The 55,509-nt window shown below is 72.1% G+C and carries 54 protein-coding genes (2 of these 54 running past the window's edge); 20 read left to right on the top strand and 34 right to left on the bottom strand.

The window, feature by feature from the left end; genetic code table 11:
- The 4 genes from glcE to EDD54_RS17115 form a co-directional block, all read left to right on the top strand.
- On the top strand, window positions 1–608 hold the 3' portion of the coding sequence (gene glcE, locus EDD54_RS17130) for a glycolate oxidase subunit GlcE (protein ID WP_126538467.1). 577 nt of this gene lie to the left of the window's left edge; only the last 608 of its 1,185 coding nucleotides appear in the window; the start codon falls outside the window, past its left edge; it ends in the stop codon at window positions 606–608.
- A 39-nt stretch (window positions 609–647) separates the two neighbouring features.
- Window positions 648–1,373, top strand: a complete 726-nt coding sequence (locus tag EDD54_RS17125; protein ID WP_126538465.1) for a response regulator — start codon at window positions 648–650, stop codon at window positions 1,371–1,373.
- An 11-nt stretch (window positions 1,374–1,384) separates the two neighbouring features.
- Complete coding sequence (gene glcF / locus EDD54_RS17120; RefSeq protein WP_126538463.1) at window positions 1,385–2,698, top strand: glycolate oxidase subunit GlcF; 1,314 nt, start codon at window positions 1,385–1,387, stop codon at window positions 2,696–2,698.
- A 118-nt stretch (window positions 2,699–2,816) separates the two neighbouring features.
- Window positions 2,817–3,161 (top strand): lysozyme inhibitor LprI family protein, encoded by a 345-nt coding sequence (locus EDD54_RS17115; protein ID WP_126538461.1) that lies wholly within the window; start codon window positions 2,817–2,819, stop codon window positions 3,159–3,161.
- Window positions 3,162–3,247: 86 nt separating this feature from the next.
- On the opposite strand, the gene EDD54_RS17110 is transcribed toward EDD54_RS17115, so the two are convergent.
- Both EDD54_RS17110 and EDD54_RS17105 read right to left on the bottom strand, forming a co-directional pair.
- On the bottom strand, window positions 3,248–3,940 hold the full coding sequence (locus EDD54_RS17110; protein WP_126538459.1) for a L,D-transpeptidase: 693 nt from the start codon (window positions 3,938–3,940) through the stop codon (window positions 3,248–3,250).
- 83 nt (window positions 3,941–4,023) lie between these two features.
- Complete coding sequence (locus EDD54_RS17105) at window positions 4,024–4,770, bottom strand: L,D-transpeptidase (RefSeq protein WP_126538457.1); 747 nt, start codon at window positions 4,768–4,770, stop codon at window positions 4,024–4,026.
- Between the two features lie 311 nt (window positions 4,771–5,081).
- Here EDD54_RS17105 and EDD54_RS17100 point away from each other — a divergent pair, with 311 nt between their 5' ends.
- Window positions 5,082–5,798: a protein phosphatase CheZ gene (locus EDD54_RS17100; RefSeq protein WP_126538454.1), complete on the top strand. Its 717-nt coding sequence runs from the start codon at window positions 5,082–5,084 to the stop codon at window positions 5,796–5,798.
- Window positions 5,799–5,915: 117 nt separating this feature from the next.
- Window positions 5,916–6,545: a DNA-3-methyladenine glycosylase I gene (locus tag EDD54_RS17095; protein WP_126538452.1), complete on the top strand. Its 630-nt coding sequence runs from the start codon at window positions 5,916–5,918 to the stop codon at window positions 6,543–6,545.
- Between the two features lie 592 nt (window positions 6,546–7,137).
- Here EDD54_RS17095 and hisG read toward each other — a convergent pair.
- The 13 genes from hisG to EDD54_RS17030 all read right to left on the bottom strand — a co-directional run bounded on the left by hisG (window position 7,138) and on the right by EDD54_RS17030 (window position 20,761).
- Window positions 7,138–8,142: an ATP phosphoribosyltransferase gene (hisG, locus tag EDD54_RS17090; RefSeq protein ID WP_126538450.1), complete on the bottom strand. Its 1,005-nt coding sequence runs from the start codon at window positions 8,140–8,142 to the stop codon at window positions 7,138–7,140.
- A complete protein-coding gene (locus EDD54_RS17085; protein WP_126538448.1) occupies window positions 8,139–9,257 on the bottom strand; it encodes an ATP phosphoribosyltransferase regulatory subunit in 1,119 nt (372 codons plus the stop codon). The genes hisG and EDD54_RS17085 overlap by 4 nt, the downstream gene beginning before the upstream one ends.
- Before the next feature lie 31 nt (window positions 9,258–9,288).
- A complete protein-coding gene (hisS, locus tag EDD54_RS17080; protein ID WP_126538446.1) occupies window positions 9,289–10,854 on the bottom strand; it encodes a histidine--tRNA ligase in 1,566 nt (521 codons plus the stop codon).
- 154 nt (window positions 10,855–11,008) lie between these two features.
- Window positions 11,009–11,434 (bottom strand): DoxX family protein, encoded by a 426-nt coding sequence (locus EDD54_RS17075; protein WP_126538444.1) that lies wholly within the window; start codon window positions 11,432–11,434, stop codon window positions 11,009–11,011.
- A gap of 188 nt (window positions 11,435–11,622) precedes the next feature.
- The gene (locus EDD54_RS17070; RefSeq protein ID WP_126538442.1) at window positions 11,623–12,441 is read right to left on the bottom strand and encodes a hypothetical protein; all 819 of its coding nucleotides are present in this window, start codon (window positions 12,439–12,441) and stop codon (window positions 11,623–11,625) included.
- Window positions 12,442–12,844: 403 nt separating this feature from the next.
- Window positions 12,845–14,476: a chaperonin GroEL gene (groL, locus tag EDD54_RS17065; protein WP_126538439.1), complete on the bottom strand. Its 1,632-nt coding sequence runs from the start codon at window positions 14,474–14,476 to the stop codon at window positions 12,845–12,847.
- Window positions 14,477–14,529: 53 nt separating this feature from the next.
- Window positions 14,530–14,817, bottom strand: a complete 288-nt coding sequence (gene groES / locus EDD54_RS17060; protein ID WP_126538437.1) for a co-chaperone GroES — start codon at window positions 14,815–14,817, stop codon at window positions 14,530–14,532.
- 260 nt (window positions 14,818–15,077) lie between these two features.
- Window positions 15,078–16,007: a DMT family transporter gene (locus EDD54_RS17055; RefSeq protein ID WP_126538435.1), complete on the bottom strand. Its 930-nt coding sequence runs from the start codon at window positions 16,005–16,007 to the stop codon at window positions 15,078–15,080.
- The gene (locus EDD54_RS17050) at window positions 16,007–16,492 is read right to left on the bottom strand and encodes a GNAT family N-acetyltransferase (RefSeq protein WP_126538433.1); all 486 of its coding nucleotides are present in this window, start codon (window positions 16,490–16,492) and stop codon (window positions 16,007–16,009) included. The genes EDD54_RS17055 and EDD54_RS17050 overlap by 1 nt, the downstream gene beginning before the upstream one ends.
- An 84-nt stretch (window positions 16,493–16,576) precedes the next feature.
- Window positions 16,577–17,170, bottom strand: coding sequence for a hypothetical protein (locus EDD54_RS17045; protein ID WP_126538430.1), 594 nt, complete (start codon window positions 17,168–17,170; stop codon window positions 16,577–16,579).
- Between the two features lie 116 nt (window positions 17,171–17,286).
- Window positions 17,287–18,978, bottom strand: coding sequence for a methyl-accepting chemotaxis protein (locus EDD54_RS17040; protein WP_126538428.1), 1,692 nt, complete (start codon window positions 18,976–18,978; stop codon window positions 17,287–17,289).
- A gap of 160 nt (window positions 18,979–19,138) precedes the next feature.
- Window positions 19,139–20,446 carry a sigma-54-dependent transcriptional regulator gene (locus tag EDD54_RS17035; protein ID WP_126538426.1) on the bottom strand — a complete coding sequence of 436 codons (1,308 nt, stop codon included), beginning with the start codon at window positions 20,444–20,446 and terminating at the stop codon, window positions 19,139–19,141.
- A gap of 120 nt (window positions 20,447–20,566) precedes the next feature.
- Entirely contained in the window at window positions 20,567–20,761 is a 195-nt protein-coding gene (locus EDD54_RS17030; protein ID WP_126538424.1) for a heavy-metal-associated domain-containing protein, read from the bottom strand.
- Window positions 20,762–20,992: 231 nt separating this feature from the next.
- Between EDD54_RS17030 and EDD54_RS17025 the strand changes: the two genes are divergently transcribed.
- Entirely contained in the window at window positions 20,993–22,372 is a 1,380-nt protein-coding gene (locus EDD54_RS17025; protein ID WP_126538422.1) for an EAL domain-containing protein, read from the top strand.
- Between the two features lie 44 nt (window positions 22,373–22,416).
- Here the strand turns inward: EDD54_RS17025 and EDD54_RS17020 are convergent, their stop codons facing one another.
- The 7 genes from EDD54_RS17020 to EDD54_RS16990 form a co-directional block, all read right to left on the bottom strand.
- Entirely contained in the window at window positions 22,417–23,763 is a 1,347-nt protein-coding gene (locus tag EDD54_RS17020) for a M16 family metallopeptidase (protein ID WP_126538420.1), read from the bottom strand.
- Between the two features lie 41 nt (window positions 23,764–23,804).
- A complete protein-coding gene (locus EDD54_RS17015; RefSeq protein ID WP_245515799.1) occupies window positions 23,805–25,181 on the bottom strand; it encodes a M16 family metallopeptidase in 1,377 nt (458 codons plus the stop codon).
- A gap of 163 nt (window positions 25,182–25,344) precedes the next feature.
- A complete protein-coding gene (locus tag EDD54_RS17010; protein ID WP_126538418.1) occupies window positions 25,345–26,001 on the bottom strand; it encodes a hypothetical protein in 657 nt (218 codons plus the stop codon).
- A gap of 93 nt (window positions 26,002–26,094) precedes the next feature.
- Window positions 26,095–26,604, bottom strand: coding sequence for a signal peptidase II (lspA, locus tag EDD54_RS17005; protein ID WP_126538416.1), 510 nt, complete (start codon window positions 26,602–26,604; stop codon window positions 26,095–26,097).
- The gene (ileS, locus tag EDD54_RS17000; protein ID WP_126538414.1) at window positions 26,601–29,540 is read right to left on the bottom strand and encodes an isoleucine--tRNA ligase; all 2,940 of its coding nucleotides are present in this window, start codon (window positions 29,538–29,540) and stop codon (window positions 26,601–26,603) included. The genes lspA and ileS overlap by 4 nt, the downstream gene beginning before the upstream one ends.
- 249 nt (window positions 29,541–29,789) lie before the next feature.
- Window positions 29,790–30,788: a bifunctional riboflavin kinase/FAD synthetase gene (locus EDD54_RS16995; RefSeq protein WP_126538412.1), complete on the bottom strand. Its 999-nt coding sequence runs from the start codon at window positions 30,786–30,788 to the stop codon at window positions 29,790–29,792.
- Window positions 30,789–30,922: 134 nt separating this feature from the next.
- Window positions 30,923–31,381 (bottom strand): MaoC family dehydratase, encoded by a 459-nt coding sequence (locus EDD54_RS16990; RefSeq protein ID WP_126538410.1) that lies wholly within the window; start codon window positions 31,379–31,381, stop codon window positions 30,923–30,925.
- A gap of 297 nt (window positions 31,382–31,678) precedes the next feature.
- Between EDD54_RS16990 and EDD54_RS16985 the strand changes: the two genes are divergently transcribed.
- Both EDD54_RS16985 and EDD54_RS16980 read left to right on the top strand, forming a co-directional pair.
- The gene (locus EDD54_RS16985) at window positions 31,679–32,062 is read left to right on the top strand and encodes a response regulator (protein ID WP_126538408.1); all 384 of its coding nucleotides are present in this window, start codon (window positions 31,679–31,681) and stop codon (window positions 32,060–32,062) included.
- A gap of 104 nt (window positions 32,063–32,166) precedes the next feature.
- Window positions 32,167–32,811, top strand: a complete 645-nt coding sequence (locus EDD54_RS16980; protein WP_207620375.1) for a protein phosphatase CheZ — start codon at window positions 32,167–32,169, stop codon at window positions 32,809–32,811.
- A gap of 42 nt (window positions 32,812–32,853) precedes the next feature.
- Here EDD54_RS16980 and EDD54_RS16975 read toward each other — a convergent pair whose 3' ends face one another.
- Window positions 32,854–33,717 (bottom strand): TIGR01459 family HAD-type hydrolase, encoded by an 864-nt coding sequence (locus EDD54_RS16975; protein ID WP_126538406.1) that lies wholly within the window; start codon window positions 33,715–33,717, stop codon window positions 32,854–32,856.
- A gap of 141 nt (window positions 33,718–33,858) precedes the next feature.
- Between EDD54_RS16975 and mutL the strand changes: the two genes are divergently transcribed.
- Together mutL and EDD54_RS16965 are read left to right on the top strand one after the other, a co-directional pair.
- The gene (gene mutL, locus EDD54_RS16970) at window positions 33,859–35,718 is read left to right on the top strand and encodes a DNA mismatch repair endonuclease MutL (RefSeq protein ID WP_126538404.1); all 1,860 of its coding nucleotides are present in this window, start codon (window positions 33,859–33,861) and stop codon (window positions 35,716–35,718) included.
- 104 nt (window positions 35,719–35,822) lie between these two features.
- Window positions 35,823–37,445 (top strand): CHASE domain-containing protein, encoded by a 1,623-nt coding sequence (locus EDD54_RS16965; RefSeq protein ID WP_126538402.1) that lies wholly within the window; start codon window positions 35,823–35,825, stop codon window positions 37,443–37,445.
- 16 nt (window positions 37,446–37,461) lie between these two features.
- Here EDD54_RS16965 and EDD54_RS16960 read toward each other — a convergent pair whose 3' ends face one another.
- The 6 genes from EDD54_RS16960 to EDD54_RS16935 form a co-directional block, all read right to left on the bottom strand.
- Window positions 37,462–37,749 (bottom strand): HPr family phosphocarrier protein, encoded by a 288-nt coding sequence (locus EDD54_RS16960; protein ID WP_126538400.1) that lies wholly within the window; start codon window positions 37,747–37,749, stop codon window positions 37,462–37,464.
- Window positions 37,746–38,147 carry a PTS sugar transporter subunit IIA gene (locus tag EDD54_RS16955; RefSeq protein ID WP_126538398.1) on the bottom strand — a complete coding sequence of 134 codons (402 nt, stop codon included), beginning with the start codon at window positions 38,145–38,147 and terminating at the stop codon, window positions 37,746–37,748. The genes EDD54_RS16960 and EDD54_RS16955 overlap by 4 nt, the downstream gene beginning before the upstream one ends.
- Window positions 38,148–38,235: 88 nt before the next feature.
- A complete protein-coding gene (locus EDD54_RS16950; protein WP_126538396.1) occupies window positions 38,236–38,760 on the bottom strand; it encodes an HPr kinase/phosphorylase in 525 nt (174 codons plus the stop codon).
- Window positions 38,757–40,526, bottom strand: a complete 1,770-nt coding sequence (locus tag EDD54_RS16945; protein ID WP_126538394.1) for a sensor histidine kinase — start codon at window positions 40,524–40,526, stop codon at window positions 38,757–38,759. The genes EDD54_RS16950 and EDD54_RS16945 overlap by 4 nt, the downstream gene beginning before the upstream one ends.
- Before the next feature lie 40 nt (window positions 40,527–40,566).
- Window positions 40,567–41,268 (bottom strand): response regulator transcription factor, encoded by a 702-nt coding sequence (locus tag EDD54_RS16940; RefSeq protein WP_126538392.1) that lies wholly within the window; start codon window positions 41,266–41,268, stop codon window positions 40,567–40,569.
- Window positions 41,269–41,377: 109 nt separating this feature from the next.
- On the bottom strand, window positions 41,378–42,808 hold the full coding sequence (locus EDD54_RS16935) for an MATE family efflux transporter (RefSeq protein WP_165644498.1): 1,431 nt from the start codon (window positions 42,806–42,808) through the stop codon (window positions 41,378–41,380).
- 142 nt (window positions 42,809–42,950) lie between these two features.
- On the opposite strand from EDD54_RS16935, the gene EDD54_RS16930 reads away from it, so the two are divergent.
- The 4 genes from EDD54_RS16930 (at window position 42,951) to EDD54_RS16915 (ending at window position 46,967) form a co-directional block, all read left to right on the top strand.
- A complete protein-coding gene (locus EDD54_RS16930) occupies window positions 42,951–43,691 on the top strand; it encodes a HugZ family pyridoxamine 5'-phosphate oxidase (RefSeq protein ID WP_126538388.1) in 741 nt (246 codons plus the stop codon).
- A gap of 496 nt (window positions 43,692–44,187) precedes the next feature.
- The gene (locus EDD54_RS16925; protein WP_126541790.1) at window positions 44,188–45,801 is read left to right on the top strand and encodes a phosphoenolpyruvate carboxykinase; all 1,614 of its coding nucleotides are present in this window, start codon (window positions 44,188–44,190) and stop codon (window positions 45,799–45,801) included.
- 216 nt (window positions 45,802–46,017) lie between these two features.
- Window positions 46,018–46,509 (top strand): hypothetical protein, encoded by a 492-nt coding sequence (locus EDD54_RS16920; protein ID WP_126538387.1) that lies wholly within the window; start codon window positions 46,018–46,020, stop codon window positions 46,507–46,509.
- Window positions 46,510–46,526: 17 nt separating this feature from the next.
- Window positions 46,527–46,967, top strand: a complete 441-nt coding sequence (locus EDD54_RS16915; RefSeq protein WP_126538386.1) for a hypothetical protein — start codon at window positions 46,527–46,529, stop codon at window positions 46,965–46,967.
- 13 nt (window positions 46,968–46,980) lie between these two features.
- On the opposite strand, the gene rsmD is transcribed toward EDD54_RS16915, so the two are convergent.
- Both rsmD and EDD54_RS23250 read right to left on the bottom strand, forming a co-directional pair.
- Entirely contained in the window at window positions 46,981–47,541 is a 561-nt protein-coding gene (rsmD, locus tag EDD54_RS16910; RefSeq protein WP_126538384.1) for a 16S rRNA (guanine(966)-N(2))-methyltransferase RsmD, read from the bottom strand.
- Window positions 47,522–49,591, bottom strand: coding sequence for a pseudouridine synthase (locus EDD54_RS23250; RefSeq protein ID WP_126538383.1), 2,070 nt, complete (start codon window positions 49,589–49,591; stop codon window positions 47,522–47,524). Before EDD54_RS23250 ends, rsmD begins: the two co-directional genes overlap by 20 nt.
- Before the next feature lie 45 nt (window positions 49,592–49,636).
- On the opposite strand from EDD54_RS23250, the gene EDD54_RS16900 reads away from it, so the two are divergent.
- Complete coding sequence (locus EDD54_RS16900; RefSeq protein ID WP_425375004.1) at window positions 49,637–50,128, top strand: nucleoside deaminase; 492 nt, start codon at window positions 49,637–49,639, stop codon at window positions 50,126–50,128.
- Here EDD54_RS16900 and EDD54_RS16895 read toward each other — a convergent pair.
- Complete coding sequence (locus tag EDD54_RS16895; RefSeq protein ID WP_245515798.1) at window positions 50,112–50,978, bottom strand: patatin-like phospholipase family protein; 867 nt, start codon at window positions 50,976–50,978, stop codon at window positions 50,112–50,114. The genes EDD54_RS16900 and EDD54_RS16895 overlap by 17 nt on opposite strands.
- A 127-nt stretch (window positions 50,979–51,105) precedes the next feature.
- Between EDD54_RS16895 and EDD54_RS16890 the strand changes: the two genes are divergently transcribed.
- The gene (locus tag EDD54_RS16890; protein ID WP_126538380.1) at window positions 51,106–51,369 is read left to right on the top strand and encodes a type II toxin-antitoxin system Phd/YefM family antitoxin; all 264 of its coding nucleotides are present in this window, start codon (window positions 51,106–51,108) and stop codon (window positions 51,367–51,369) included.
- Entirely contained in the window at window positions 51,366–51,782 is a 417-nt protein-coding gene (locus EDD54_RS16885) for a type II toxin-antitoxin system VapC family toxin (RefSeq protein ID WP_126538378.1), read from the top strand. The genes EDD54_RS16890 and EDD54_RS16885 overlap by 4 nt, the downstream gene beginning before the upstream one ends.
- A 10-nt stretch (window positions 51,783–51,792) precedes the next feature.
- Here the strand turns inward: EDD54_RS16885 and purD are convergent, their stop codons facing one another.
- On the bottom strand, window positions 51,793–53,070 hold the full coding sequence (gene purD, locus EDD54_RS16880; protein ID WP_126538377.1) for a phosphoribosylamine--glycine ligase: 1,278 nt from the start codon (window positions 53,068–53,070) through the stop codon (window positions 51,793–51,795).
- A 119-nt stretch (window positions 53,071–53,189) separates the two neighbouring features.
- On the opposite strand from purD, the gene ubiA reads away from it, so the two are divergent.
- Window positions 53,190–54,131, top strand: coding sequence for a 4-hydroxybenzoate octaprenyltransferase (gene ubiA, locus EDD54_RS16875; protein WP_126538375.1), 942 nt, complete (start codon window positions 53,190–53,192; stop codon window positions 54,129–54,131).
- Window positions 54,132–54,140: 9 nt separating this feature from the next.
- On the opposite strand, the gene EDD54_RS16870 is transcribed toward ubiA, so the two are convergent.
- Entirely contained in the window at window positions 54,141–54,704 is a 564-nt protein-coding gene (locus EDD54_RS16870) for a DUF6101 family protein (protein ID WP_126538373.1), read from the bottom strand.
- 325 nt (window positions 54,705–55,029) lie between these two features.
- On the opposite strand from EDD54_RS16870, the gene EDD54_RS16865 reads away from it, so the two are divergent.
- Window positions 55,030–55,509: the start of a TldD/PmbA family protein gene (locus EDD54_RS16865; RefSeq protein WP_126538371.1), read on the top strand. 864 nt of this gene lie beyond the right edge of the window; only the first 480 of its 1,344 coding nucleotides appear in the window; the start codon lies at window positions 55,030–55,032; its stop codon lies beyond the right edge, outside the window.

The raw sequence follows: 55,509 nt of genomic DNA, 5'->3' as shown, positions 1-55,509 counted from the left end.
CGCGCGCGGTCGCGGCGATGACCGCGGCCATGGGCGCGCCGGTCGACGTCTCCGCGGCGAGCCACCTGCCGGCACCGGCGGCGGCTCGGCTGGGGTTCCCGGCCGCCGTCACGCTGCTCCGCCTCGAGGGCGTCGCGCCGTCGGTCGAGGAGCGCGCCGGCCGCCTCGCCGGCCTGCTGAAGCCGTTCGGGACCGCCGAGCGGCTGGGGTCGGCCGAGACCGCGCGCATCTTCGCCGCCTTGCGCGACGGCGCGCTCTTCGCCGATAACCGCGACCACCCGCTCTGGCGCGTCTCGGTGGCGCCGACGGCGGGGCCCGCGATCGCCGCCGCCGTGCCGGATGCGGCGACGGTCGTCTACGACTGGTCCGGCGGCCTCGTCCTCCTCGCGGTCGATCCCGCCGCCCCGGACGCCCACGCCGCCCGCGTCCGCGCCGCGGTCGCCGCGGCCGGCGGCGGCCACGCCACGCTGCTGCGCGGCGCGCCCGACCTCCGCCTCCGCGTCCCCCCCTTCGAGCCCCAGCCCGCCGCGCTCGCCGCGCTCGCCCGCCGTCTCAAGGCCGAGTTCGACCCGGCCGGCATCCTCAACCCCGGCCGGATGGACTTCTGACACCGGGCATTGCACCGCCCTGAAAGGGCAGGGAACACCATGGACGGTCACGTCGAAGCGATTGCGAAGCTCCTGGAGGCCCTGGCTCCACTGGCCAGGGTCGCCTTTGCCGTCTTCGTCGTTTGGAAGTTCAAGCCGCTGATCGAGAAGCTGCTGGTGTCCGGGCGCATGGAGATCGAGATCGCCGGCCAGAAGCTCTCGGTTGCCCAGGTCACGGCGAACAACGGCGAGAACATCTCGGATCTCCAGGCGCGGCTCGCGAAGTTGGAAGCCGCGGTTGCGGGCAAATCGAACGATGTCGCCGCTCCGCAAGGGGAGACGGTCGACTTCGTCGAGGGCAACGACAACGGATCGGTAGAGATCGTGTTGCCTTTCCCGGCGCCTGCACGAGAAGCCGAAGCATCCTCGAAACGCATCCTCTGGGTCGACGACGAGCCCGGCAACAACGCTTTTCTCGTGGAGCGCTTTGTCGCCGAGGGGCACATCGTGGAGATATCCCGGAGCACCGAGGACGCTTTGAACAGACTGGCGAAGGCACGCTACGACCGGATCATCTCCGATCTCGGGCGGATCGAACGTGGTGTGGATCGGCCGTTGGCGGGACGGGACTTCGCGGCCGAGGTTCGGCGGATGAAGATCGACACGCCGATTCTGATATTCGGGGCCGCGCGAGCCTACGCCATGCGGAACGAACTGATCGCGGCCGGCGCGACCGCGGTGACCACGTCGGGGGTCGACGTGGTGAAATTCGTCGACGAAGGATAGGGACGGCAGCCATGCAGACGAACTTCTCGCTCGCCCAGCTCGCCGACCCGGACACCGCGGAGGCGGAATCGATCCTCCGCACCTGCGTCCACTGCGGCTTCTGCACCGCGACCTGTCCGACCTTCGTGCTGCTCGGCGACGAACTCGACAGCCCGCGCGGGCGCATCTATCTGATCAAGGAGATGCTGGAGGCGGACCGGCCGGCCGACGCCGAGACGGTGCTGCATGTCGACCGCTGCCTGTCGTGCCTGTCCTGCATGACGACCTGCCCCTCGGGCGTGCACTACATGCACCTCGTCGACCACGCCCGCGCGCACGTCGAGGAGACCTACGTCCGCCCGCTGCCGGACCGCCTGCTCAGGGCGCTGCTGGTGGCCATGCTGCCGGACCGCAGTCGCTTCCGCGCCGCGCTGGCGCTCGCCCTGTTCGGCAAGCCCTTCGCGCCGTTGCTGGACCGGCTCGGGCCGACCGGGCGCCGGCTCGCCGCCATGCTGCGGCTCGCACCGGCCAAGGCGGCGGCGCCGAGCGTGCTCGTTCCGGGCCGCACGATCGCCCCGGCCGCGGTGCCGGCGCGCGGCCGGGTCGCGCTGCTGACCGGATGCGCCCAGCCGGGCCTCCGACCCGAGATCAACGAGGCGACCGTGCGCCTGCTCGGCCGGCTCGGCGTCACCGTCGTGCTGCCGCCGGGCGAAGGCTGCTGCGGCTCGCTCGCCCACCACATGGGCCGCGAGGCCGTGGCGCTGACGGCGGTGCGCCGCAACGTCGACGCCTGGACGGCGGTGATCGAGGACGGCGGGCTGGACGCCATCCTGGTGACGGCGTCCGGCTGCGGCACCACGATCAAGGACTACGGCCACATGCTGCGCGGCGATCCCGCCTATGCCGCCAAGGCGGCGCGGGTGTCGGCGCTCGCCCGCGACGTCACCGAGTATCTCTCCGGCCTCGCGCTGCCGGCGGTGACGGCCCCGGCGCCGCTGACGGTCGCCTACCACTCGGCCTGTTCCATGCAGCACGGCCAGCGGGTGCGCGAGGAGCCGAAGGCGCTCCTGCGCCGGGCCGGCTTCACCGTGCGCGACGTGCCCGAGGGTCACCTCTGCTGCGGCTCGGCCGGCACCTACAACATCCTCCAGCCCGAAATCGCGACCCGGCTGCGCGACCGCAAGCTCGCCAACGTCGCCCGCGTCGCACCCGACGTGATCGCCACCGGCAATATCGGTTGCATCACCCAGCTCGGCGCCGCCGCCCCGGTGCCAGTGGTGCACACGGTCGAGCTGTTGGACTGGGCCCACGGCGGACCGGCCCCTGCGGAGATCGCGACCCGGTAACGTCGAATTTGAAGGATCCGGGCTGGACGTGCCGCGAAACCGCCGCGAATATTACCTCCCATATTCGTGCGCGGCGGTGGGAGCCGCGTCCCATTCATTGCCGGAGGGATCTGCGTCCATGGGCGCGCGCGGGACATTGGCGGCGGGGCTGTTCGCGCTGACGACGTCGGTCGGTGCCGTCACGGCGACGGCCGGGGCCGCCGCGGCGACGCCGAGCTTCGACTGCGACGGTGCCAAGAGCGACGTCGAGAAGCTGATCTGCTCCGACGACGAACTCGCCGACCTCGACGTGCGCCTCGCCAAGGCCTTCGCCAGCGCGCTGGCGCTCGCCCCGGCCAACGACGTCGCGGTCATGCGCGCCAACCAGAAGAGCTGGCGGCGCGAATTGCTCGGCTGCGGCAAGAGCGGCGACCCGCGCGGCTGCACGGTGGACGCCTACCACCGCCGTCTCGACGAGCTCTGATCCGCGCGGGCTCGACCCGGAAACGAAAACGGCCGCCCCTCGCGGAGCGGCCGTCGCTGTGTCGTCGCGCGCCGGCGGAGGGTCGGTCAGCGCACCACGACCTTGGCGTCGAGCGGGACGCGGTCGTAGAGGTCGATGACGTCGAGGTTGGCCATGCGGATGCAGCCCGACGACACGTTGCGGCCGATCGTGTTCGGCTCGACGGTGCCGTGGATGCGGAACAGCGTGTCCTTCTCGCCGTCGTAGAGATAGAGCGCACGCGCGCCGAGCGGGTTGCCCGGGCCGCCTTCCATCATCTCCTGGAGGATCTTGCCCTTGGCACGCTCGCGGGCGATCATCTCCTTGGGCGGGAACCAGCGCGGCCACTCCTGCTTGGAGCCGACGCGCACCGCGCCCTTCCAACCGAAGCCCTCGCGCCCGACGCCGACGCCGTAGCGCATCGCCTTGCCGTCGGGCAGGACGAGGTAGAGGAAATGCTCCTTGGTGTCGATCACCAGGGTGCCCGGCGCCTCGTCGGTCTTGAACTCGACTTCGGCACGCCGGAACGGCTCCGGCGGCAGCTGCACGCCGGTCAGCGTGGTGTCGAGGTCGTTGACGGTGGTCGCCGGCGCGTAACCGAGGCCGAACGGGAGCGGCGAGGGCTCCTTGGCGGCCTGGTCCTTGGCGACGAGGGCGGAAACGGGGGTCGACGGGGCGGTCGTATTGCAGGCCGCGACGAGCAGCGCCAGACAGGTGGCGGCGACGGCTCGACGCGGGAAATGGGCCGACGAGGTGGGCATCGGAAGTCCGGACTGAGGAGAAATGGCGATTCGGGCGGCCGGGAGGAAGCCGCCCGCCTATTGATCGCAGGTCGCGCGCCCGCTCACAAGACGATGACGCGGGTTCCGACCTTCACACGTTCGTAGAGGTCCATCACGTCTTCGTTGCGCATGCGGATGCAGCCCGACGACACCGCGTGGCCGATCGTCCACGGCTCGGCGGTGCCGTGGATGCGGTAGAGCGTGGAGCCGAGGTACATCGCCCGCGCCCCGAGCGGGTTCTTCGGCCCGCCGGGCATCATCACCGGCAGGTGCGGCTGGCGCTGGCGCATCTCCGCCGGCGGATGCCAGTCCGGCCACTCGGCCTTGCGGGTGATCGAGTGCTCGCCGGCCCACTCGAAGCCCGGCCTGCCGACGCCGACGCCGTAGCGCCGGGCCGTGCCGCCGGTCTCGACCAGGTAGAGGTGCCGGGTGCGGGTGTCGATCACGATGGTGCCGGGCTTCTCCGGACCGTCGTAGCTCACCTCGGCGGGCAGGTACTCCGGATCGGTCGGCACGGTGCGCGGGTCGACCGCGGCGCCGGGGCGCGGCGTGACGGTGATCGTCGCCGGCTGCACGACCGCCGGCTCCACCGCCGGCGCGGGGGCGCGCCGGGTGGTGCGGCGCTCCGACGGCGCGGCGTAGATCGGGGTGCGGCCGGGGGTGAGCTGCATCACCCACGGCTCGGTCAGGTTGGGCGACAGCAGCACTGGCGGCGGCGTGACGTAGCGGCCGGACTGGGCCGCGGCGGGGACGCTCGCGACGACGACGGCGGCCGCGGCGAGGAAGGGGAGGAGGGCGCGCTGGATCATGGGCCTGTCCGTGAACTCCGGGCACTCGATCGGTGAAGGCCGCGCGGACGTCGGCGGACGCCGCGCTTCGTCTCCGACCTTGGGGCCGCGGGGCAACCGAATGGTGAACGGAATTCGGCCGGGATCGATCGAATGCGAGCGATCGGCGGTCATGGTGAACGGCCGGTTGCGGCGCATGGTTAGCGAAGCGTTGAGACGGCGCGATCCCGCGGAACCACCGCGGCGGCGCGTCCGACGACCCGTTTCGAGACAATACCGAGTGTTAACCGACGCGATCTACCGTGTCTGGAAAGCATCTGCGGGAGACGGACATGTCGGTTCGCCGTAAGGCCTTCCGGGTCGAGACGATGATGGGGGCGGGGCTCGGGGCTGCCGACTTCGCGGTGCCCGGCAGCGACCGATCCGATGACATCCTGCGCGAGATCGGCGAGCTGAAGCGCCTGCTGCATCCTCAGAAGGACATCTCCAAGGAGATCGTCGAGGAATACCGCAAGCAGTTCGTCGAGGCCTACAAGCTCAAGGAGGAACTGGACAAGATCCAGGAGGCGATCCTCTCCACCAAGCGGGAGATCGCCAGCCTGCACGTGTCCGGCTTCAAGGGCGAGGAGATGTCCCGCGTCACCGACGAGCTCGACGCTGTCGTCGGCGGCACCGAACAGGCCACCGAGCAGATCCTCGCCAGCGTCGAGTCGATCGACGACAAGGCCAACAGCCTCGCCGCCCACCTCAAGGGCGACACCCACGGCATGGCGGTCGAGATCCAGGAGCGCGTGGTCGAGATCTACGAGGCCTGCAACTTCCAGGACCTCACCGGCCAGCGCATCCGCAAGGTCGTCAACGTCCTCAAGTTCATCGAGGACCGCGTCATGCGCATGATGGAGATCTGGGGCGGCCTCGACGCCTTCCAGACCATCGAGGCCGACGAGTCGCTGCGCCGCGCCGGCGACGCCGCCCTGCTCAACGGCCCGGCGCTCCCGGACGCCGACGGCATCGCCAGCCAGGACGACATCGACGCCCTGTTCTCCTGACGTCACGGATCCCGCCGACGGCCCGCCCGTCGCGACGCCCCGCCCGGTGAAGAACCGCGGCGGGGCGCTTGACTCGTGGGATCGTTCCATGGAACATAAAGGGAACGGAGGTCCACGATGCCGGATGGTCTGATCGAGGGTGCCGACGGGCTGACACGGTGCTGGTGGCCGGGTACGGACCCGCTCTACGTCGCCTACCACGACACCGAGTGGGGCCGTCCGGTCGGCGACGACCGCACCCTCTTCGAGAAGATCTGTCTCGAGGGCTTCCAGTCCGGCCTGTCGTGGATCACCATCCTCAGTAAGCGCGAGAACTTCCGCCGGATCTTCGCCAACTTCGAGATCGAGGAGGTCGCCCGCTTCGGCGAGCGCGAGGTCGAGGCGGCGCTGGCCGACGCCGGCATCGTCCGTCACGCCGGCAAGATCCGGTCGGTGATCAACAACGCGCAGCGCGCCCGCGCCCTCCAGGACGAAGCCGGCTCGATCGCCGCCTTCGTCTGGCGCTTCGAGCCGGAACCGGAGACGCGGCCGACCACCTTCGACAAGGCGACCCTGTGCGCGATCGCGAGTTCGCCGCAGTCGAACGCGCTGTCGACGGCATTGCGCAAGCGCGGCTGGAGCTTCGTCGGCCCGACCACGGTCTACGCCTTCATGCAGGCGATGGGCCTCGTCAACGACCACCTCGACGGCTGCGCCTTCCGCGGCGAGGTCGAAGCGGCCCGCGCCGCCTTCGTCCGGCCGCGCTGACCGGCCGGCGGTCGCGGCTCCGGGGCCGGGACCATGACGACCGCGCGCCGGCCCCGAGTGAGAGCGAACTCGCAAAGTTCCGACCCGTTGTCGGAGCGTTGCGGGCGAGAAGCGCCCGACCGGGCGCCGGCCGAACGGCCGAAGCCTCGCAAACTCCCGACGAGTCGGGAGTTTGCGAGACAGGTATGAGAGCCGGCACGGCCGGCCGAATGCCGGGGCGCGCCGGGCACCACCGACCGAGGAGCACGCGACAGGGGAGGTCCGCCGCGCGGGCTTCTTCGTGATTCGACGGCGCGGACGACGTGATCCGGCGGCGGTTGGCCGGCGTAAACGGTTCAGATGGTCGGCGGGGTGCCCCGAACCTCCCGCCGGGACCGTCGCGGACGACGGGACGCCCCCGAACGTCCCCCGCCCGCCGGAAGCCGCCGTCCCCGAAGACGGCGGCTTTCTGGTTTCCGCGTCCTCGCGGTCGCCTGGCGAGCCGGCGCGGGGCCGGGAGCACGACCGTTTCACGCCGGCCGGCCGCCCTCCGCGCCCCCGACCCTCGGGCGTCGCCACGCGGCGGCGCCTGATCGTCGGCGGGCGTCCCGCCTCAGCCCGTCGGCCAGAGCCGCGCGAGCGCGTCGTAGAGCGGATTGTCCGCCTCGAACACGTAGTCGACGCCGGCGACCGTGACGGTGGAAGCGCCGGCCTCGACCAGGAACGCCGCGCAGGCGTGGACCTGCTTCGCAGGGCAGAGCAGTTCGGCCCGGTCGACGAACGGCCGGGTCGCGCCGAAGCGATCCGCCGCCACGGCGAGCGCGTCGGCATCCGCCGGCAGCGCCGCCGCGATGCGCTTGACCGAGCGCGCCCGGGCGTCCGCGGCGATCCGCGTCAGCATGACGCGGGCGGCGCGGCGGGCGGCGGTGCCCCAGTCGGCGCCGAGCGACGCCACCAGCGCTGCCTCGGAGCGCATGATCACGCCGTCGTCGACGATCTTGAGGCCGTTCTCGGCGAGGGTGCGGCCCGTCGAGGTGATGTCGACCACGAGTTCGGCGGTGCCGGCGGCCGGCGCGCCCTCGGTCGCGCCGGGGCTCTCGACGATCAGGTAGTCGTGCACGCCGTGGCCGGTGAGGAAGCGCCGGGTCAGCGAGACGTACTTGGTCGCGACGCGCATCGGCCGGTGGTGCTTCAGCCGGAAGCGCGCGGCGACGTCGGCGAGGTCGGCCATCGACTGCACGTCGAGCCAGGCCTGCGGCACCGCCACCACCACGTCGGCGTGGCCGAAGCCGAGCTTGGTGACGATGTGGGCGCCGGCGGGCGCCACCGAGCCGAGGTCGGCGCCGGCGCGGATCTCCTCGTGGCCGGTGTCGAGCGTCTCGTGCAGGAGGTCGACGCCGGTGACGGCGAGGTGGACGTTACCGGCCCCGACCTCGCGGGCGATCTCGGAGGCCGAGCGGAACTGCACCGCGGCGTCGGCGACGCCGCCGATGGTGCCGAAGTAGTCGCGCGCGCCACGGGCCTGCCGAACCGGCAGGCCGGAGCGTTCGAGGAAGGCGAGCGTCTGCTCCTGGAGCCGCCCCTTCGAGGGGATGGCGACGATCAGCTGGTCGGTCATCGGGTCACGTCCCGGAAGCGTTCGGTCCACACCGAGAAGCCGACGGCACGGGTGCCCTCGGCGGCACCAAAGCCGGCGAGCAGGCCGTCGTAGCGTCCGCCGCCCGCGACCTGGCCCACGGCGGGGCGCTCCGGGTCGTGGACGTCGAATACGAAGCCGTCGTAGTAGCCGAGCTTGCGGCCGAAGGTGGCGGAGAACACCGCCCGTCCGGCGCCCGCGGCGGCGAGCGCGGCGGCGCGGCGGTCGAAGGCGGCGACCGCGGCCTCGAAGCGCGCGGGTCGGCCGACCCGCACCGACAGCGCGGCGAGCGCGGCGCCGGCCTCGGCCAGCGGCGTCTCGATGGCGAGGAGGTCGCGGATCGCGCGGGCGTGCGCTTCCGGAATCAGCTCCTCGGCCGCGAGCATGGCCTGCTCGACCACGCGCTCGGCGATCTCGGCGGTGGAGCGCCCACCGACGGTCTGGACACCGGCGATCGCCAGGATGTCTGCGAACAGCGCGCCGACGCGATCGGCCGGGAAGCGCGACAGCGCGCCGACGATCTCGCCGTGGCCGGAGAAGCCGGAATAGCCGTGCTGGCGTTCGGCCATGTGGTCGAGCGTCTCGATCACCCGGGCGGGGTCGCCGAACAGGGCGCCGAGCCGGCGCATCCACGCCGGCGGCACCTCGAGCGCCTCGAGCAGGGCCGAGAACAGCGCGACGTCGCCGATGGTGACCGCCGGCTCGGAAAGGCCGAAGCGCCGGCAGGCGTCGAGCGCCAGCGTCAGCGTCTCGACGTCGGCGGCGGCCACGTCTTGGCGGCCGATGATCTCGGCCCCGATCTGCCAGACCTCGTGGCTCTCGCCGGCGCCGCGACCGTTGCGGAAGATCCGCCCGGAATAGCTCCAGCGTCCACCCTCCGGCGCACCCGCCAGCATGCGCCGGCAGACGGGGATGGTGAACTCGGGCCGGAGGCACCAGTCGGTGCCGGAGGCGTCGGTGGTAACGAAGATACGCCGGCGAAATTCCTCGCCCGAGATCCGGACGAAGTCCTCCATCGGCAGCAGAACCGGCACGTCGACGGCCGTGAAGCCGGCGGCGCGCAGCGCCTCGAGGGCGGCGGGCACGGGATCGCTCATGGGCGGGCTCCCGTCGTGCGGACGGCTTCCCTCATCGGCCCGCCTCCACCATGGCGCGGACCTCGGCGACGAGGTCGGCGCGGGCGATCTCCTTCTGGGCCGGGCGCTCGGCGCGCCACCGGGCGTTGTCGGTGATCCCGGCCGACAGCGTCTTGCCGAGGGCGAGGTCCTTGAGCTGGGCCTTGCCATTGGCGCGCTCGTCGCTGCCGACGATCACCGCCACCGGCGCGTTGCGGCGGTCGGCGTATTTCATCTGCGCCTTCATGCCGGAGGCGCCGAGATACATCTCGGCGCGGATGCCGGCGGCGCGCAGCTCCGCGGTCATCGCCTGATAGTCGGCGAGGGCGGCGGGGTCCTTGTCCATCACCAGCACCACGACCGGGCCGGCCTCGGCGGCGGCGCCGACCTTGCCGAGCGTGCGCAGCGCCGCGAGCAGGCGCGACACGCCGATCGAGAAGCCGGTGGCCGGCACCGCCTCCTTCAGGAAGCGCCCGACCAGACCGTCGTAGCGCCCGCCGCCGCCGACCGAGCCGAAGCGGACCGGCCGGCCGTCCTCGCCGGTGACCTGGAAGGTGAGCTCGGCCTCGAACACCGGGCCGGTGTAGTATTCGAGCCCGCGGACGACTGAGGTGTCGATTCGGATCCGGTCCCAGCCGTAACCGGCCGCCCGGCAAAGCCTTTGGATTTGAGCGAGTTCCTCAATTCCCTCCGCAGCTTTCTCCGTATCCCCAAAATTGAGGTTTAGAGCTTCGAGCGGCGTGCGTGCTCCCTTGGTTTCTGGCTCTCCTTGTTCATCGAAGACCAAGAAATGTGCAGGATCGTCCGAGTCGCCAAAGAAGTTTGTCCATTTCGCAATAGCAACAAAAGTACGAATGGACTTAATCTGCTCATCGTTCAGGCCAGCGCCTTTTGTAAAGTCGCCGGACTTTTCTTCCGGGTTCTCCCAGCGCCCATCCCCAAGCAGATCCTGCACCCCGTCAAGTCCGATCTTGTCGAGCTTGTCGATGGCGCGCAGCACCGTCAGCCGCGTCGCCGCGTGCTCCGGACCGCCGATGCCGATCGCCTCCATGACGCCGTCGAGGACCTTGCGGTTGTTCACCCGCACCACGTAGTCGCCGCGGGCGATGCCGAGCGCCTCGAGGGTGTCGGCGGCCATCATGCAGATCTCGGCGTCGGCCGCGACCGAGGCCGCGCCGACGGTGTCGGCGTCGAACTGCATGAACTGGCGGAAGCGGCCGGGGCCGGGCTTCTCGTTGCGGAACACCCAGCCGGTGCGATAGCTGCGGTAGGGCTTGGGCAGGCGCTCGTGGTTCTCGGCGTAGAAGCGGGCGAGCGGGGCGGTAAGGTCGTAGCGCAGCGACAGCCACTGCTCGTCGTCGTCCTGGAACGAGAACACGCCCTCGTTGGGGCGGTCCTGGTCCGGCAGGAACTTGCCGAGCGCGTCGGTGTATTCGACGAGCGGCGTCTCCACGGCCTCGAAGCCGTAGAGCTCGTAGGTATGTCGGATCACCCTCAGCATCTCGTCGGCGGCCTTGATCTCGGCCGGAGTGCGATCGACGAAGCCGCGCGGCGCGCGGGCCTTGATGGTGTCGGACATGACCTGGAACCGGTTCCGCTCTGTGCCCCGAAGGGCGGGTCTACGCCCCGGAAAGCCCGCGAAACCAAAGAAAAACCCGCGGGCCGGAGCGCGCGGGTTTGGTAGACGAAACGGCCGGCGAGGGCAAGGCGCCCGCCGGCCGCGCCGTGCGGGATCACGCGGTGGCGAGCGGGCCGACCGGCTTGACCGCGTCGACCGACCAGGCGCCCGGGCCGGCGGCGAACAGGGAGAGGAAGCCGCCGGCGATGGCGAGGTTCTTCATCCACATGATGCCGTTGGTCATGTCGGCCATGGCGTCGGCGCCGGTGATCGCGAGGAAGTGGAACAGGTAGCCCGAGATCACGCAGAAGCCGGCGAGCAGGATCGCGACCAGACGGGTCTGGAAGCCGACCAGGATGGCGATGCCGCCGCCGAGCTCGGTCAGGATCACGAGCGGCAGAAGGCCGCCCGGCACGCCCATGGCGGCCATGTAGCCGGCGGTGCCTTCGTAGCCGCCGATCTTGCCCCAACCGGCGACGATGAAGATGTAGGCGAGCAGGATGCGGCCGACCAGGAGGGCGGGGGCCTTGAGAGCGGTCATGGCGGTGTCTCCGAAGAACGCGGTGCCCGAGGGAGGGAGGCACCTTCCGCGATCAGGGATACCGGCTCCGGTGATTTGCGTATAGCCGCCTGCGGCTGAATACGGCGTTCACTCCTGGTGAACGATGGCGATTGCTTTGGCGCCGTCGTTTGGCGCCTTGGCGACGGTCGCCTCGCCGATGAAACAGATCACAGGCTGGTCGAGGTCTGCGCCACGATCGTCCAGGTCCCCGTCGCGGACTTGGCGAAGCAGAGACCGGAGACGTAGGGCGGCTCGAACGGATAGCCGCCCCCGGGCAGGTCCGCGACGAAGCCGCTGCCGCCCTTCGGCAGGTGGAAGGCGGCCCAGCCGATCGGCTCGCCGGCGTCGTAGTCGACCGCGTAGAGCCGGCCGGGCTCGAGACGGGCGATCACGGCGGCGCCCGGCTTCGGCTCGGCGAGGAGGTCGACCGGTTCGGTCGGCTCGCGGAAGACACTCGATTCGACGCCGAGGCGCTTCGCCGCCCGCGCCACCGTCCTGCGGTCGAACTTCGGCGCCGCGTAGGTGCAGATCGCGCCCGCGGCGGCCGCGTCGCGGCCCCAGGGCCGGCCGTCGGTGAGCGACTGCACGATGAAGTCGAGTTCCATCTTGGTCAGGAAGGCGCCGACGTCGACGGTCCGGCCATCGGCGGTGCGCGGAATGTCCCAATCGCCGCCGGTATGGCTGCCGAGCGGGGCGAGCCGGCGCTCCGGCGGACCGGCGGTATCCTCGCTGCCGACGTGCGGCGGCCGGCCGATGTCGAGGCTGTGGGAGATGGTCGCGACGCGCTCGCCGACGAAGGCGCCGGCCGCGGCGGCGTCCTTCCTGCGGGCGGCGGCGAGCAGGGCGGTCGCCTGCGCCACGAGGTCGGCCGGCGGCTCGACGGTGTCGCCGGGCGCGATCTTCGGCGCCTCGTAGGCCAGACCGGCCGCCGCGTCCGAGACGCCGGCGACGAGGACGAGGACGACGGCCAAGGCGGTGTTTCGCATCAAGAATCTCCCGAGTGCCCGCAGCATGGATCGGACACCGGGAGAAACACAAGCGCGGCCTTCGCCGGGGGAGGGGAGGTGTGTGGGCCTCTCGCGACGGGCATCCCCCTCGTCCGCCGCTGCCGCGGCACCTTCTCCCGCAAGGGGAGAAGGAAGGGAAACCCCGTGGGGAGGAGGAAAGAAGGCGCCCCGCCGGTCTAAGGGGTACTCCCGTTCATCCGCGTCGCTTCCTTCTCCCCTTGCGGGAGAAGGTGGCCCGGAGGGCCGGATGAGGGGGATGCGCGGCCGTCGAACTGTCTGGCCGACCCGGTCGCGAACCGAAGCCCATCATGCCCCCGAAACGCGAAAAGGCGGGCCTTGCGGCCCGCCTTCCCTTGGGATGGTGGCTTGATCGGACGATCGATCAGAAGTCCATGCCGCCCATGCCGCCGCCCGGCATCGCCGGAGCCGGCTTGTCCTTGGGCAGCTCGGCGACCATCGCCTCGGTGGTGACCAGCAGGCCGGCGACCGACGCCGCGTCCTGGAGGGCGGTGCGGACGACCTTGGTCGGGTCGATGATGCCGGCGGCGATCATGTCGACGTAGGTCTCGTTCTGGGCGTCGAAACCGAAGGTCTCGCCGCTCTCGAGCACCTTGCCGACCACGATCGAGCCTTCGACGCCGGAGTTCTCGGCGATCTGACGGATCGGAGCCTCGAGCGCGCGGAGCACGATCTTGATGCCGGCCTTGATGTCGGCGTTCTCGGAGGAGAGCGCCTCGACGGCCTTCTTGGCGCGCAGCAGGGCGGTGCCGCCGCCCGGAACGATACCCTCTTCCACCGCGGCGCGGGTGGCGTTCAGGGCGTCGTCGACGCGGTCCTTGCGCTCCTTGACCTCGACCTCGGTCGAGCCGCCGACGCGGATCACCGCGACGCCGCCCGCGAGCTTGGCGAGGCGCTCCTGCAGCTTCTCACGGTCGTAGTCCGAGGTGGTCTCCTCGATCTGCGCCTTGATCTGCGCGACGCGGCCGGTGATCTCGTCCTTGGAGCCGGCACCATCGACGATGGTGGTGTTCTCCTTGGAGATCTGCACTTTCTTGGCGCGGCCGAGCATGGCGAGCGTGACGTTCTCGAGCTTGATGCCGAGATCTTCCGAGATCACCTGGCCGCCGGTGAGGATCGCGATGTCCTCGAGCATCGCCTTGCGGCGATCACCGAAGCCCGGCGCCTTGACGGCCGCGACCTTGAGGCCGCCGCGGAGCTTGTTGACGACGAGCGTGGCGAGCGCCTCGCCCTCGACGTCCTCGGCGACGATCACCAGCGGACGCTGCGACTGCACGACGGCCTCGAGGACCGGCAGCATCGCCTGGAGGTTCGAGAGCTTCTTCTCGTGGATGAGGATGAAGGGATCCTCGAGCTCCGCGACCATCTTCTCGGCGTTGGTCACGAAGTAGGGCGAGAGGTAGCCACGGTCGAACTGCATGCCTTCGACCACTTCGAGCTCGGTCTCGGCGGTCTTGGCTTCCTCGACGGTGATGACACCCTCGTTGCCGACCTTCTGCATCGCCGAGGCGATCATCTGGCCGATTTCCTTCTCGCCGTTCGCCGAGATCGTGCCGACCTGGGCGACTTCGTCCGAGGTCGAGATCTTCTTGGAGCGGGCGGTCAGGTCCTTGATGGCCGCGGCGACGGCGAGGTCGATGCCGCGCTTCAGGTCCATCGGGTTCATGCCGGCCGCGACGGCCTTGGCGCCTTCCTTGACGATGGCCTGGGCCAGAACGGTCGCGGTGGTGGTACCGTCACCGGCGATGTCGTTGGTCTTCGAGGCCACTTCGCGCACCATCTGGGCGCCCATGTTCTCGAACTTGTCCTCGAGCTCGATCTCCTTGGCGACGGAGACGCCGTCCTTGGTGATGCGCGGAGCGCCGAAGGACTTCTCGATGACGACGTTGCGGCCCTTCGGGCCGAGCGTGACCTTGACCGCGTTGGCGAGGATGTCCACGCCGCGCAGCATCTTCTCACGGGCGTCGCCCGCGAACTTCACTTCCTTGGCAGCCATTGTCGCTTATCCCTGGAATGTCGAGTGAAAGACTGGATGACGAGGGTCGCGGCTCAGCCGACGATGCCCATGATGTCGGACTCCTTCATGATGAGGAGATCCTGACCGTCGATCTTCACCTCGGTGCCGGACCACTTGCCGAACAGCACGCGATCGCCGGCCTTGACGTCGAGGGCGACGATCTCACCCTTCTCGTTCCGGGCGCCGGAGCCGACGGCGATCACTTCGCCCTGCTGCGGCTTCTCCTTGGCGGTATCCGGGATGATGATGCCGCCGGCGGTCCGCTCTTCGGACTCGACACGACGAACGACCACGCGATCGTGAAGCGGGCGGAACTTCATGAGGGTCTACTCCTCCGGTACTGCTTCCAGTTGGATCCCCCGACCGCGAGCGCAGGTCCACGCCGCGGTCGGTTCGTATCGGGGTGCTGTTAGCACTCGCCTCTGGTGAGTGCCAGCGCCGGTGAGATAGGCGTGCCGCACGGCGATGTCAAGGATCCGTGACCGCCGTGGTGAACGCGGAAAATGCGCGCGGGCCGAGTCCCCACGGTCCGTGCCGGGGCTGAACGGCCTGAGATCGACGGAAACCGCCGGCTACGCCGTCACGCCTCGTCGGCGGCCGGCCGGCCCATCACCATCAGGCAGGCGCCGACGATCAGCGCCGCGCCGGCGAGCGTCCAGGCCGAGGGCACCTCGCCGAAGAACATCGCGCCGAACACCGTGGCCCACAGGAAGGCGGTGTATTCCAGCGGGGCGAGGCGCGAGGCAGGGGCCCGTCCGTAGGCGAAGGCGAAGCAGAGGTGGCCGGCGGTGCCGAGCGCGCCCGCCGCCACGAACAGCCAGACCGTCTCCGCCGACGGCGTCGTCCAGACCGCGAGGCCGAAGGGCACCGAGGCGAGGAAGGCGGTGAGGTTCTGGGCGAGCACGAGCGCCACCACCGGATCGTGGCCGGCGTCGCGGCGCATCAGGATCATCGACAGCGCGTAGGTCACGGAACAACCGAGGCCGGTGACGTAGCCGAGCCAGGAGCCGAGACCCTCGTCGAAGCCGCCGCGCCCGATCACCATGACCACGACCCCGACGAAGCCGACCGCGATCGCCGACAGCGCCTTCGGCGGCATCGCCTCGCCGAGCAGGATGCGGGAGGCGAGCAGCATGAAGAAGGGCGCGGTGAAGGTGATCGCCACCGCCTCGGCGAGCGGCAGCAGCGTCAGCGTCTTGAAGAACAGGAAGGCGGTCGAGATCGTGAAGGCGACGCGCAGGCTCGCCCGCCGGAAGGTGCCGCGGGTCGGCAGCGCCACCCGCCCCGAAAGCGCGATCGGCAGCACCGCGAGCAGGCCGAAGGCGTAGCGCAGCATCACCACCTGCGGGGTGTCGAGCCGGGCGCCGGCCTCCTTGATCACCGCGTCCATGATCGACAGCACCGCGACCGCGGCGATCGCCGCGAACACCGGCATCGGCGTCGTCAGTTCGGTGCGCGGCCGGCCGGTCGGGGTGCCGGCGGGACGGATGTTCTTGCCGCCGTCGGCCATCACGCCGCCTCCGCGAGATCGAGGACGTAGGCGTATTCCCAGGCCTCGGTGGCGTCGGCGAGGTAGCGCACCACCGGCACGCGGCGGAAGCCGTGGCGTTCGTAGAAGCGGTGGCCGTCGTGGAAGCGGGTGTCGGTCCACAGCCGGAGCCGGCGCGCGCCGCCGGCACGGGCGGTCGCGAGTGCGGTGTCGTAGAGCCGTCGAGCCCAGCCGGCGCCGCGGAAGGCGGCGGCGAGGTAGACCTTGTGCAGTTCGTAGCGGCCGCCGCCGACCGCCGACAGCGCGAAGCTGCCGACCACGCTGCCCTCGTCGTCGGCCAGCACCCACAGGCCGCCGCCGCGGCCGGCGTAGTGCGTCGCGGGCGCGACCAGTTCGGGGAACTCGGCGGCGACGAAGGGGCAGCCCTCGTATTCCGCGAAGACGCCGGCGATCAGGGCGGCGACGGCGGGGCCGTCGGCGTCGCGGGCGGGGCGGATCTCGGGCATGTCGGCACTCCCTCGAGGGAGCGGGAGGCGTATCCCGTTCGCCGGCCGCGCACAATCCCGCGACGCGCGCCGGTCACGGCGCCGTCACGGCGCGGCGATGGTGAACGGCAGCTCGAACGAGCCCTTCTTGTCGGAGTTGCGGTCGCGCAGCGTCGTCACCAGCACGTAGTCGCCGGGTTTGAGGCCGGCGAAGCTGTAGGTGACGAAGACCTGGAATTCCTTGTTGCGGCGGCGCGTCGCGGTGTCGAGCACGGCGAAGCCGCTCTGCGCGGTCATGATCTGGCCGCGGGCGTTGCGCAGTTCGTAGTCGGCGTCGAAGGTGATGCGGAAGCCCTCGCCGTCCTCGCCGTATCCGAAGCCGAACGGCTCGGCGTAGACCAGCATGTCCTCGCCGGTGCGGAAGACGTTGCCGGTACGCGCCTGATAGATGCCGAATCCCTCCGGCTTGCCGGCGACGAACAGCGCCTCGGAGAAGCCGAGCGGCGCGCGGTCCCACACGGTGTTGAACGCGGCCTCGACCGAGGCGAGCGCCTTGACGGCGTTGCCGGACGACAGCTGCACCTCGGCCTCCTCGGCGCGGTCGACGATCGCGCCCGCACGAGCGGGGCCGGCGGCGAGGGCCACGGCGAGGGCCGCGGCGACGAGACGGGCGAACGGGGGAATACGGGCGGGACGCATGCCCGGGCACTCTCGATTTCGATGGACGCTCCCGCTTCCTTAGCGGATTTCGCCGCTGAAAAGAACGGGCGATCCACTGCGCCGCCTCCGCTTCCGGACGGTCGCTGCGGCGCGCCTCAGGAGGCGATGCGGCCGAGGAACTCGTCGACCGCGGACTTGAGCGCGGCCGACTGCCGGCCGACCCGGTCGGCGGCGTCGGCAACCTCCTCCACCGAGGCGGCGGCGCGCCGGGTCGCCTCGTCGATCTTACCCATGCCGGCGCCGACCGCGGCCGCGCCGTGGCGAACCCGGTCGACGGTGCCGCCGATGGCGTCGGTCGCGCCGCGCTGGTCGTCGACCGCGCCCGCGATCGAGCCGGCGAGCCGGTCGACGTCGGCCATCTGCTCGGCGATCCGGCGGATCCGGACGGCGGCGTCGTCGGTGGAGGACTGGATCGCCTCGACCTGCCGCGCGATCGTCTCGGTCGCCTTGCCGGTCTGGTCGGCGAGCGCCTTGACCTCGCTGGCGACCACCGCGAAGCCCTTGCCCATCTCGCCGGCGCGCGCCGCCTCGATGGTGGCGTTGAGGGCGAGCAGGTTGGTCTGCGAGGCGATCGCCTGGATCATGGTGACGACGTCGCCGATCTGGCGCGCGGTGGCGGCGAGGCCGCCGACGCGCTCGTCGGCGTCGCGGGCGGTCTCGGCCGCCGAGGCGATGATCTCGGCGGCGCGGCCGACCTCGGCGCCGATCCGCCCGGTCGAGGTCATCAGCGACGCGGCGGCGGAGCCGACCGCTTCGACCGCGCCGGCGGCGGCGTCGGCGCTCGAGCCGGTCTCGCGGGACCGGCCGACCGTCTCGGCGACGACGGCCTTCATCTCGCGGACCGAACCGTTCATCTGCGCGGCGGCGCCGTCGAGGTCGTCGAGGAAGGACTGGGTGCGGGCACGGAAGTCGCTGGCGAGACGTTCGGTCATCCGCCGGGCCTCGGTGCGGTGCTCCTGCTGCTCGTCGGCGAGGCGGCGGCCGAGTTCGGCCTGTCGGACCAGGGCACCGCGGAACTCGCCCATCGCATTGGCGAGCACGGCGATCTCGTCGCCGCCGCTCCAGACCGGGAGGTCGGCCGTGGTGTCGCCGGACGCCAGCCGGCGCGTCGCCTCGGCGAGCCGTGCCAGTCGCCGCGCCACCGTGGCGCGCAGGTAGAGCGCGCCGGCGACGGCGGCGGCGAAGGCGGCGAGCGCGATGCCGGCGATGATGGCGATGGCGCCGGTCCGGGTCGCCTCGAGCTCGCCGATCGTCGCGGCGATCTCGGCGGAGAGTTCGGCTTCGGTCCGCTCGCTGGCGGCGACCACCGCCTCGAACGAGGCGTCGAAGGCCTGGTCGGCGGCCGAGCCGGCCTGGTTGGCGGCGGTGTCCGCGCGCCCGGCGTAGCGCTTCTCGGCGGCGTCGCGGAAGGCGGCGAGCTCGGCGAGCATGTCGTCCACGCCCTTGCGCACCGTCGGCGACGCGCTGCCCTCGAAATGGCCGAGCGCCGTGGTGCCGCCGTCGACCAGCGTCCGCGCCTCGCCGGCGGCCCGGTCGACCAGCCCGCGGATCTCGTCCATCGGGATGCTGTCGTCGCCCGCCATCAGCTCCTCGAAGTAGAGGTGGGCGCGGGTCGTGAGCAGGCGGGTCTCGATCACCGCCGACGTCAGCGGCCCGAGGGTGCGGCCGACGACGACGCCGCGATCGCCGACGACCTGCGTCGAGACGAGGCCGGCCGCGCCCATGGCGGCGCAGAGCATCACGAGGCCCGCGAAGAGGACGTTGGTCCGGGTACCGATCGAAGCCAAGGGTTCCTCCACCTGCAGCCGGAAACGAGATCCTCGCCATCGGACACCAGGAGGGTAAAAATTCCCTTCGCGAACGGTCTCGTCATCGCACGATGTGCGGATTTCATGTCGAGACGGCTTCAGGCCGGTTCTGACCGGTGCCGCCGACATGTCCGGCCCGTCAGGCGACGCGGCTGCCGTCGTCGCCGCGGCGCTTGCGGTAGATTGTCGACGGGCTGATCTCGAGCGCCATGGCGGCGCGCGCGATGTTGCCGCCGAAGACCTCGATCGCCCGTTCGATGATCGCCGCCTCCTCCATCCACAACGGCCGGATCGCCGCGCGCGGATCCGGCGCCGCCGCAGCCGGCTCGAGCAGCGCCTCGACGTCGGCCGCGTCGGCGACGTCCTCGACGCCGGACGCGATCAGCTGTTCGACGAGGTTGCGCAATTCGCGGAGGTTGCCCGGCCAGGCGTGGCGGCGCAGCGTCTCGTGCGCCTCGGCGGAGAAGCGCAGCGGCCGGCGTCCGGCTTCGCGGCAGAGCCGGCGCGCGAGGTCGTCGGCGAGGGCGGCGACGTCCTCGGCGCGCGTGCGCAGCGGCGGCACCTCGAGGGTGAGCACGGCGAGGCGGAAGAACAGGTCCGGCCTGAGGCCGGCGCGGGGCGTGTCGGCCTCGCCGCGGCGGTTGGTCGAGGCGATCAGGCGCACCGACACGCTGCGGCGGTCGGCGGCGCCGCCGACCTCGCCGGTGTCGAGATAGCGCAGCAGCAGCGTCTGCACGACGTCCGGCAGCCCGGCGACCTCGTCGAGGAACAGCGTGCCGCCGTCGGCGCGGTCGAAGGCGCCGCCCGGGCCGCAGAGTTCGGCGACGAGCGTGTCGGCGTCGCGGCCGCGGCAGTCCACCGCCACGAACTCGCCGTCGCGGCGCTTGGATCGGGCGTGGACGGCGCGCGCGACCTGTGGCTTGCCGGTGCCCGATTCGCCCGACACGAACACGGGCGCGGCCGACGGTCCGATCCGGGCGATCTGGTCGGCGAGGGCGCGCATGGCCGCGCCGTCGCCTGCGAGGGCGTCGCCGGCCACCGGGGCGAGGGCGACCGCGAGGCTGCCGAACTGCCGCTCGATCCGGCGGGCGAAGGCGGCGCCGTCGAGCGGCTTCTCGATGAAGTCGGCGGCACCGGCCCGGACGGCGGCGACGGCGTCGCGCACGTTGGCTGCCGGCCCGAGCGCGTAGGCGACCACGGTCGGCGCACGCTCGATCAGGGCGGCGACACCCGCGGCCCCGCCGACGGTGGCGAGATCGGCGGCGACCACGTCGAAGCCGCGGTCCGACAGCATGGCGCGGGCGGCGTCGGGTTCACCGGTCTCGAGGATGACGAGCGGGCGGGCGATGCGCGTCTCGAGCGCGGTCCTCACGTCGCGGCGGGCGATCGGGTCCGCGTCCACGACGAGGAGGCGGAGCGACGACGTCGTACGAGGGGCGACACCCATCCTGTTGCAGTCCTTGCGGGTTTGGGCGCGGAATTCTTCCGTGCCGACCCGGACTTTGGCCGCGTCATGGTAAACAAACGGTTGCCCGCCGATCCGCCGCGCCGTCGCCGCCCGATCCCGTCAGGCGGCGACCTCGTAACCGGCCGCCTCGATCGCCTCGGCGAAGGCCGCCGCCGGCGTCGCGCTCTCGATCCGGACCTTGCCCGTGGGAAGGTCGACCGTGACCTTGGCCGCCGGATCCGTCCGCGCCACCGCCTTTTCCACCGCCTTGGCGCAGCCGCCGCAGGTCATGCCGCCGACGTCGAGTTCGATCATGGCTCCGTCTCCCAGGGTGTGCGCACGGGCCGCGCCCGGCGTCGCCTCCGCAGATGTGGACCTTCCGGCAGGGGGAAGGTCAAGGGCCGGGCGGCGGCGGATCCGGCCCGGGGCCGTACGCGCGGTGGATCGTTCATGGTTAACCGCCGGTTAACGGTCGCCGGTCAGGATGAAACCGAGCATCATCGGCGCTGATTCGATGGTCCGTTCCCTGGTGGAGTTCCGCGGCGCATGAGCCGGTTGTCGACGATCCTGATCGCGGTCGCCATGACGGTGACGGCGGGCTCGCTGGCCGTGGTGCTGAGCTACGCCCTCGATTTCGGCCTGTTCGAGGCCGGTGCGGTCGGCCTCGCGACCCTGTTCGGGCTCGCGCTCGCGCACATCCAGATGGAGCGTCGCCGCGACCGCGTCTGGATGGAGCAGCGCATCGCCGAGATCGCCGCCGTCGCCGCCGACGCCAATACCGAGGCCGGTCAGGCCGCCGTCCGTGCCGCCCGTGCCGACGGCGACGTCGGCGCCCGTGTCCGCGAGGAGACCGAGCCGCTGGCCGCCGAGGTCGAGGTGCTCGGCCACTTGATGAAGCAGATCGCCGAGACCGTCGCCGACATCGAGATCCGCCACGAGCGCCGCATCGAGGAACTCGCCGCCCGCCCGCGCATCGCCGCGGCGCCGGAGCCGGCCGTCCAGCCGCCGGCCGCGCCGGCCGTGCAGATCGCCGCGACGCCCGAACCCCGCCTCGCCGCCCCGGCGTCGGCCGTGCAGCCCGAGCCGTCGCGCGTGCCGTCCGGCTTCGAGCGAGAGGTCGAGACCTCGATCCGCGCCGAGCGCATCGAGATCCACCTCCAGCCGGTGGTGACGCTGCCGCAGCGCAAGGTGCGCTACTACGAGGTGCTGACCCGCCTGCGCGGTGCCGACGGCCGGCTGATCCCCGCCGCCGAGTTCATCCCGGTCGCCGAGGCGCGCCGTCTCGTCGCCAAGGTCGACACCTTCCAGGTGATCCGCTCGTTCCAGGTGCTCAAACGCCTGACCGCGCGCAACACCGAGATCGGCCTGTTCGTGAACCTGTCGCTGGCGAGCCTCGCCGACAGCACCTTCTTCCGGGAATTCCAGGCCTTCCTCGCCCAGAACCGCGCCGTCGCCGACCTCGTCCAGTTCGAGTTCCGCCAGGACGCGCTCGCCGAGATGGGCCCGCTCGAGATCGAGAGCCTGCGCGCCATCGCCGACCTCGGCTTCCGCTTCTCGGTCGACAACGTCACCGACCTCAGGACCGACTTCCGCGGTCTGTCCGACCTCGGCTTCCGCACCGCCAAGATCGCCGCCGACCGCCTGCTCGGCCGCACCGCGATGCCGGCCAGCGACATCCATCCGGCCGATCTCGCCGGCCACCTGCAGCGCCAGGGCATCGCCACCATCGTCGACCGCATCGAGACGGAATCGCAGGTGATCGACCTCCTGGACTACGACGTCCGCCTCGCCCAGGGCTTCCTGTTCTCGGCGCCGCGGCAGGTCCGTCCGGAGATCCTCGGCAGCGCCGCGCCGGCCGCCCAGCCGGCCGCGTCGCCCGCAGCGGCCGCGCCGCGCACCGCGCCGCCGCTCCGGGCGACGCGCTGACCCCTCGCGCTGTCTCACGAACCCGGATCGGAAACCCGACGCCCTCAGCCGGCGCCCGGACCGACCGTCAGCACCGTCGTCGGCGCCGCCAGGATGCGCTTGGCCACCCGGCGGACGTCGTCGAGCGTGACCGCCTCGACCAGTCGGTTGCGGGTCTCGAAATAGTCGATCGGCAGATGGTCGAGTTGCAGCCCGACGAGCTGGGCCGAGATCTTGGACGACGAGTCGAAGCGGAGAGCGTAGTTGCCGACGAGGTAGGTCTTGGCCGAGGCGAGCTCCGCCTCGGTCGGCCCCTCCGTCGCCATCCGCTCGAGCTCGCCGCGCATCACCGCCACGCTCTCGGCGGCCTTGTCGGCCCGGGTCGCGGTGCCGGCGAGGAACAGGCCGGCGTGGTCGTAGGGGATCACCGCGCTGAAGACGTTGTAGGCGAGGCCGCGCTTCTCGCGCACTTCCGTATAGAGCCGCGAGGAAAAAGTGCCGCCGCCGAGGACGTGGTTCATCACGTAGGCGGCCATGAAGTCCGGATCGGCGCGCAGCAGGCCCGGCGTGGCGAAGCGGATCGACGTCTGCGGCTCGTCGACGGTGGCGGACAGCGTCAGCCCGGTCTTCGGCACGACGTCGGGCACCGGCGTCAGGTCCGCCTTCGCCGGCAGCGCGCCGAAGGCGAGGTCGAGCAGCGGAGCGAGTTCCTCGGGCGTGACGTCGCCGACGACGCCGATCACCAGATTGTCGCGGGCGAGCTTGGTGGCGTGGAAGGCGGCGACGTCGTCGCGGCCGATCGCCGCCAGCGTCTCGGGCGTACCCTCGTCCGGCCGGCCGTAGGGATGGTCGGGGAAGGTCGCCTCGCGGAAGATGCGGCCGGCGATGGTGTCCGGATCGCTCTCCTGCGCGCGCAGGCCCGAGACGAGGCTGGCGCGCATCCGCTCGATCGGGTCTGGGTCGAAGCGCGGCGCCGACAGCGCCAGCGCCAGCAGGCCGACGCCCTCCTTCAGCCGCGACGACAGGCTGGCGAACGAGCCCCCGAAGGAATCGTAGGTCGCGGAGAACGACAGCCGCACCGCGGTCTCGTCGAGCCGGCGCTGGAAGGCGGCGCTGTCGAGGTCGCCGGCGCCTTCGTCGAGCAGCGTCGACAGCAGGTTGGCGACGCCGGGCTTGCCCGCCGGATCCTGGGATGCGCCGCCGCGGAAGGCGAAGTCCATCGACACCAGCGGCACCGTGTGGTCGGTGACGAGCCACGCACGGATGCCGCCGGGGCTGACGACCTCGCGGACAGCGTTGGCGGCGAGGGCGGGCGAGGCGAGGGGCAGGGCGGTGGCGACCAGCATCGCGGCGCCGACGGCGGCGGCCAGCGAGCGGCGGAGGACGGTGACGGTCCGGGTGGCGAAGGTCATGGCGGCGAACCTCGTGGGGGCGACTGCGGCGGGGCCGGACGTCAGGAGCGGCCGTTCGGCGCGCTGCGCAGATAGCCGGTGACGCTCCGCTCGGGCGCGAGCAGACCGGCTGCCGCCTTCACCGCCGCGGTCGGCACGGCCCGGATGCGCGCCGGCCAGTGCCGAACGTCGTCGACGGTGCCGCCGGTGGCGAGGGTCGAACCGAAGATGCGCGCGAGCGCGGTCTGGCTGTCCTGGGCGTAGATGGTGTCGGCCTCGAGCCGGCTCTTGGCGCGCGCCACCGCCTCGTCGGACAGGCCGGTGTCGACGGCGCGCTTCAGGCCGTCGAGCAGCGCCTGCCGCATGTCCTCGAGGCTCACGCCCTCGCGCGGCACGGCGTAGGCGGAGAACTCGCCGTCGTCGTACCGCCCGGAATTGTAGCTGGTGCCGACCGAGGTCGCGAGTTTGCGCTCGATCACGAGGTCGCGGTAGAGCGGGCTGGTCGGGCCGCCCGCGACCGCCTCGGACAGGAGCTCCAGCGCCTCGGCCTCGCCGGGCTCCGCGGTGCGGTAGGACGGCGCCAGCCAGGACAGTTGCACGCTCTCCTGGTTCACCTTGGCGCTCGCCTCGGACACGCTGCGCGGCACCTCGAGTGTGACGGCACGCGGCCGCGCCCGCACGGGCGGCTCGGCCCGGCGCGCGACCTTGGCGTAGGTGTCGGCCACGGCGGCGCGGACGTCGGCTTCGACGACGTCGCCGGCGACGACCAGGATGGCGTTGTTCGGGGTGTAGAAGCGGTCGTAGAAGGCGATGGCGTCGTCCTTGCCGAGCTTCTCGATCTCCTCGCGCCAGCCGATCACCGGAATGCCGTAGGGGTGGCGCAGGTAGAGCACCGCGTCCATGGCGGCGCCGAGCGCGGCGCCGGGCTCGCTCTCCATCCGCATCGCCCGCTCCTCGAGCACCACCTGGCGCTCGGGCGTGACGTTCTCGTCGGTGAGTATCAGGTTCTGCATCCGGTCCGCCTCGTAGGACATGACGAGATGCAGGTTCTCCTTGGCGACCCGCTGGAAGTAGGCGGTGTAGTCGGTGGTGGTGAAGGCGTTCTCGTCGCCGCCGATCTCGGCGACCACTCGGGAGAACTCGCCCTCCGGATGGGTCTTCGTGCCCTTGAACATCAGGTGCTCGAGGAAGTGGGCGATGCCCGACTTGCCCTCGGGCTCGTCGGCGCTGCCGACCTTGTACCAGACCATGTGGGTGACGACTGGGGCGCGGTGGTCGGGGATCACCACCACCTCGAGGCCGTTGTCGAGCGTGAAGGACGATACGTCCGCCCCGATCACCGGCGGCGCCGGCTCGGCGGCGGCGGCCGTCCCGGCCGAGATCGCCAGCAGCGCGACGACCGCGCCCGCCCGCATCACGTCGCTCGTCCTCGGCGTCATCGCGCCCCTCCCTGGAATGTCCGGACAACGGATATGGGGCGCGGCGCGCCGGCGACACCCGCGATCGGGGCGACGCGACCCTAGGTCGCGGCGGCCCGGAATCGAAGAGGGCCGCGCGGGGGCGGCCCTCGGAACACGTCGCGACGGTCGTCGACCGCCGCGCTCACCAGAACTTCAAGCGCTGCAGGATGCCGCCCTTGGTCTTCGGATCGGTCTCGTCGGGGATCGCTACCGGCGCCCCCGGCGCCGGCTGCAGATAGGCGACCGGCGGCTCGACCAGGGCGCGGCGGCGCGGCGTGCCGTCGATGTTGTAGACGCCGGTGCCGTCGATGCCCTTGGACTTCCAGCCGCGGTCGAACTCGCTCTGCCGCATCACGCGGCCGGGATCGTCGTTCGGGTCGGTGCGGCGCAGCCCCTGCGTCGGAATGCGCTCGGCGAGCAGCTCGCCGCTCGGCAGCGGGTCGCCGGAGTCGCGGCCGGCCTCGCGGGCGGCGGCCTCGCGTAGGCGCTGCCGGGTCACGACGTCGGGGTCGACGGGCCAGTTGGGATCGTTGGCGGCGATCTGGTTCGCCGCCTCGGGCGCCACCAGGGCCTGGGTGTTCGGCGGAACCACGAGCGGCGCACGCGGGGTGTAGTTGATCGGCAGCTGGCGCGACGGCACGGCGCCGAGGCTCTCCATCACGGTCCGGCCGAGCGAGACGTTGGGGACTTCGGTCTCCGGATCGTCCTCGGCGACGGAGGTGCCGAGACCGGCACAGGCCGAGAGCGAGACGCCGACGGCGGCGAGCGCGGCCAGACGCTTCAGAGAAGTGGAGGTCATCATCGATCCCGTCTAGCCCCAGTCGCCTTGCCGGAGTCGCCGCACCGGCGCCGTCTCCGCCGGCGCCGATCCGCCGAACCCTCGGAACGACCGCTAATTCACCTTTGAGGCGTCGGTGTGGCCGGGGCGGAAGGAGTCATACAGGAGCCCCGCCACCCCCGCAACGATCCACACGTCGGCGAGATTGAACACGTACCAGGAGAAGCTCCCGACGTGGAAATAGACGAAATCGACCACGGCGCCGTAGGCGACGCGGTCGATCAGGTTGCCGATCGCCCCGCCGACGATCAGCGCCAGACTGGCGGCGACGAGGCGGCGATTCGTCCTGAGCATCCACACCGACAGCACCACGGCGGCCAGCACCGTGAAGCCGACCAACCCCCAGCGCCCGACCGGATCGTCCTGCTGGAACAGCCCGTAGGAGATGCCGCGGTTCCACACCAGCACGAGGTCGAGCACCGGCAGGAGCCCGATCGCGCCGCCGTCGGCGAGATCGGTGCCCTTCAGGATCCAGAGCTTGCTCGCCTGATCGACGACGAGTGCCGCCACCGTCACGGCGAGCGCCAGGGCGATCGGCGCGCGCGGCGCCTCCGCCCCGCTCATGCGGCCGACCGGGCGGCGTCGAAGGCGCGCACGGCCTCGGCGTCGCGCAGCGTCAGGTCCGGATAGTCCGGATCGGTGCCGACCTCGGGCAGGATCTTCCACGACCGCGCGCACTTGCGACCCTCGGCGAGCGCCGGGACCACGGCGACGTCGGCGACGTCGTCGAGGCGGAAGGCCCCGGGCGGCGCCGGCGCGTCGGACACCATGATCTGCGAGGTGATCGCGATCTCCGCGAGGTCGACGCCGTCGAGCGCGGCGCGCAGCTCGGGGTCGGCGACGTGGACGACCGGCGCCGCCTCCAGCGACGAGCCGATCCGCTTGGCCGCGCGCTCGACCTCGAGCGCGCCGGTGACCACCCGGCGCACGCGGCGGATCTTCGTCCACTTCTCCGCGAGCTCGTCGTCGCGCCAGCCGGCCGGGATGTCCGGGAACAGCTGCAGGTGCACCGACGAGGTCTCGCCCGGATGCCGGTCGAGCCAGGCCTCCTCCATGGTGAACGGCATCAGCGGCGCCATCCAGGTGACGAGGCAGCGATAGAGGTGGCGCACCACCTCGAGCGCGGCGCGCCGGCGCACCGAGCCGGCGGGGTCGCAGTAGAGCGCGTCCTTGCGGACGTCGAAGTAGAAGGCCGACAGCTCCACCGTCATGAACTGCGACAGCTGGGCGTGGATGCGCTTGTAGTCGAAGCCGCGGTAGCCGGCGCGCACGACCTCGTCGAGTTCGGCGAGCCGGTGCAGCATCAGCCGCTCGAGCTCGGGCATCTCGGCGACCGGCATCGACGAGCCGTCGTCGTGGGCGAGCGTGCCGAGCATCCAGCGCAGGGTGTTGCGGATCTTGCGGTAGGTGTCGGTGACGGTCTTCAGGATCTCCTTGCCGATGCGCTGGTCCTCGGCATAGTCGGTCGAGGCGACCCAGAGCCGGAGGATGTCGGCGCCCGACTGGGCGATCACGTCCTGCGGGAACACCTGATTGCCGAGCGACTTCGACATCTTCCGCCCGTCCTCGGCCATGGTGAAGCCGTGGGTGACGAGGACGTCGTAGGGCGCCCGGCCGCGGGTGCCGCAGCTCTCGAGCAGCGAGGAGTGGAACCAGCCGCGGTGCTGGTCCGAGCCCTCGAGATAGACGTCGGCCGGCCACTTCAGGTCGGGCCGCTGCTCCAGCACGAAGGCCTGGGTCGAGCCGGAATCGAACCAGACGTCGAGGATGTCCCGGACCTGCTCGTAGGACCCGACGTCGTCGACGAGGCCGCCGAGGAAGCGCTCGGCCGCGCCGTCGGCGAACCACGCGTCGGCGCCCTCGGCGCGGAAGGCCGCGTCGACGCGGGCGACGTAGTCGTCGTTGCGGGCGAAGTCCGCGCCGGGGATCAGCGCGCCGGTGTCCTTGTGGCGGAACACCGCGATCGGCACGCCCCAGGCGCGCTGACGCGACACCACCCAGTCCGGCCGGTTCGCGATCATGCCGGTGAGCCGGTTGCGGCCGGTCGGCGGGTAGAACTCCGTCGCCTCGATCGCCGCGAGGGCGCGGGTGCGCAGGGTGTCGCCCGGGCGGTCGATGGCGCGGTCCATGTGGATGAACCACTGCGGCGTGTTGCGGAAGATCACCGGCTTCTTGGAGCGCCAGGAATGCGGATACTGGTGCTTCAGCCGCCCGCGCGCGACCATGGCGCCGGCGGCGGCCAGCGCCTCGATCACCGCCTGGTTGGCGTCGCCCTTGTCGCCCTTGTCGGTGATGACGCGCCGGCCCTCGAAGCCGGGCGCCTCGCGGGTCAGGAAGCCGTCGTCGTCGACGGTGAACGGGATCGCGGTGTCGATGCCGCGCTCGGCGAGCGCGCGCGCGTTCGCGGTCCAGATCTCGAAGTCGTCGGTGCCGTGGCCGGGCGCGGTGTGCACGAAGCCCGTGCCGGTCTCGTCGGTGACGTGGTCGCCGTCGAGGAGGGGGACGGCGAACCCGTAGCCGCCGCCGAGGCCCTTCAGCGGATGGGCGCAGACGAGCCCGGCCAGGAGATCCGGCGAGACGTCGGCAAGGCGCGCGAAGGCGCCGACCTTGGCCGCCTTGAACACGCCCTCGGCGAGCGCGTCGGCCAGCACGTAGCGCTCGCCGATCTTCGCCCAGTTGTTCTCGGGCGCGTCGGTGACCTCGTAGAGACCGTAGCCGATCTTGTTCGAGTAGCTGATCGCGCGGTTGCCCGGCATGGTCCAGGGGGTGGTCGTCCAGATCACCACGGCCGCACCGGCGAGCGCCCCGTCACCCGTGGTGACCGGGAACTTCACGAAGATCGTGTCGCTCTGGTACTCCTCGTACTCGATCTCGGCTTCGGCGAGCGCGGTCTTCTCGACCACCGACCACATCACCGGCTTGGAGCCGCGGTAGAGCTGGCCGCTCACGGCGAACTTCAGCAGTTCCCTGGCGATGATCGCCTCGGCGGAGAAGGCCATGGTGGTGTAGGGGCGCGCGAAATCGCCCTCGACGCCGAGGCGGCGGAACTCCGCCGCCTGCACCCCGACCCAGTGCTCGGCATAGGCGCGGCACTCGGCGCGGAAGTCGTTGATCGGCACCTCGTCCTTGTTCTTGCCGTCGGCGCGGTAGCGCTCCTCGACCTTCCACTCGATCGGCAGGCCGTGGCAGTCCCAGCCGGGCACGTAGTTGCTGTCGTAACCCAGCATCTGGTGCGACCGGGTGACGATGTCCTTCAGCGTCTTGTTGAGCGCGTGGCCGATGTGCAGGTTGCCGTTGGCGTAGGGCGGGCCGTCGTGCAGCACGAACTTCGGACGGCCTGCGGCGCTCTCGCGGAGGCGGGCGTAGAGGTTCATGCCGTCCCAGCGCGCGATCAGCGCCGGCTCCTTCTGCGGCAGGCCGGCGCGCATCGGGAACTCGGTCACGGGCAGGTTCAGCGTCTCGGAATAGTCGCGGGCCGTCTCGGGCTGGCGGTCGGTCATCGGAAGGTCTCGTCCGGCGGAAGGGCGGTCGTGGAGCCGGCGGATGTCGCGTCGCCGGCACGGGTTCGGCATCCCGGACCCTCGGCGCGCGCCCGTGGTCAGGCGCGGACGGCGAGGGCCGGGCCGGTAATTCGGGCGATCGGGACACGCCGCGGGGCGGCGACCGGAGAAGTCGACATGGCGCGAGGTTCTAGCGGGATCCGCCGGGGAATTGAAGGGGGAAACCGCGCGGCCTCGCCGCCCCCGCCCTCAGGCGAAGTGGAGGGCGCGGTCGAGCGGGGTGAGCGGCGTGAGCGCGGCGAGCAGGGTGCGGGCCTCGGCGGCGTCGAGGTCCATCTGCGCGACCAGGGCGGCGACGCCGTCGAAGCGCATCTCCGGGCGGAGGTACGACACCGGCGTGACCGCGACGGTGCGGCCGTAAAGGTCGCCGGCGAAGTCGAACACGTAGGTCTCGAACACCGGTGCGCCGTTGTCGAAGGTCGGCCGGCGGCCGAAGCTGGCGACGCCGTGGCGGGTCTCGCCGTCGATCTCGATCAGCACGGCGTAGATGCCGTGGGCGAGCCGGGTCTCGGCGGGTAGGCGGACGTTGGCCGTGGGATAGCCGATGGTGCGGCCGCGCTTGTCGCCGTCGACCACGGTGCCCTCGAAGAACCAGCGGTAGCCGAGCAAGCCGGCGGCCTCGCCGACCGCCCCGTCCGCGATCAGGCCGCGGATCCGGCTCGACGACACCGCCGTGCCGCCCTCGTCGGCGAAGGGCTGCACGATCTCGACCGCGAAGCCCTCCAGCGCGCCGAGTTCGGCGAGCCGGTCCGGCGTGCCGCCGCGGCGGGCGCCGAAGTGGAAGTTCCAGCCGACCGCGACGCCGACGATGGCGAGCCGGCGCACCAGCACGTCGGCGACGAAGTCCTCGGCCGGCACGGCGGCGAGGGCGCGGTCGAAACCGAGGGTGACGAGGCCGTCGAAGCCGAGCGCCTCGGCGATCCGCGCCTTGACGTGCGGCGGGGTCAGCCGGAACACCTTCTCGTCGGGCTTGAAGACGTCGCGCGGGTGCGGCTCGAAGGTGAGCACCACGGCGGGCGCGCCGCGGCGGTCGGCCTCGGCGCGCGCCGCCTCCAGCACCGCCTGATGGCCGCGGTGCACGCCGTCGAAGTTGCCGATCGCGACGACCGCACCGGAAAGGACGGACGGCAGACCCGCGGCGCCGTCGGCGAGGGCGAGGTCGTGGACGAGGAAGGACGAGCCCGGCATGGATCCGATGCGACTGCGGCGGGGACGGCGGGTCCGGAGGGCCGGCCGTGTCCGGACGTCGCGTCCGGCGCGGCGGACCCTCGCACCGCACCCGCCCGGCCGTCAAGCCGGCCGGCGCAGGGGAGGGGGCGCCGTCACTCCCGCGCGATCGCCTCGATCTCGGCGCGGCGCGGCACCTTGACCATCGCCTCGCCCTCGAGGACGACGGCGGCGTCGACGCGGGCCTCGCAGTGCAGGCGGGCGCGGGCGCCCTTCTCGAGCAGTTCGACCACCTCGACCGACACGGCGATGACGTCGCCGATCCTGACCGGCGCCTTGAAGTTCAGCGTCTGCGACAGATAGACCGCGCCGGGACCGGGCAGGCGCATGCCGAGCACGGCCGAAATCAGGCTGGCGGTGTAGAGCCCGTGCGCGATGCGGCCGCCGAAGCGGGTGCGGGCGGCGAAATGCTCCGACAGGTGGATCGGATTGCGGTCGCCGGACAGCTGCGCGAAGCCGATGACGTCGGAATCCATCACGGTCTTGAGGTAGGTCTCGCGCATGCCGACCGCGAGGTCCTCGAAGCAGTACTGGGTGATCTCCGCGAAGGCCATCGTCTCGTCTCTCCGTCCAGCGCCCGCTCGCCGGCGCGCGCCAGGAATGGCGCCGGAGCCGGGCCCCGCGCAACCGACCAATTGGTCCATGCGACGAGATGAACGAGCGGTTTTCGCGACCCCGTTTCACGTCTTTCCGAGGGTCCCGCCGGATTAACCGACTTTTCAGGTCCTTACCGTAGTGTCGCAACTGAAGCGGGGCGTATCCGCCGGAAACGGACGGATGCGGCGCGACGAGAGATGACGGCTCAAAGTCAACGCGGCCGGAGGCGTGCCGCGCCTTGTTTGGAGTAGACGATGGCCCTGGACACTTCGATCCCGGTTCTCGTGGTCGACGACTACAAGACCATGATCCGAATCATCCGGAACCTGCTGAAGCAGCTGGGTTTCGAGGACGTGGACGAGGCCTCCGACGGCACCGAGGCCCTCGGCAAGATGCGCGAGCGCCGCTACGGGCTCGTCATCTCCGACTGGAACATGGAGCCCATGACCGGCTACGAGCTGCTGAAGCAGGTCCGTGCCGACACCAGCCTCGCCAAGACGCCCTTCATCATGGTGACCGCCGAGTCCAAGACGGAGAACGTCATCGCGGCGAAGAAGGCGGGCGTGAACAACTACATCGTCAAGCCGTTCAACGCGCAGACGCTGAAGGGCAAGATCGAGGCCGTGTTCGGCGACTGAGCCCGCCGGCCCCGGCGACCCAGCGATCGACGGCCCGCCGGGGGGAAACGGGGGCGTAGCCGGCGCGATCTCCGATCGCGCCGGAACGGAGGGAACTGCCTATCATGGCCGACATGACCGCCGAGCACATGGCTCGCGTGATCGACTACCTGCGCAACGACCGCAAGGGTGCGGAGATCTCGCTCGAGGACGTCATGCGCCTCGCCGAGGCCATGACCGACACGCTGCGCAGCTACATCCATCCGATCGACGTCAGCGTCTACGCCGAACTCGGCGAGATGGCCGGCATGATCGCTTCGATGAAGAAGGACATCGGCGACATCAAGCTGGCGGACATGCGCTACGACCGCATTCCCGCCGCCGGCCGCGAACTCGACGCCATCGTCGAGGCTACCGAGACCGCCACCAACGCCATCATGTCGGCGGCCGAGGAGATCATGGGCGCCGACCCGTCGGATCAGGACGCCTTCCAGGCGCTGGTCAACGACAAGGTGGTCGAGATCTTCGAGGCCTGCTCGTTCCAGGACATCACCGGCCAGCGCATCTCCAAGGTGGTGCAGACCCTGAACCACCTCGACACGCGCATCAGCCAGTTGGTGGAACGTCTGAAACTGGTGCCGAGCGACCAGCCGCCGGCACCCGACGAGGAGACCGCGGAGGAACGCCGCCGCCGCGAACTGATCCTGCACGGCCCCCAGCTCAAGGGCGAGGGCGTCAGCCAGGACGACATCGACGCGCTGCTGGCCTGACCGCGGCGCGCCGTCGACGGTGCGCCCGCCCGGGCGCCCGCCTCACCAGACGAGACGCGGCACCGCCGCCGTGATCTCCAGCCCCTCGATCGCGAGCCGCTTGGCGACCGCCGCCGGATCCGGCGCGTCGGCCGGCCCGAAGTCGGCGGCGTGGATGCCGGCCGTCACCATCAGAACCGGCAAGCCCTGGCCCCAGGCACCCTTGACGTCGGTCGGCAGCGCGTCGCCGATCGCCAGCACGTCGTGGTGGGCGATCGGCTCGCCGGCGATCTCGGCCACCGTCTCGAGGGCGATGTCGTAGACCGGCTTGTGCGGCTTGCCGAACATCACCGTCTCCCCGCCCATATCGTCGTAGAGTTGGGCGATCGCGCCGGCGCAGTAGATCAGCCGGTCGCCGCGCTCGACCACGATGTCCGGGTTGGCGCAGAACATCCGCAGTCCGCGCGCGAGGCAGCGGCCGAGCAGGGCGCGATAGTCCTCGGCGGTCTCGGTGTCGTCGTCGAAGAGGCCCGTGCAGACGACGAGTTCGGCCTCCTCCTCGCCGACGAGGTCGAGCTTCAGGCCCTCGAACAGCGGCAGGTCGCGCGGCGGGCCGAGGTGCAGCACCCGGACCGCGCCCTCGCGCTTCAGATGGCCGCGGCAGGCGTCGCCCGAGGTGACGATGCAGTCGTAGGCGTCGCGCGGGATCCCGAACCGGGCCAGGATCGCCTCGACCTCGTACGCCGGGCGCGGCGCGTTGGTGAGCAGCACCACCGGCCGGCCGTCGGCGCGGAAGCGGCGGAGCGCCTCGCCCGCCTCGCCATAGCCGACGACGCCGTTGTGGAGCACGCCCCAGACGTCGCAGACGACGGCGCGGTAGCGATCGGCGAGGACGGAGAGGCCGGGAACGAGCGTGACTGTCTTCATGATCGCCGACGGGTAGAATGCGCGCGGCTTCGGGTCAAGCCGGGGTCGCCGCGGACGCGGCTGGGGGAAGCGCTGCGCCGCCCGTTCCGCCGCCGCCTCGAATCCGGCATGATCCGCGGCCAGCCTCCAACCGGGGTCGCAATGGCAGTCCGTCAGCTTTCCGAGTCCACGATCAACCGCATCGCCGCCGGCGAGGTGATCGAGCGTCCCGCCAGCGTCGTCAAGGAGCTGGTGGAGAACGCGCTCGACGCCGGCGCGCGCCGGATCGAGGTCGTGACCGCGGGCGGCGGCAAGACGCTGATCCGCGTCGCCGACGACGGCGCCGGCATGACGCGGCCCGATCTCGAACTCGCGGTCGAGCGCCACTGCACCTCGAAGCTGCGCGAGGATGACCTCCTCGACATCCGCACCCTCGGCTTTCGCGGCGAGGCGCTGCCCTCGATCGGCTCGGTCGCCGAACTCGCGATCGAGACGCGCCACGCCGACGAGCCGCACGGCTGGGGCCTGACCGTCTCCGGCGGCGCCAAGGACGGCCCGCGGCCGGTCGCGCTCGCCGCCGGCACCCGCGTCGAGGTCCGAAACCTGTTCTTCGCGACGCCGGCGCGGCTGAAGTTCCTGAAGACCGACCGCGCCGAGGCCGGCGCCGCCACCGAGATCGTCAAGCGCCTCGCGCTCGCCCACCCGGCGGTGCGCTTCGAGATCGCCGGCGCCGACCGCGCGCCGCTCGATTATCCGGCGGTCCGGAACGGCGATCCGGCGGTGCGGATCGGTCAGGTGATGGGGCGGGAGTTCGCCGAGAACGCCATCCCGATCGAGGCGGTGCGCGAGGGCGTGCGCCTCTCCGGCCTCGCCGGTCTCGGCACCTTCCAGAAGGCCAACTCGCTGGCGCAGTATCTCTTCGTCAACGGCCGGCCGGTGCAGGACAAGCTGCTGCTCGGCGCCGTCCGCGCCGGCTACGCCGACGTGATGGCGCGCGACCGCTATCCCGCCGTGGCGCTCTACCTCGAGATCGACCCGCACGAGGTCGACGTCAATGTCCACCCGACCAAGGCCGACGTCCGCTTCCGCGATCCCGGCCTCGTGCGCGGCCTGATCGTCGGCGCGCTGCGGCAGGCCCACGCGCTCGCCGGCCACCGCGCCTCGTCGACCCACGGCGCCGCCACGCTCGACGCCCTCGCCGAGGCGATCGCCGCCGATCCGCCGCCGGTCGCCTCCGGCGCGCGCCGGCCGGGATCGGCGCTGTCGTGGTCGTCGCGGCCGGCCGCCGCCTTCGACTGGCGCTCGGCGCCGGAACGGCCGCTGCCGACCGAGGTGCGCCCAGCCGGCTTCGCCAACCCGGTGCAGCCGCGCTTCGACGCTGTCGCCGGCGCCGTCTCGGCCGACGCCCGCGCCGATGCCGCCGAACCCTCGCCCGACCGGCTCGCCCGTCCGCTCGGCGCTCCGCGCGCCCAGGTCCACGAGACCTACATCGTCGCCCAGACCACCGACGGCCTCGTCATCGTCGACCAGCACGCCGCCCACGAGCGGCTGGTCTACGAGCGGCTGAAGGCGCAGATGGCGGCGGGCGTGACGACGCAGATGCTGCTGATCCCCGAGGTCGTCGACATGGCCGAGGAGGACGTCGACCGCCTGCTCGCCCGCGCCGACGAACTCGCCGCCCTCGGCCTCGTGGTCGAGTCGTTCGGCCCCGGCGCCGTCGCCGTGCGCGAAGTGCCGGCGCTGCTCGGCCGGATCGACGCCGCCGCGCTGGTGCGCGACCTCGCCGACGACCTCGCCGAATGGGATCAGGCGACCCGGCTCGCCGAGCGGCTCGACCACGTCGCCGCCACCATGGCCTGCCACGGCTCGGTGCGCGCCGGCCGGCGTCTGCGCGTCGAGGAGATGGACGCGCTCTTGCGCGAGATGGAGGCGACGCCGTCGTCCGGCCAGTGCAACCACGGCCGGCCGACCTTCGTAGAGTTGAAGCTGGGGGACATCGAGCGGCTGTTCGGACGGCGCTGAGGCGGGGCGAGCGCCGGGCGCCGCCGGTCGCGAGGGGAGGGCCGGGGCTGCGTCGGGTGCCCGGCCCGGTGGGGGAGACGACGGGGGAGGGGGGCGACGGCATCGTGACGACGCCGACCGCGCACGAAGGAGGCGACGCCCGCCGGCGCCGGCGGGCCCCGGTCGCGACCTATCTGGTCGCGCTCGCCGTGCTGGCGCTGTCCGTCTACATGGCCGACGCCATCCGCGGCGCCGACGACGTCCGGCGCACCGCGCTGCTCGGGCAGGCCGCCAGCCGGCTGGAATCCCGCATCCGCGAGCACGTCAACCTGCTGCGCGCCGCCGCCGGCTTCTTCGACGCCGCCGGCGGCAAGGTCGACCGCGACGCACTGCGGCGCTTCCTCGGTGCCGTCGACGTCGAGCACCGCATCCCCGGCATCCAGGGCGTCGGTTTCGCGATGGCGGTGCCCGCCGCCGATCCGGCGGCGGCGACCGCGCGGCTCGCGGCGAACTACGGCCGGCACGTCGAGCCCTGGCCGGCGACGGACCAGGAGATGCGCTTCCCGATCGTACTGCTCGAGCCTCAGGACGGCCGCAACGCCGCGGCGCTCGGCTTCGACATGTGGAGCGAGCCGGTCCGCCGCAAGGCGATGGCGGAGGCCTGGAGCGCCAACGAGGCGCGGGCCTCGGGGCCGGTGCACCTCGTCCAGGAGATCGACGCCCGCCGCCAGACCGGTTTCCTGATCTACGTGCCGGTGTTCGCCCGCCCGGCGGCGGGCGTCGCCGGCCGCGGGCCGATCCTCGGCTTCGTCTACGCCCCCTTCCGGGCCGGCGACCTGATGCGGCGCGCCCAGGACCGCGTGTCGCCGATCGCCCTCCTGATGCGCCTGCGCGACGGCCGTACCGGCGGGGTGATGTTCGCCAATGCCCCGGACGAGGCCTTCCGCGGCGCCTACGTCCGCAGCATCGACGTCGCCGGCCGCGCCCTCCACCTGTCGCTCGCGGTCGCACCCGGCGGGGCGAGCGAGGCGTTCGATCCCGCGGCGGTGGTGCTGGCGATGGGCTTCGGCCTCGCCGCGCTCGTACTGTGGTCGGGCCGCGCCCAGGCGCGCGAACTCGCCGCCGCGGCGGCCCTGTCGGAGACGGAACGGCGGGCGGCGGCCGAGAAGGACCTCGTGCTCCAGGAGATGCGCCATCGCCTCAAGAACGCGATCGGCCGGATCCAGTCGATCGCGCGGCTGACCGGCCGGGCGGCGCCGGACCTGCCGGCCTTCCTCGACGCCTTCGGCGGCCGGCTGCAGGCGATGGCCGCGGCGCAGGACCTCCTGGTCGCCTCGCACCGCGACCACACCTCGCTGGCCGAACTGGTCGGCAGCGAACTCGGGCAGGTCGGCGCGGCGGCGGGCGAGCGCGTCGAGACGTCCGGTCCCGACGTCGACCTCGACGACGACCGCGCCTACGCCGTCGGCCTCGTGCTGCACGAACTCGCCACCAACGCGCTGAAATACGGCGCGCTCTCCGGCGACGGCCATCTCGCGGTGACCTGGACGGCGGAGGGCGGGCGGATCCGTCTGGTCTGGTCCGAGCGCGACATCGTGCTGCCGGAGACGCCCATCCGGGCCGGCTTCGGCACGCGGCTGATCGACGCGCTGGTGACCGGCCAGCTCTCGGGGACCTGGACGCGGACCGCCGAGGACGGCCGGCTCGTGGTGGAGATCGACTTCCGCGCCACCGCCGGAGCGGCGTGACCGCGGTAGGTCGACGCTATTCGTCCTCGCCGAAGCGGCTGCCGACGAGCTCGACGATCGCGGCCATGGCGGCCTCGGCTTCGGGGCCGGAGCAGGCGACCGTGATGCTGCAGCCGATGCCGGCGCCGAGCATCATCAGGCCCATGATCGAGGTGCCGGACACGCTCTGACCGTCGCGCGAGACGGTGACCTCGGCGTCGAAGCGGTCGACCAGCTGGACGAACTTGGCCGAGGCACGGGCGTGCAGGCCCTTGCGGTTGACGATCGGAAGGTCCGCGACGAGCGCGCCGGTCGTGTCGGTCATTGTCCGGAGAGCACCTGGCTCGCGACGCTGATGTACTTGCGGCCGGCGTCGCGGGCGTCGGTGACCGCGGCGGCCAGCGGCTTGTCGATGCGCACGCTGGCGAGCTTGACCAGCATCGGAAGGTTCACGCCGGCGATCACCTCGATTTCGCCACTGTCCATCACCGATATGGCGAGGTTGGACGGCGTGCCGCCGAACATGTCGGTCAGGACGACGACGCCCTGGCCCTCGTCGACACGGCCCACCGCGGCGATGATGTCGTGCCGCCGCTGTTCCATGTCGTCCTCGGGGCCGATGCAGATCGTCTCCAGGTTGGACTGCGGACCCACGACGTGCTCGAGCGCGGCGCGGAATTCGTCCGCGAGACGCCCGTGGGTCACGAGAACCAAGCCTATCATTCTGTCCGTCCGTCTCCCCCAAGAGACCCGTGCCGGGTGCGGGACCACGGTCGGGCGTCCGGCCGCCGGCCGGAACGGACGCCCATCTTCACCAGTCGCGTTGCGAGCGCAAGAGCTTTTCGGTTCCGTGCTGCAATGCGGTTTCGCGTTGCGGTCGGCGCGGGTCGGGCGAAATCGCGGCCTCCACCAGCGGAACTGCCACCGCGAGGCTCCGCGCCGGCACCGGCTGGCGCGCCAGCGCGACCCCGAGGATCGCGGTGGCGAAGGCATCGGGCTCGGGCATCCGCTCCACCGTCTCGACGAGGTCGACGACCAGCCGGACGACGCAGGCGGGCTCGTGGTCCCGCGCCTCGATGCCGCGGCCGCGCCGCTCGACCAGACCGGCGATCGTCGCCGGCGCCCGGGCGACGAGCCGGCCGCCGTGCACCGCGAGGATCACCCGGTCGTCGGCGACGAGCGCGCCGAGCCGGCCACGCTGCCGCGCTCGCTCGATCAGCGCGAGGGCGAGGGCGCTCTTGCCGGAGCCCGAGGGGCCGCGGATCAGGATGCCGACGTCGCCGATCAGGATCGCGCCGGCGTGGACCGTCGGTTCGAGGGCCGGCGGCGCGCTCACGATTCGGCCGGCAGCGAGACGATGAAGCGCGCGCCGGTGACCCGGTCGGGATCGGACGCGTCGTCGCGGCGGTTGTCGGCGGCGATCGTGCCCTGGTGCGCCTCGACGATCTGGCGCGAGATCGACAGGCCGAGGCCGGAGTTGTTGCCGAAGCCCTCGCCCTCCGGACGGTCGGTGTAGAAGCGCTCGAAGATGCGTTCGATCTTCTCGGCGCGGATGCCGGGCCCGTCGTCGTCGACCACGATCTCGACCCGCCGGCCCGACCGGCGCGCGGTGACGCGGACGGTGCCGCCGGCCGGGGAGAACGACTTGGCGTTGTCGATCAGGTTGTCGAACACCTGACCGAGCCGGCTGTCGTGGCCGAGCACCAGGAGCGGCGCCTTGTCCTTGCCGGGCCGGACGGTCAGCGCCACGTCGATGCCGGCGTGCCGGCTCGATTCGCGCGCGATCGCGACGACGCCCTGGAGCAGCTTGCCGACGTCCACCGGCACCGCGTCCTCGCGGGCGAGTTCGGCGTCGAGGCGGGAGGCGTCGGAGATGTCGGTGATCAGCCGGTCGAGCCGCTTGACGTCGTGCTGGATGATCTCGAGCAGGCGTTCCCGGCTGCGCTCGTTGCGGGCGAGCGGCAGTGTCTCGACGGCGCTGCGCAGCGAGGTCAGCGGGTTCTTGAGTTCGTGGGAGACGTCGGCGGCGAAGCTCTCGATCGCGTCCATGCGATTGTAGAGCGCGTTGGTCATGTCGCGGAAGGCGCGGGCGAGGTGGCCGATCTCGTCCTCGCGCTCGAAGGCCGGGATCTCCTCGCGCTGCTTGACGCCGCGGCGGACCCGGTCGGCCGCAGCCGCGAGCCGGCGCAGCGGTGCGGCGATGGTGCCGGCGAGCAGGATCGACAGCACCGCCGTCACGCCGGCGGCGACCAGGAACACGCGCACGATGGCGAGGCGCTCGGCGGTGACGATGTCGTCGATGTCGCCGCCCTGGGTCGAGAGCAGCAGGCTGCCGAGGATGACGCGGTAGCGCTGGATCGGCACCGCCACCGACACGATCAGCTCGCCGCGGTCGTTGACGCGCACCACGCTCGCCGGCGAGCCGTCGAGCGCGTTGGCGACCTCGGGATATTCCTTGCCGTTGGAGCCGCCGAGCTCCTGGTAGACCGGATAGTCCGAGCGGCGCAGCCAGAACACCGCGCCGTCCCACCAGCGCCGCCACAGCGGCGGCTCGGCCGGCTCGGGTGGCGGCAGATCGAAGCGCAGCACCTGGCCGCGCGAGTAGAGGAAGCGCGAATCGAGGATCAGCACGCCGTCGCGGTCGTAGATCCGCGCCCGCGTCCGCGTCGGCGAGATCAGCCGCCGGAGGATCGGGGCGACGCGCTCGGGATTGATCGGGAAGTCGAGCGATTCGAGGTCGTCGGTCGGCGAGAGCGACTGGCCCGCCTGCAGGCGCAGCAGCTTCTCCGGGTCGATGGTGATCGAGTTGGTCTCGACGGTCGCCGAGGCGGCGATGGCGCCGGCGATGATCTCGCCCTGGGTCGACAGGCTCTCGACCCGGGCGTCGGTCAGGCCGGCGCGGAACTGGTTGAGGTAGAGGATGCCCGACACCAGCGCGATCAGCCCGGCGAGGTTCAGCACCAGGATGCGCCGGGTCAGGCTGGAGAAGGCGGTGCCGCCGACGAGCCGGGCGAAGCGCGTCACGAAGAATCGCCGCGCCCGCGCCCTCGCGGCGGAACGCTTGCGCTCGGGCGCGGGGCGGGCCTCGGTCTCTGCGGTCATGGGATCGCGGGGGTGCGGCCGGCCTGTGGCCGGGCGGCCCTCAGGTCTCCTTGAAACGGTAGCCGACGCCGTAGAGCGTCTCGATCATGTCGAAGTCGTCGTCGATCGCCTTGAACTTCTTGCGCAGCCGCTTGATGTGGCTGTCGATGGTGCGGTCGTCGACGTAGACCTGATCGTCGTAGGCGGCGTCCATCAGCGCGTTGCGGCTCTTGACCACGCCGGGGCGCTGGGCGAGCGCGAACAGGATCAGGAACTCGGTCACGGTCAGCGTGACGTTCTGGCCGTTCCAGGTGCAGGTGTGGCGCTCCTGGTCCATGACGAGGGCGCCGCGCTCGATCGTCTTGGCGGCGTCGGTCGGCTTCGGCGCGGTGGCGTCGCGCGGGGCGGCACGGCGGAGCACGGCGCGCACGCGCTCGACCAGCAGGCGCTGGCTGAACGGCTTCCGGATGAAGTCGTCGGCGCCCATCTTCAGGCCGAACAGCTCGTCGATCTCGTCGTCCTTGGAGGTGAGGAAGATCACCGGCATGTCGGTGCGCTGGCGCAGCCGGCGCAGGAGCTCCATGCCGTCCATGCGCGGCATCTTGATGTCGAGGATCGCCATGTCCGGCGGGGACTGGGCGAGACCGTCCAGGGCCGACGCGCCGTCGGTGTAGGTGTCGACGCGGTAGCCCTCCGCCTCCAGTGCGATCGACACCGAGGTCAGGATGTTACGGTCGTCGTCGACGAGCGCGATGGTCGGCATGAGAACTCCTTGTCCCACGGGCGATTCCGCCCGGTCGTCGGCGGCGATCATACACCCGCCTCCGTCGTTTCCGCCGACAAATGAGCGAAAAATATGGCGGCGGCCGTCGTCAGGCGGTCCCGGCGGCCTTCTCGAGCCGGCGCACCGCCGCCCGGCTCGCGACCGCGAAGCGCGGCAGCAGCAGCGCGTTGGAGGCGATGATGCCCGCGCCCATGCCGACGAACAATCCGACCGCGCCGCCGTCGAGGTGGAAGCCGGCGAGCCAGGCCACCGGCACCGCGACGAACCAGAACGCCGCCGCCTGCAGCAGCGTCGGCATCCAGACGTCGCCGAGGCCGCGCAGCGCCCCCATGGCGACGCCCATGGTGGAGTCGAGCGCGAGCAGCCAACCGGCGATCCCGAGCGTCCGCGTCGCGATCGCGAGCGCGGCGGGATCGGCGGTGACGAGGCCGGCCACCGCTCCGGGCGCCGCCGCCACCACGACGCCGCAGAGGCCGGACAGGAGCCCGCCGAGGCCGATCGCGCTCCAGCCGGCGCGGGCGAGTGCGCGCGGATGGCGGCGTCCGACCGCGTTGCCGACCCGGATCGAGGCCGCGCCGCCGACGCCGACCGCGTTCATGTAGACCAGGGCCATCACCGTCATGGTGGTCTGGTGGGCGGCGAGCGCGGCGGTGCCGATCAGGCCGGCCATGAACACCAGCGCCGCGAAGGCCGCGCTCTCGACGCCCTGGCCCAGCCCCATCGGCAGGCCGAGGCGACGGATCGTGCGTCCGGTCTCGCCGCCCGCGGCGACGAAGCAGCGGACCCACGCCGAAAGCGGGGCGCGGATGCCGTAGCGGCCGCCGTTGCGGCCCTCGTCGGCGAGGAGCACGGCGAGCGCCGCGGCGAAGGCGCCCCAGCGCACCACCGACGACGTCGCCATCGCGGTCGCCGCGCCGCCGGTCTCGACCAGCCCGCCCCAGCCGAGCACCAGCACGCCGTCGAGGACGACGTTGACGAGGTTGGCGCCGAGGATGATCACCATGCCGACCCGCGGCCGCTCGGTCGCCTCCAGGATCATGTTGGCGGTGATGAACAGGAGCTGGCCGGGCATGCCCCAGGCGAACTGGCGCGCCACCGCCGCCGCGACCGCCGCGACGTCGGGCGCCTGACCGGTCGCCACGAAGAAGTCCTCGGCGAACAGCGACAGCGCCGCAGCGCCGATGCCGAGCAGCAGTGCGTTGACGAAGCCGGCGCGCAGGATGTCGCCGATCGCGCCCGGACGGCCGGCGCCGATCGACTGGGCGGCGAGCACCACCGTCGCCTGCATCGCGCCGAGCGTGACCAGCAGAACCACGAGCAGCGGTGCGACGCCGAGCCCGAGGCCGGCGAGCTCCAGGCCGCCGACGCGGCCCGTCACCACCGTGTCGGCGGTGAACAGCACGACGAGACCCGCGCGCGACAGGATGATGGGCCAGGCCAGCGACGCCGTCCTGAGGACGTGCCAAGCCGCGGATCCGCCCTCGGCGTCCGCCGGCACGTTCGGTCTCTGAATGGTCAACGCGGCTCCACTCCCCGCCTGTCCGCACTCGTCCGGAGGCTCCGTGTTCCGGGGTGACGGTTCGGCGGGCGCGACTATAGTCTCGGCCCGGGTGGAAAGACAAACCGGCCGCCCGGCGCGGCCGGTCGAGGAGACACTGCCGATGACCGACGCGCCCTTCGACCCGATCGCCGCCGCCCGCGCCGTGCTGCGCGCCGCGTCCACGGGATCGCTCGCCACCCTCGGCGAGGACGGCGCCCCCTTCGCCAGCCTCGTCACGGTGGCGACCGACGCCGCCGGCGACCCGCTGCTCATGGTCTCGAGGCTCGCGGTCCACACCCGCAACCTCGACCGCGACGGCCGCTGCGCGCTGCTGCTGGTCGCCCCGGGCGGGGAGGGCGGCGACCCGCTCGCCGGTGCCCGGCTGACCGTCGAGGGCCGCGCCGCCCGTCTCGACGGCGAGAGCGCAGACCTCGCCCACGCCCGCGGGCGCTTCCTCGCCCGGCACCCCGAGGCCGAGGGCTACGCCGCCTTCGCCGACTTCGGCATGATGCGGGTCGCGACCGATCGGGCCCATCTCGTCGCCGGCTTCGGCCGGATCCACACCATCGCCGGCAACGACCTCCGCGCGGGCGAGGACGTCGCGGCCGCCTTCGCCGCCGCCGAGGCCGACGTGGTCGGCCACGTCAACGAGGGTCACGCCGACACCGTGCGGCTGTGGGCGACGCGCCTCCTCGGCCGCCCCGACGGCGCGTGGACCGTCGTCGCCGCCGACCCGGACGGCCTCGACCTCTCGGACGGCGAGTCCGTGGTGCGGCTCGCCTTCCCCGCGCGTCAGGGCGCCCCGGCCGAACTCCGCGCGACGCTGCGCGACCTCGCCGACGCCGCCCGGGCCCGCGGCTGAGCCGCCCGGCGTCGGATCTTCCGCTCTTCGTTCGTGCTCCCGGCCGCGTCGCGGCCGGGCCGCCTGCACGTGCCGCCGATGCTGTGCAGCTCGGTAGTCGTCCAGACCTTACGTGAACGTCAAGTCGAGCTCGGCTGGACGTGCGATTTGTTCGCCGGGCGAAAGAAAAGAAATTCGCCCCCGGCACCCGTCCAGCCACTGCTACCAATGGCTATGCGCGGTGAAATTCAACCGTTTAAGGCTGTCGTTCGAAGTATTTGCGACGAAGGTCAACTTGCTCGCGAACCTTCGCCTGCGTAGCTCTGTTGAACATTCGACACCGGACGGCGGGCGGTTGCGGCATTTCATAGGTGCCTCCCGTTTACGTAAGGTGCGGATACGTCATCGCCGGTCGGTACCGTTCCCCCATAAAAATGCGCGGACGGATCGGTTCATGGGGCACCTCGCCAAGCTGCCGACCGAACGTCGGCCGGGCGTCTCGACGGGATTCATCGACGTGAAGCAGACGGGCATCTGGAACGCCGCCAAGGGCATCGAAACGACCGGTCTCTCCGATCTGTCCGCCCTGTACTGGAACCTCGGCGAGCCCGAGCTCTACGAAGAGGCCATCCGCCGCGGCGAGGGTGTCGTGGCGGCCGGCGGCGCCTTCGCCGTCGAAACCGGCGTCCACACCGGCCGCTCGCCGAACGACAAGTTCGTCGTCCGCGACGCCACCACCGACGGCTCCGTCTGGTGGGACAACAACAAGCCGCTGTCGCCCGAGAAGTTCGAGCTGCTCTACGCCGACTTCCTCGCCCATGCGAAGGGCCGCGAGCTGTTCGTCCAGGATCTCGTCGGCGGCGCCGAGCACGCCCACGCCCTGCCGACCCGCGTGGTGACCGAGTACGCCTGGCACTCGCTCTTCATCCGCAATCTGATGATCCGTCCCGGCCGCGCGGACCTGCTGTCCTTCGTGCCGCAGATGACGATCATCGACCTGCCGTCCTTCAAGGCGGATCCGGCCCGTCACGGCGTCCGCACCGAGACGGTGATCGCCTGCGACTTCACCCGGAAGATCGTCCTCATCGGCGGCACGTCCTATGCCGGCGAGATGAAGAAGTCGGTCTTCACGATGCTGAACTTCCTGCTGCCGGCCAAGAACGTGATGCCGATGCACTGCTCGGCCAACGTCGGCCCGGCCGGCGACACCGCGCTGTTCTTCGGCCTGTCCGGCACCGGCAAGACCACGCTGTCGGCCGATCCGACCCGCACCCTCGTCGGCGACGACGAGCACGGCTGGTCCGAGAACGGCGTCTTCAACTTCGAGGGCGGCTGCTACGCCAAGACCATCCGCCTCTCCCGCGAGGCCGAGCCGGAGATCTACGCCACCACCGAGCGCTTCGGCACTGTGCTCGAGAACGTCGCGATCGACCCGCTGACCCGCCAGCCGGACTTCGACGACGGCTCGAAGACCGAGAACACCCGCTGCGCCTACCCGCTGCACTTCATCCCGAACGCCTCGGCGACCGGCCGTGCCCCGCAGCCGAAGAACATCATCATGCTGACCGCCGACGCCTTCGGCGTGATGCCGCCGATCGCCAAGCTGACCCCGGCGCAGGCGATGTACCACTTCCTGTCCGGCTACACCGCCAAGGTCGCCGGCACCGAGAAGGGCGTGACCGAGCCGCAGGCGACCTTCTCGACCTGCTTCGGCGCCCCGTTCATGCCGCGTCACCCCTCGGAATACGGCGAGTTGCTGAAGCGCCTGATCGCCGACCACGAGGTCGACTGCTGGTTGGTCAACACCGGCTGGACCGGCGGCGCCTTCGGCGAGGGCCGTCGCATGCCGATCAAGGTGACGCGCCGCCTGCTGACGGCCGCGCTCGACGGCTCGCTCAAGGACGCCAAGTTCTACACCGACCGCAACTTCGGCTTCGCCGTCCCGACCGATCTCGAGGGCGTCGAGCCGCACATCCTGCACCCGCGCAAGACCTGGCGCGACAAGCTCGCCTACGACGCCCAGGCCGCCAAGCTGGTCGGCATGTTCGTCAAGAACTTCGAGAAGTTCGAGGCCTACGTCGACGGCGACGTCAAGCAGGCCGCCCCGGAGATCCGCGCCGCCGCGGAATGACGCCATGACCGCTCGGGGTTCCCGGAGGAGGGAGCCCCGACGGACGGCCGCGATCGACCGTTTCGGGAGGAGACGGGGGAGGGGCCGGGCCCGCGCGAGCGGGGCCGGCCCTTTCCTATGGCGCGTCGCACGCCACTGGCCATCTGACGCGTGCATGTCGCCTGCGATCGTGGCAAAGTGCACCCGTAATCTTCCGGACGGGGAGAGGAGGGGCGGATGCGGACGTGGACGCTCGTCGCCGGGGCGCTGGCCGCCGCGGCATCTGGATCGGCCCCGGCGGAGGCCGCGGCCGATCGTCTCGCCTTCTTCGGAGGGCTCAGGATCACGGCGGTGTCGTCGGTTTGCACCGCGGAGGAAGTCGCCTCGGTCGGCGACACCGCCCTGGTCGTGTTCCAGCGCGACCTGCGCAGCGGCACGACGCGCGACAACATCCGGATGGGATTCGGGCTCAGCGACTACAGTTTCGTCGCCGTCGACGCGGCCGGCGACCGCGCCGCTTTCCGAGCGGCCGGCAAGGCGCAGGGCGTCTACATCTTCTCGCGCGGCAATACCGGCTCGCAGGAGAGTTCCTACTCGAACTTCGTGATGACGCCCTCGAAGATCGCCGCGACGACGCCGACGGTGAAGATCTCAGGAAAGATCGGCAACTTCGACGCCGAGGGCTGCACGGTCACCTTCGAGGCCATGACCATCCGTCGGCCGGATTGAGCGGGGGAGCCACCGAGATGTCGACCAGGATCATCATCGCCGCCGCCGCCCTCGCCGCCGCCGTCGGCACCGCCGCCGCCGACCCGGTGGAGTTCCGAGGCCACGGTGTCGTCACCGCGGGCCCCGCCACCGGTTGCCCGAGCGTCGGCACCGTGACGGAGGTCACCTATCGGATCGCCTTCGGCGACCGGCCGGACTCGCTGTTCGTCAAGTTCGACTGGGCCGGCCGCGAACTGCGGCCCAACGGCCGCACCACCTTCGCCGCCAAGGGCAAGGCCAGCTTCGGCGAGGCCAACGGCTGGGGTTTCTGGACAGGCGACGTCGCCTACGAGGGCTTCGCCGTGACGCCCGCCACCAACACCGCCAAGGCGAACACCATTCGGGTCAAGTTCACCCACGTCCAGCCGGACGGCAAGTGCAAGATCACCATCGACGCCGGCCTCGCCCGCGTCCACTGATCGGGATCCGTCGTCAGCCGGCGGTCGCGAAGGCGATCGCCGTGTCGCCGTAGACGCGGCGGTCGACCGGCTCGAAGCCGGCCGGCCACGCGATCTCGGCCTTGGCCGTCTCCTCGACCACCACCAGCGCCCCCGGCACCAGCCAGCCGCCGCGCTTCAGCGCGGCGAGGGCGGCGTCGGCGAGGCCCTTGCCATAGGGTGGGTCGAGGAAGGCGAGCGTGTAGGGTTCGGCGGTGCCGACCGGCCCCATGTCGGTGGCGTCGCGCCGGAAGATCCGCGTCGTCCCGGTCAGGCCGAGCGCCTCCTGGTTGCGGCGGATGATGCCGCGTGCCTCGGCGCTCTCCTCCACGAACAGGCAGGCCTTCGCACCGCGGCTCATCGCCTCGAAGCCGAGCGCGCCGGTGCCGGCGAAGAGGTCGAGCACGCGGGCGTCGCGGAGCACGCCGTGATGGGCGTGCTCCAGGATGTTGAACAGGCTCTCGCGCAGCCGGTCGGTGGTCGGCCGGATCGCGAGCGAGCCCTCGGCCGGTCCGGCCAGCGCCGTGCCTCGGAACCTACCGCCGACGATCCGCATGCGGCCCCCTCGGCTTGCCGCCGCCCGGCCGACCACCGGGACCCGCAGGCTTCGGACCCGCAGGCTTCGGGCTGCCGGACGCGGGCTTTCCGCCGCCCGGCTTCCCCGCCCGCGGCTTGCCGCCGCCCGAGGCGGGACCGTCGGCGCGCGGGCGCTCGGAACGGGGCCGCTCGGCGCGCGAACGCTCCGCACCGGCCCTCTCGCCGCGGGGCCTGTCGTCGCGCGATTCGGCCGCGCGGGGTCCGCGGGCCTCGCCACGATCGGCGGTCTTAAGGCCGGTGCCCTTCGGACCGGCACTCTTCGGACCACCCTCGACGGCGGACGGCCGCGGCGCACGGGCGCGGCGCTCCTCACCGGCCGGAGCGGCGCCGCGCGTCGGCTTGTCGGAACGCCCGCCGGCACGGGGCTCGTCGCCGCCGGTGCGGCGGAATCGGCTCTCCTCGCCGCCCGGACGGCGGGGGCGGCGGTCGTCGTCGCGGACCGGGCGCTTGCCGGCCGGACCGCCGGTCCGCGCCTCGCGACGCTCGAACTCGTCGCCACCGATCGCGTCGGTGCGTGGCCGGAAGCCGCCGGAGTCCGGCTCGGCGCGCCGGCCGCGCGGACGTTCGTCGGCGACCGGACGCGGCGCGGCGCGTCCGCCGTCGCGCTCCGCCGTCGCGCCGTGGCTGCGGCTGCCGCGGGCGCGCGAGGGCGCGTCGGGGCCGCCGCCGTGGGAGAGCGAGCCGCGCGACTTCAGCGCGCCGCGCGGCGCTTCGGTGCGCTCCGCCGTCTCGGGCTTCGGCTTGCGGGCGACCTCGAAGGCGCGACCGGTCTTGTGGGCGCGCGGCGCCTCTGCGGCCTCGCTCTCGCGCTTCGCCCGGTCGAGCCGCTTCGGCCGGTCGGGCGTCAGCGCCTCGGGCTTGGCTGCGCCGAGCCGGCTGCGGCCGGCGTTCGGCGGCGGCGCCGGCTCGCGGCGTTCCTCGGCGGCGCGGCGCTTCGGCGCGCCGGCTTCGACCGGACGTGGCGCCGGACGGCCGTGCGGCTTGTCCCTCCCGGGAGCACGCTCTGCGCCCCGACCCTGACGGCTCTCGCCGCCTCGACCCTGGCGGGTGTCGGCGTTGTGCTCGATGTCGGCCTCGTGGCGGTGGCGGCTGCGGGCGGCGTCGGGGCGGCGCGGCGCGCGCGCCACCTTGCCCTTGGCCTCGGGCGGCCGTTCGTCGTCGTCGCGCGGGGCGGACTGTTCGGCGATGCCGAGGCCACGCTGACGCTCGGGCTGGCGCTCGCCCTCGCGCAGGCGGAAGTCGGCGCCGGCCTCGCCGGCGAGGCGCTCGCCGAGCTGCTCCTTGAGCACGCGCCGCGGCACCTCCTCGACGGCGCCCTCGGCGAGGTCGCCGAGCTGGAACGGCCCGAAGGACAGGCGGATCAGCCGGTTCACCTCGAGGCCGAGATGGGCGAGGATGTTCTTGACCTCGCGGTTCTTGCCCTCGCGCAGACCCACCGTGAGCCAGACGTTGTCGCCCTTGCGGCTGTCGAGCGTCGCTTCGACGGCGCCGTAGAGGATGCCGTCGATGGCGACGCCGTCGCGCAGGGCGTCGAGGTCGGCCTGCTCGACCGCGCCGTGGGCGCGCACGCGGTAGCGCCGGAGCCAGCCGGTCGCCGGCAGTTCGAGCACGCGCGACAGCCCGCCGTCGTTGGTGAGCAGCAGAAGGCCCTCGGTGTTGATGTCGAGGCGGCCGACCGTCATCACGCGGGGCAGGTCGTCCGGCAGCACGTCGAACACGGTCCGCCGGCCCTCGGGATCGTGGGTGGTCGTGACGAGGCCGCGCGGCTTGTGGAACATCCACAGCCGGGTGCGCTCGCGCTCCGGCAGCGGCTGGCCGTCGACGGTGACGACGTCGCCCGGCTTGACGGTGACGGCGGGCGTGTCGAGCACGACGCCGTTGAGGGCGACGCGGCCCTCGGCGATCATCGCCTCGGCCTCGCGGCGCGAGGACACGCCGGCACGCGCGATCACCTTGGCGACGCGTTCGGGTTCGGCCGCGGACGGCGTTGAATTCTTCGGTGTCTTCATGGCACGGGTGAATAGCAGGGAAACCGGCGGGGCGGAACGGCATCGATGGCGAATGCGACCGACGAGGAGGCCGAAGAACGCGCCGACCGGGGCGCGGACGAGGGCTTCATGGCGCTCGCCCTCGCCGAGGCGGAGGCGGCCGCCGCGCGCGGCGAGGTTCCCGTCGGCGCGGTCGTCGTGCGCGACGGCGTGGTCCTCGCCCGCGCCGGCAACCGCACGCTCGAGCTGAAGGACCCGACCGCCCACGCCGAGGTGCTGGCGATCCGCGCCGCCGCCGCCGCGATCGGCTCGGAACGGCTGGTCGGCTGCGACCTCCACGTCACCCTCGAGCCCTGCCCGATGTGCGCGGGGGCGATCTCGTTCGCGCGCATCCGACGGCTCTACTACGGCGCCGGCGACGAGAAGGGTGGCGCCGTCGAGCACGGCGTCCGGCTGTTCGCGGCGCCGACCTGCCACCACGCGCCCGAGGTCTATTCCGGCATCCGCGAGACCGCGGCGGCCGACCTTCTGCGCGGCTTCTTCAGGGCCCGCCGTTGAGATCCTCGACGAGCCGGCCCTCGAGGGCGGCGCCGAGCTGACGGCGGACGTCGTCGCGCACCGCGGCGGTGGAGCGGATCACCGCGGCGGCCTTGAGGAAGTCGAGCACGCCGAAGGCGTCGACCGGCGGACGCACCAGGATGTCGGGCCGGCGCGCCTTCAGCTTCTCCGTGATCACCGTCTGCATCAGGATCTGGCTGGCCCCGAAGATCGACTCGCGGGCGTTGGGGTGGCTGCGCCCGGCGGCGCGCTCGGGGGCGCCGACCACGTCGACGGCGATCACCAGGTCGACGTCGTCCGGCAGCCGGTCGAACGGCAGCGGGTTGACGACACTGCCGTCGATCATCGGGACACCGTCGATCTCGACCGGCCGGAACACGATCGGCAGCGCGATCGACGCGGCGACGGCGCGGCGGAGCGGGCCCGAGGCGATCTCGACCTCGCGGCAGCCGTAGAAGTCGGTGGCGACGGCGGTGAAGGGGATCGCCAGGTCCTCGAAGCGCTTGGGCAGACCCTCGGGCAGGAACAGGTCGAGCACGCGCTCGGGGTCGAACTGGGTGAGGCCGGTGCCGAACAGGTCCGCGAAGCTCTTCGGGCGGAGCTGCCAGAGCTTGGCCCAGATCTCCGAGGGTCGCCGGAACGCGTCGAGCACCGCCTCGCGCACCTCGGCCCCGCTCATGCCGGCCGCGTAGGCGGACCCGAGGATCGCGCCGATCGACGTGCCGGTGATCGCCACCGGCTTGACGCCGAGATCGTCGAGCGCCTCGAGCACGTGGACGTGGGCGAGCCCGCGCGCCCCGCCGCCGCCGAGGGCGACACCGACACGACGGGGCGGGGGAACGGGGGACATGGGCGTGCTCCGCATTGGCGGACGCTGCGATAGGTCGCCGTCTGGGCGAGATGATGACGATCGCACGCGCCGCTGTCCGACGCCTTCCGACGGGCGTATGATGATACGCCCAATTCGGAGGCGAGCGATGGACGAGGTGACGGCTGCGGAAGCGCGGCGGACGTTCGCGGATCTGCTCGACCGCGTCGAGCACGGCGGAGAAGTCGCGATCGTCCGCTCCGGCCGTATCGTCGCGAGGCTCGTCCCCGGTGACGTCCCGCCGCGCGACGAGACCGGCGCGGATCTCGCGCGCGCCGCCGCGGCGCGGATCCGGGCCCGGGCGCGCGATCTTTCCGGCGCACCGATCTCGGTCGAAGAGTGGGCGGCCTTCCGCGACGACGGTCGGCGGTGAGCCTCGTCCTCGACAGTTCCGCGACGCTCGCCTGGGTCCACGGCGACGAACGCACCGAGGCGATCGAGCGGCTGTTCGACCGCATCGTCGCCGAAGGAGCGGTGGTTCCGGATCTCTGGCATCTTGAGATCGCCAACAGCTTGACCATGGCCGTCCGGCGCGGACGGGTCGACGTCGACTTCCGCACGGGCGTGCTCGCGGACTTGGCGGACCTGCCGATCAGGGTCGATTCGCAGACGCGGGCGCGGGCCTTCGCCGCTACCGTCGTCCTCGCCGATACCCATCGTCTCAGCGTCTACGACGCCGCCTACCTCGAACTCGCGATCCGCCTCGTCCTGCCGCTGGCGACGCTCGACCGCGCCCTCGCCGTCGCGGCGGTGACGGCCGGCGTGCCGCTGCTGCCCGGCGCCTGACCTATCCGCCTCACCCTCGTTCGCGCGCCACCGCGCGCCAGCCGATGTCGCGGCGGCAGAAGCCGCCGGGCCAGTCGATCGCGTCGACGGCGGCGTAGGCGGCGGCCTTGGCGGCGGCGGCGTCGGCGCCGCGGGCGGTGACCGCGAGCACGCGGCCGCCGGTGGCGACGAGACGGCCGTCCCTCTGCGCCGTGCCGGCGTGGAACACCGACACGCCCGGCAGGGCCGCGGCGGCGTCGAGGCCGCGGATCTCGCTGCCCTTGACGTAGTCGCCGGGATAGCCGCGCGAGGCCATCACCACGGTGAGAGCGGTGTCCGGCGCAAGGTCGACCGCGGCCTCGGCGAGCCGGCCCTCGACGGCGGCGAGCATCAGCGCGACGAGGTCGGACCGGAGCCGCGGCAGGATCACCTCGGCCTCGGGATCGCCGAAGCGGACGTTGTACTCGATCAGCTTCGGGCCGCCCTCGCCGATCATCAGGCCGGCGAACAGCACGCCGACGAAGGGCGTGCCGCGGCGCTTCAGCGTCTCGACGGTGGGGCGGACGATCTCGGCCATGATCCGCTCGGCCATGGCGGCGTCCACCACCGGCGTCGGCGAATAGGCGCCCATGCCGCCGGTGTTCGGGCCGGTGTCGCCGTCGAAGGCGCGTTTGTGATCCTGGGCGGCGGCGAGGGCGAGGGCGGTGGTGCCGTCGGAGAGCGCGAAGAAGCTCGCCTCCTCGCCGACGAGGCACTCCTCGATCACCACCTCGGCGCCGGCCGCGCCGAAGGCACCGGCGAAGCAGGCGTCGACCGCCTCGAGCGCCTCCTCGACCGAGGCGGCGACGACGACGCCCTTGCCGGCGGCGAGGCCGTCGGCCTTGACGACGATCGGCGCGCCCTTCTCGAGCACGTAGGTGCGCGCGGCGGCGGCGTCGCCGAAGCGGCCGTAGGCGGCGGTCGGGATGCCCGCCTCGTCGCAGAGCGCCTTGGTGAAGGCCTTGGAGCCCTCGAGCCGAGCCGCCTCGCGGGACGGCCCGAACACGCGGATCCCGGCGGCGGAAAGGTCGTCGGCGAGCCCGGCCACCAGCGGCGCCTCCGGTCCGACCACCACGAGGCCGACGTCCTCGGCCTTGCAGAACGCCACCACGGCGGCGTGATCGGTCGGATCGAGCGCGGCGATCTCGGCCACCGCGGCGATGCCGGCGTTGCCCGGCGCGGCGGTGAGCCGGGTGGTGGAGGCCGACGCGCGGAGAGCGACGGCGAGCGCGTGCTCGCGTCCGCCGGAACCGATCAGCAGCACGTGCATGGGGACACCTTCGCGGGCAGGGGGCCTTGTCGCCGCGCGCTCTAGCACGGACCGGCGCCGCGCCACAATGCGCGCGCTCCCCCTCGCGCGGGCTCGCGATTCCCGCTAAACCGGCGGCCATGAGCGAACCGGATCCGTCGAACACCGTCGCCGACGCCCCTCGCGGCAACTGGGTCGACACCCTGCTGCCGCCGCGCTGGCGGCCCTTCGCCCAGCTCGCCCGGCTGGATCGGCCGATCGGCTGGTGGCTGCTGCTGTGGCCGTGCTGGTGGTCGGTGGCGCTGGCGTCCGGCGTCGCCGGTCGGCCGCTGCCCGATCCCGTGCTGCTGCTGCTGTTTCTGGTCGGCGCGGTGGCGATGCGCGGGGCCGGCTGCACCTACAACGACATCGTCGACCGCCACATCGACGCCCGGGTGGCGCGGACGCGTTCGCGGCCGCTGCCGTCGGGGCGGGTCAAGCTGCGCGAAGCGATCGCCTTCATGGTGGCCGAGGCCATGGTCGGCTTCCTGGTGCTCCTCCAGTTCGACCTGTTCTCGGTCACGCTCGGCATCGCCTCGCTCGGCGTGGTGGCGGTCTACCCCTTCATGAAGCGCGTCACCGGCTATCCCCAGCTCGTGCTCGGGCTCGCCTTCTCCTGGGGCGCGCTGATGGGCTGGTCGGTGGTGTTCCAAGGCCTGTCGGCAGCACCGCTGGCGCTCTACGTCGGCGCCGTCGCCTGGACGGTCGGCTACGACACCATCTACGCCCACCAGGACCGCGAGGACGACGCGTTGATCGGGCTCGGCTCGACCGCGCGCACCTTCGGCGAGCAGTCGCGGCCGTTCCTGGCGGTCTGCTACACGCTGGCGGTGGCGGCGGTCGGCACGGCGGTGGCGCTGGCGCACGGCCACGTCTTCGCCTGGCTCGGGCTCGCGGGCTTCGCCGCGCACCTCGCCTATCAGGTGATCCGCTTCGACATGGACGACGGCGAGCGCTGCCTGACGCTGTTCCGCTCCAACCGCGAGGCCGGGCTGATCCTGTTCACAGGCTTCGTCGCCGACGCGCTGATCCGCTCGCTCTGAAGGGCGCGTTCACTCGTAGCAGATGATCTCGCGGCAGCCGCGCAGCACCGGCATCTCGCCGGAGTGGCCGGGCTTGCGGCGGACCAGGAAGCGCGGGCGGCGCTTGGTGAGGAGGCCGGTGCGCCGGCGCGGCTGCGGCGTGCCGATCGGCACCGAGGCCGGCGGCGTGACGACCGAGGGTTCGCCGAAGGTCTCGATCAGGAGCATCGGCAGCGACAAAGTCTCGGACCAGCCGCGCCAGTCGGCGGCGGCGGCCTCGAGGTCGCGGGTGACCGTGAGCGGCAGCGTCAGCGCGGGGTCGCGGTGGCTGAGTTCGACGCTGGCGATCAGGGCGCCCTGGGCGTCCGGGGTCAGGCGGATCGCGACGCCGGCATAGGCGGCGATCGGCAGGCTGAGGGTCAGCGGCAAGCCGGACAGCCGGCGCTTCACGATCACGCCGGAGCGGTCGAGATAGACAGCGGCGTCGTGGGCCGCCGGGCCGCCCTGGTCGGTCGGAACCGACCACCGGACGGGCAGGGCGAGGGGGTCGAGGCGCAGGCTGCGTCCGCCCCAAGCGGGTGTGGCTCCCGTCATTCTCTTCGTCGCCTCGGTTTCAACGCATCCCGTTCCGGGCCCGGCTTGTCGTGGGTTGCGCCGCCGGGTCCCTTCACGAGACGACCCTAGCCCCGCGGCCCCCTTGTCCGGCTTAACCGACGGGGTAAACATTTCCTCGACGGCCGAAAGGGTTAGCGCCTGCTTGCCGCGATCGTTCGGAATGCGGGTGCGTCGACGCTCCGTGCACCCCGCCGCGCTCGTGCCACATCCGTCGGGCGAAACGGTCGACGGCGGCGTTCCCCGGCCTTGTGGGGGCCGCCCGCACGCCGTAGATACGGATCCACGTCCTGGGGATTGTCGCGCCATGTCCGAACTCGTCGATCTCGCCGCGCTGACGGCGCAGGCGCACCGGCTCGTCGAAGCCGCGCTGCGCGCCGGCGCCGACGCCGCCGACGCCGTCGCCTCGCGCTCCGTCAACGAGGTGGTCTCGCTCCGGCTCGGCAAGGTCGAGAAGGTCGAGCATTCCGAGAACGACGACTTCGGCCTGCGCGTCTTCGTCGGCGAGCGCAACGCCACCGTCTCCGCCACGCTCGGCGCCGACGTCGGCGAACTCGCCGAGCGCGTCGTCGCGATGGCGAAGGCGGCCCCGCCGGACCGCTTCGCCGGCCTCGCCGACCGCGCGCTGCTCGCCCGCGACGTCCCCGACCTCGACCTCTGCGACGGCGTCACGCCCGACGTCGCGGCCCTCTCCGAGCGCGCCCGCGCTTGCGAGGACGCCGCCCGCGCGGTCGCCGGCGTCGCCAATTCCAACGGCGCCGGCGCCTACTGGAGCCGGGCGGGCGCT

The sequence above is a fragment of the Oharaeibacter diazotrophicus genome (assembly GCF_004362745.1).
GTDB lineage: Bacteria > Pseudomonadota > Alphaproteobacteria > Rhizobiales > Pleomorphomonadaceae > Oharaeibacter > Oharaeibacter diazotrophicus.
Note: the sequence above shows the minus strand (reverse complement) of the source record. Positions and strands in the feature narration are given on the sequence as shown.

Coding starts and splice junctions, on each gene's coding strand:
- hisS (WP_126538446.1), bottom strand. CDS start 10,854: ATGTCCGACACCATCAAGGCCCGCGCGCCGCGCGGCTTCGTCGATCGC.
- EDD54_RS16890 (WP_126538380.1), top strand. CDS start 51,106: ATGGACGAGGTGACGGCTGCGGAAGCGCGGCGGACGTTCGCGGATCTG.
- EDD54_RS16955 (WP_126538398.1), bottom strand. CDS start 38,147: ATGATAGGCTTGGTTCTCGTGACCCACGGGCGTCTCGCGGACGAATTC.
- groL (WP_126538439.1), bottom strand. CDS start 14,476: ATGGCTGCCAAGGAAGTGAAGTTCGCGGGCGACGCCCGTGAGAAGATG.
- EDD54_RS16995 (WP_126538412.1), bottom strand. CDS start 30,788: ATGCCGGGCTCGTCCTTCCTCGTCCACGACCTCGCCCTCGCCGACGGC.
- EDD54_RS17075 (WP_126538444.1), bottom strand. CDS start 11,434: ATGACCGCTCTCAAGGCCCCCGCCCTCCTGGTCGGCCGCATCCTGCTC.
- EDD54_RS23250 (WP_126538383.1), bottom strand. CDS start 49,591: ATGAAGACACCGAAGAATTCAACGCCGTCCGCGGCCGAACCCGAACGC.
- EDD54_RS17115 (WP_126538461.1), top strand. CDS start 2,817: ATGGGCGCGCGCGGGACATTGGCGGCGGGGCTGTTCGCGCTGACGACG.
- EDD54_RS17030 (WP_126538424.1), bottom strand. CDS start 20,761: ATGATCGAACTCGACGTCGGCGGCATGACCTGCGGCGGCTGCGCCAAG.
- mutL (WP_126538404.1), top strand. CDS start 33,859: ATGGCAGTCCGTCAGCTTTCCGAGTCCACGATCAACCGCATCGCCGCC.
- ubiA (WP_126538375.1), top strand. CDS start 53,190: ATGAGCGAACCGGATCCGTCGAACACCGTCGCCGACGCCCCTCGCGGC.
- EDD54_RS17020 (WP_126538420.1), bottom strand. CDS start 23,763: ATGACCTTCGCCACCCGGACCGTCACCGTCCTCCGCCGCTCGCTGGCC.
- EDD54_RS17055 (WP_126538435.1), bottom strand. CDS start 16,007: ATGGCCGACGGCGGCAAGAACATCCGTCCCGCCGGCACCCCGACCGGC.
- EDD54_RS17105 (WP_126538457.1), bottom strand. CDS start 4,770: ATGATCCAGCGCGCCCTCCTCCCCTTCCTCGCCGCGGCCGCCGTCGTC.
- EDD54_RS17110 (WP_126538459.1), bottom strand. CDS start 3,940: ATGCCCACCTCGTCGGCCCATTTCCCGCGTCGAGCCGTCGCCGCCACC.
- EDD54_RS16870 (WP_126538373.1), bottom strand. CDS start 54,704: ATGACGGGAGCCACACCCGCTTGGGGCGGACGCAGCCTGCGCCTCGAC.
- EDD54_RS17095 (WP_126538452.1), top strand. CDS start 5,916: ATGCCGGATGGTCTGATCGAGGGTGCCGACGGGCTGACACGGTGCTGG.
- hisG (WP_126538450.1), bottom strand. CDS start 8,142: ATGACCGACCAGCTGATCGTCGCCATCCCCTCGAAGGGGCGGCTCCAG.
- ileS (WP_126538414.1), bottom strand. CDS start 29,540: ATGACCGACCGCCAGCCCGAGACGGCCCGCGACTATTCCGAGACGCTG.
- EDD54_RS17125 (WP_126538465.1), top strand. CDS start 648: ATGGACGGTCACGTCGAAGCGATTGCGAAGCTCCTGGAGGCCCTGGCT.
- EDD54_RS16930 (WP_126538388.1), top strand. CDS start 42,951: ATGACCGACGCGCCCTTCGACCCGATCGCCGCCGCCCGCGCCGTGCTG.
- EDD54_RS17010 (WP_126538418.1), bottom strand. CDS start 26,001: ATGACCTCCACTTCTCTGAAGCGTCTGGCCGCGCTCGCCGCCGTCGGC.
- EDD54_RS16945 (WP_126538394.1), bottom strand. CDS start 40,526: ATGACCGCAGAGACCGAGGCCCGCCCCGCGCCCGAGCGCAAGCGTTCC.
- EDD54_RS16895 (WP_245515798.1), bottom strand. CDS start 50,978: ATGTCCCCCGTTCCCCCGCCCCGTCGTGTCGGTGTCGCCCTCGGCGGC.
- EDD54_RS16980 (WP_207620375.1), top strand. CDS start 32,167: ATGGCCGACATGACCGCCGAGCACATGGCTCGCGTGATCGACTACCTG.
- EDD54_RS17025 (WP_126538422.1), top strand. CDS start 20,993: ATGAGCCGGTTGTCGACGATCCTGATCGCGGTCGCCATGACGGTGACG.
- EDD54_RS17050 (WP_126538433.1), bottom strand. CDS start 16,492: ATGCCCGAGATCCGCCCCGCCCGCGACGCCGACGGCCCCGCCGTCGCC.
- glcF (WP_126538463.1), top strand. CDS start 1,385: ATGCAGACGAACTTCTCGCTCGCCCAGCTCGCCGACCCGGACACCGCG.
- EDD54_RS16985 (WP_126538408.1), top strand. CDS start 31,679: ATGGCCCTGGACACTTCGATCCCGGTTCTCGTGGTCGACGACTACAAG.
- rsmD (WP_126538384.1), bottom strand. CDS start 47,541: ATGCGGATCGTCGGCGGTAGGTTCCGAGGCACGGCGCTGGCCGGACCG.
- EDD54_RS17070 (WP_126538442.1), bottom strand. CDS start 12,441: ATGCGAAACACCGCCTTGGCCGTCGTCCTCGTCCTCGTCGCCGGCGTC.
- EDD54_RS17100 (WP_126538454.1), top strand. CDS start 5,082: ATGTCGGTTCGCCGTAAGGCCTTCCGGGTCGAGACGATGATGGGGGCG.
- EDD54_RS17085 (WP_126538448.1), bottom strand. CDS start 9,257: ATGAGCGATCCCGTGCCCGCCGCCCTCGAGGCGCTGCGCGCCGCCGGC.
- EDD54_RS17045 (WP_126538430.1), bottom strand. CDS start 17,170: ATGCGTCCCGCCCGTATTCCCCCGTTCGCCCGTCTCGTCGCCGCGGCC.
- EDD54_RS16960 (WP_126538400.1), bottom strand. CDS start 37,749: ATGACCGACACGACCGGCGCGCTCGTCGCGGACCTTCCGATCGTCAAC.
- EDD54_RS16990 (WP_126538410.1), bottom strand. CDS start 31,381: ATGGCCTTCGCGGAGATCACCCAGTACTGCTTCGAGGACCTCGCGGTC.
- EDD54_RS16915 (WP_126538386.1), top strand. CDS start 46,527: ATGTCGACCAGGATCATCATCGCCGCCGCCGCCCTCGCCGCCGCCGTC.
- EDD54_RS17015 (WP_245515799.1), bottom strand. CDS start 25,181: ATGACGCCGAGGACGAGCGACGTGATGCGGGCGGGCGCGGTCGTCGCG.
- lspA (WP_126538416.1), bottom strand. CDS start 26,604: ATGAGCGGGGCGGAGGCGCCGCGCGCGCCGATCGCCCTGGCGCTCGCC.
- EDD54_RS16975 (WP_126538406.1), bottom strand. CDS start 33,717: ATGAAGACAGTCACGCTCGTTCCCGGCCTCTCCGTCCTCGCCGATCGC.
- EDD54_RS17035 (WP_126538426.1), bottom strand. CDS start 20,446: ATGGGTGTCGCCCCTCGTACGACGTCGTCGCTCCGCCTCCTCGTCGTG.
- EDD54_RS16920 (WP_126538387.1), top strand. CDS start 46,018: ATGCGGACGTGGACGCTCGTCGCCGGGGCGCTGGCCGCCGCGGCATCT.
- purD (WP_126538377.1), bottom strand. CDS start 53,070: ATGCACGTGCTGCTGATCGGTTCCGGCGGACGCGAGCACGCGCTCGCC.
- EDD54_RS16940 (WP_126538392.1), bottom strand. CDS start 41,268: ATGCCGACCATCGCGCTCGTCGACGACGACCGTAACATCCTGACCTCG.
- EDD54_RS16900 (WP_425375004.1), top strand. CDS start 49,637: ATGGCGAATGCGACCGACGAGGAGGCCGAAGAACGCGCCGACCGGGGC.
- groES (WP_126538437.1), bottom strand. CDS start 14,817: ATGAAGTTCCGCCCGCTTCACGATCGCGTGGTCGTTCGTCGTGTCGAG.